This window comes from Paenibacillus sp. JT31N17 (assembly GCF_056269255.1).
Genome location: NZ_JBWDNP010000018.1, coordinates 57,672 through 115,176 on the forward strand (window position 1 = coordinate 57,672; position 57,505 = coordinate 115,176).

General features: G+C 53.1%; 55 protein-coding genes (2 of these 55 only partly in view). 28 read left to right on the forward strand and 27 right to left on the reverse strand.

Going from position 1 to position 57,505, the window contains the following annotated elements; genetic code table 11:
• The 3 genes from AC0YOB_RS33005 to AC0YOB_RS33015 form a co-directional block, all read left to right on the forward strand.
• Positions 1-4,247, forward strand: the 3' portion of a protein-coding gene (locus AC0YOB_RS33005; protein WP_475796396.1) for a DEAD/DEAH box helicase. It extends 484 nt beyond the left edge of the window; only the last 4,247 of its 4,731 coding nucleotides appear in the window; its start codon lies off the left edge, out of view; its stop codon occupies positions 4,245-4,247.
• Between the two features lie 105 nt (positions 4,248-4,352).
• Positions 4,353-4,511: a hypothetical protein gene (locus AC0YOB_RS33010; RefSeq protein ID WP_210046188.1), complete on the forward strand. Its 159-nt coding sequence runs from the start codon at positions 4,353-4,355 to the stop codon at positions 4,509-4,511.
• A 342-nt stretch (positions 4,512-4,853) separates the two neighbouring features.
• Positions 4,854-5,813: an acetylxylan esterase gene (locus AC0YOB_RS33015; protein WP_475796397.1), complete on the forward strand. Its 960-nt coding sequence runs from the start codon at positions 4,854-4,856 to the stop codon at positions 5,811-5,813.
• 97 nt (positions 5,814-5,910) lie between these two features.
• Here the strand turns inward: AC0YOB_RS33015 and AC0YOB_RS33020 are convergent, their stop codons facing one another.
• Entirely contained in the window at positions 5,911-6,213 is a 303-nt protein-coding gene (locus AC0YOB_RS33020; RefSeq protein WP_210046190.1) for a Dabb family protein, read from the reverse strand.
• A 207-nt stretch (positions 6,214-6,420) separates the two neighbouring features.
• On the opposite strand from AC0YOB_RS33020, the gene AC0YOB_RS33025 reads away from it, so the two are divergent.
• Positions 6,421-6,891: an SRPBCC family protein gene (locus AC0YOB_RS33025; protein ID WP_475796398.1), complete on the forward strand. Its 471-nt coding sequence runs from the start codon at positions 6,421-6,423 to the stop codon at positions 6,889-6,891.
• Positions 6,892-6,916: 25 nt separating this feature from the next.
• On the opposite strand, the gene AC0YOB_RS33030 is transcribed toward AC0YOB_RS33025, so the two are convergent.
• Positions 6,917-8,155 (reverse strand): multidrug effflux MFS transporter, encoded by a 1,239-nt coding sequence (locus tag AC0YOB_RS33030; RefSeq protein WP_475796399.1) that lies wholly within the window; start codon positions 8,153-8,155, stop codon positions 6,917-6,919.
• Between the two features lie 192 nt (positions 8,156-8,347).
• Here AC0YOB_RS33030 and AC0YOB_RS33035 point away from each other — a divergent pair, with 192 nt between their 5' ends.
• From AC0YOB_RS33035 to AC0YOB_RS33050, 4 genes are all read left to right on the forward strand, one after another.
• Positions 8,348-8,779, forward strand: a complete 432-nt coding sequence (locus AC0YOB_RS33035; RefSeq protein WP_475796400.1) for a VOC family protein — start codon at positions 8,348-8,350, stop codon at positions 8,777-8,779.
• Positions 8,780-9,050: 271 nt separating this feature from the next.
• Positions 9,051-10,058, forward strand: a complete 1,008-nt coding sequence (locus tag AC0YOB_RS33040) for a diaminopimelate dehydrogenase (RefSeq protein ID WP_475796401.1) — start codon at positions 9,051-9,053, stop codon at positions 10,056-10,058.
• Between the two features lie 58 nt (positions 10,059-10,116).
• Positions 10,117-11,484 (forward strand): NADP-specific glutamate dehydrogenase, encoded by a 1,368-nt coding sequence (gdhA, locus tag AC0YOB_RS33045; RefSeq protein ID WP_475796402.1) that lies wholly within the window; start codon positions 10,117-10,119, stop codon positions 11,482-11,484.
• A gap of 111 nt (positions 11,485-11,595) precedes the next feature.
• Positions 11,596-12,903 carry a winged helix DNA-binding domain-containing protein gene (locus tag AC0YOB_RS33050; RefSeq protein ID WP_475796403.1) on the forward strand — a complete coding sequence of 436 codons (1,308 nt, stop codon included), beginning with the start codon at positions 11,596-11,598 and terminating at the stop codon, positions 12,901-12,903.
• 187 nt (positions 12,904-13,090) lie between these two features.
• On the opposite strand, the gene AC0YOB_RS33055 is transcribed toward AC0YOB_RS33050, so the two are convergent.
• The 3 genes from AC0YOB_RS33055 to AC0YOB_RS33065 all read right to left on the reverse strand — a co-directional run bounded on the left by AC0YOB_RS33055 (position 13,091) and on the right by AC0YOB_RS33065 (position 15,294).
• The gene (locus AC0YOB_RS33055) at positions 13,091-13,477 is read right to left on the reverse strand and encodes a VOC family protein (protein WP_475796404.1); all 387 of its coding nucleotides are present in this window, start codon (positions 13,475-13,477) and stop codon (positions 13,091-13,093) included.
• 349 nt (positions 13,478-13,826) lie between these two features.
• Entirely contained in the window at positions 13,827-14,324 is a 498-nt protein-coding gene (locus AC0YOB_RS33060; protein WP_475796405.1) for a DinB family protein, read from the reverse strand.
• Between the two features lie 115 nt (positions 14,325-14,439).
• Positions 14,440-15,294, reverse strand: a complete 855-nt coding sequence (locus AC0YOB_RS33065) for a LysR family transcriptional regulator (RefSeq protein ID WP_475796406.1) — start codon at positions 15,292-15,294, stop codon at positions 14,440-14,442.
• 135 nt (positions 15,295-15,429) lie between these two features.
• On the opposite strand from AC0YOB_RS33065, the gene AC0YOB_RS33070 reads away from it, so the two are divergent.
• Positions 15,430-16,086, forward strand: a complete 657-nt coding sequence (locus AC0YOB_RS33070; protein ID WP_475796407.1) for a flavodoxin family protein — start codon at positions 15,430-15,432, stop codon at positions 16,084-16,086.
• Positions 16,087-16,174: 88 nt separating this feature from the next.
• On the opposite strand, the gene AC0YOB_RS33075 is transcribed toward AC0YOB_RS33070, so the two are convergent.
• Together AC0YOB_RS33075 and AC0YOB_RS33080 are read right to left on the reverse strand one after the other, a co-directional pair.
• A complete protein-coding gene (locus tag AC0YOB_RS33075; RefSeq protein ID WP_475796408.1) occupies positions 16,175-17,956 on the reverse strand; it encodes a cache domain-containing sensor histidine kinase in 1,782 nt (593 codons plus the stop codon).
• Entirely contained in the window at positions 17,953-18,723 is a 771-nt protein-coding gene (locus tag AC0YOB_RS33080; protein ID WP_475796409.1) for a response regulator transcription factor, read from the reverse strand. Before AC0YOB_RS33080 ends, AC0YOB_RS33075 begins: the two co-directional genes overlap by 4 nt.
• A gap of 307 nt (positions 18,724-19,030) precedes the next feature.
• Between AC0YOB_RS33080 and AC0YOB_RS33085 the strand changes: the two genes are divergently transcribed.
• The 6 genes from AC0YOB_RS33085 to AC0YOB_RS33110 all read left to right on the forward strand — a co-directional run bounded on the left by AC0YOB_RS33085 (position 19,031) and on the right by AC0YOB_RS33110 (position 25,113).
• The gene (locus tag AC0YOB_RS33085) at positions 19,031-20,383 is read left to right on the forward strand and encodes an ABC transporter substrate-binding protein (RefSeq protein ID WP_475796410.1); all 1,353 of its coding nucleotides are present in this window, start codon (positions 19,031-19,033) and stop codon (positions 20,381-20,383) included.
• 5 nt (positions 20,384-20,388) lie between these two features.
• Positions 20,389-21,267, forward strand: a complete 879-nt coding sequence (locus AC0YOB_RS33090) for a carbohydrate ABC transporter permease (protein ID WP_475772059.1) — start codon at positions 20,389-20,391, stop codon at positions 21,265-21,267.
• On the forward strand, positions 21,264-22,097 hold the full coding sequence (locus tag AC0YOB_RS33095; RefSeq protein ID WP_475796411.1) for a carbohydrate ABC transporter permease: 834 nt from the start codon (positions 21,264-21,266) through the stop codon (positions 22,095-22,097). Before AC0YOB_RS33090 ends, AC0YOB_RS33095 begins: the two co-directional genes overlap by 4 nt.
• Positions 22,098-22,203: 106 nt before the next feature.
• Positions 22,204-23,601: a sulfatase family protein gene (locus AC0YOB_RS33100; RefSeq protein ID WP_475796412.1), complete on the forward strand. Its 1,398-nt coding sequence runs from the start codon at positions 22,204-22,206 to the stop codon at positions 23,599-23,601.
• A 620-nt stretch (positions 23,602-24,221) separates the two neighbouring features.
• On the forward strand, positions 24,222-24,572 hold the full coding sequence (locus tag AC0YOB_RS33105; RefSeq protein ID WP_475796413.1) for a PadR family transcriptional regulator: 351 nt from the start codon (positions 24,222-24,224) through the stop codon (positions 24,570-24,572).
• Positions 24,565-25,113 (forward strand): DUF2812 domain-containing protein, encoded by a 549-nt coding sequence (locus AC0YOB_RS33110; RefSeq protein WP_475796414.1) that lies wholly within the window; start codon positions 24,565-24,567, stop codon positions 25,111-25,113. Before AC0YOB_RS33105 ends, AC0YOB_RS33110 begins: the two co-directional genes overlap by 8 nt.
• A 349-nt stretch (positions 25,114-25,462) precedes the next feature.
• Here AC0YOB_RS33110 and AC0YOB_RS33115 read toward each other — a convergent pair whose 3' ends face one another.
• Positions 25,463-26,008, reverse strand: coding sequence for a hypothetical protein (locus AC0YOB_RS33115; protein ID WP_475796415.1), 546 nt, complete (start codon positions 26,006-26,008; stop codon positions 25,463-25,465).
• Between the two features lie 113 nt (positions 26,009-26,121).
• On the opposite strand from AC0YOB_RS33115, the gene AC0YOB_RS33120 reads away from it, so the two are divergent.
• The 4 genes from AC0YOB_RS33120 (at position 26,122) to AC0YOB_RS33135 (ending at position 29,405) form a co-directional block, all read left to right on the forward strand.
• Positions 26,122-26,718 carry a TetR/AcrR family transcriptional regulator gene (locus AC0YOB_RS33120; protein WP_475796416.1) on the forward strand — a complete coding sequence of 199 codons (597 nt, stop codon included), beginning with the start codon at positions 26,122-26,124 and terminating at the stop codon, positions 26,716-26,718.
• An 82-nt stretch (positions 26,719-26,800) separates the two neighbouring features.
• A complete protein-coding gene (locus AC0YOB_RS33125; protein ID WP_475796417.1) occupies positions 26,801-27,484 on the forward strand; it encodes a Rossmann-fold NAD(P)-binding domain-containing protein in 684 nt (227 codons plus the stop codon).
• 139 nt (positions 27,485-27,623) lie between these two features.
• Entirely contained in the window at positions 27,624-28,463 is an 840-nt protein-coding gene (locus tag AC0YOB_RS33130) for a lipoate--protein ligase family protein (RefSeq protein ID WP_475796418.1), read from the forward strand.
• Between the two features lie 177 nt (positions 28,464-28,640).
• Positions 28,641-29,405, forward strand: coding sequence for an exodeoxyribonuclease III (locus AC0YOB_RS33135; RefSeq protein ID WP_475796419.1), 765 nt, complete (start codon positions 28,641-28,643; stop codon positions 29,403-29,405).
• A 108-nt stretch (positions 29,406-29,513) separates the two neighbouring features.
• On the opposite strand, the gene AC0YOB_RS33140 is transcribed toward AC0YOB_RS33135, so the two are convergent.
• The 3 genes from AC0YOB_RS33140 to AC0YOB_RS33150 all read right to left on the reverse strand — a co-directional run bounded on the left by AC0YOB_RS33140 (position 29,514) and on the right by AC0YOB_RS33150 (position 32,044).
• Positions 29,514-30,539 (reverse strand): ABC transporter substrate-binding protein, encoded by a 1,026-nt coding sequence (locus AC0YOB_RS33140; RefSeq protein ID WP_475796420.1) that lies wholly within the window; start codon positions 30,537-30,539, stop codon positions 29,514-29,516.
• Between the two features lie 378 nt (positions 30,540-30,917).
• Complete coding sequence (locus AC0YOB_RS33145; protein ID WP_475796421.1) at positions 30,918-31,346, reverse strand: DUF6157 family protein; 429 nt, start codon at positions 31,344-31,346, stop codon at positions 30,918-30,920.
• A 107-nt stretch (positions 31,347-31,453) separates the two neighbouring features.
• Positions 31,454-32,044: a TetR/AcrR family transcriptional regulator gene (locus AC0YOB_RS33150; RefSeq protein WP_475796422.1), complete on the reverse strand. Its 591-nt coding sequence runs from the start codon at positions 32,042-32,044 to the stop codon at positions 31,454-31,456.
• A gap of 454 nt (positions 32,045-32,498) precedes the next feature.
• Here AC0YOB_RS33150 and AC0YOB_RS33155 point away from each other — a divergent pair, with 454 nt between their 5' ends.
• The 5 genes from AC0YOB_RS33155 to AC0YOB_RS33175 all read left to right on the forward strand — a co-directional run bounded on the left by AC0YOB_RS33155 (position 32,499) and on the right by AC0YOB_RS33175 (position 38,895).
• Positions 32,499-36,725, forward strand: coding sequence for an S-layer homology domain-containing protein (locus tag AC0YOB_RS33155; RefSeq protein WP_475796423.1), 4,227 nt, complete (start codon positions 32,499-32,501; stop codon positions 36,723-36,725).
• A gap of 11 nt (positions 36,726-36,736) precedes the next feature.
• A complete protein-coding gene (locus AC0YOB_RS33160; protein ID WP_475796424.1) occupies positions 36,737-37,222 on the forward strand; it encodes a GNAT family N-acetyltransferase in 486 nt (161 codons plus the stop codon).
• An 87-nt stretch (positions 37,223-37,309) separates the two neighbouring features.
• Complete coding sequence (locus AC0YOB_RS33165) at positions 37,310-37,828, forward strand: phage tail protein (RefSeq protein WP_475796425.1); 519 nt, start codon at positions 37,310-37,312, stop codon at positions 37,826-37,828.
• Positions 37,829-37,843: 15 nt separating this feature from the next.
• Positions 37,844-38,347, forward strand: a complete 504-nt coding sequence (locus AC0YOB_RS33170; RefSeq protein ID WP_475796426.1) for a phage tail protein — start codon at positions 37,844-37,846, stop codon at positions 38,345-38,347.
• 23 nt (positions 38,348-38,370) lie between these two features.
• A complete protein-coding gene (locus AC0YOB_RS33175; protein ID WP_475796427.1) occupies positions 38,371-38,895 on the forward strand; it encodes a phage tail protein in 525 nt (174 codons plus the stop codon).
• A gap of 256 nt (positions 38,896-39,151) precedes the next feature.
• Here AC0YOB_RS33175 and AC0YOB_RS33180 read toward each other — a convergent pair whose 3' ends face one another.
• The 8 genes from AC0YOB_RS33180 to AC0YOB_RS33215 form a co-directional block, all read right to left on the reverse strand.
• A complete protein-coding gene (locus AC0YOB_RS33180) occupies positions 39,152-40,036 on the reverse strand; it encodes a carbohydrate ABC transporter permease (protein ID WP_475796428.1) in 885 nt (294 codons plus the stop codon).
• Between the two features lie 13 nt (positions 40,037-40,049).
• Entirely contained in the window at positions 40,050-40,931 is an 882-nt protein-coding gene (locus AC0YOB_RS33185) for a carbohydrate ABC transporter permease (protein ID WP_210046842.1), read from the reverse strand.
• Positions 40,932-41,034: 103 nt separating this feature from the next.
• The gene (locus AC0YOB_RS33190; protein WP_475796429.1) at positions 41,035-42,387 is read right to left on the reverse strand and encodes an extracellular solute-binding protein; all 1,353 of its coding nucleotides are present in this window, start codon (positions 42,385-42,387) and stop codon (positions 41,035-41,037) included.
• 110 nt (positions 42,388-42,497) lie between these two features.
• Entirely contained in the window at positions 42,498-43,289 is a 792-nt protein-coding gene (locus AC0YOB_RS33195; protein ID WP_475796430.1) for a response regulator transcription factor, read from the reverse strand.
• A complete protein-coding gene (locus tag AC0YOB_RS33200; RefSeq protein WP_475796431.1) occupies positions 43,264-45,045 on the reverse strand; it encodes a sensor histidine kinase in 1,782 nt (593 codons plus the stop codon). Before AC0YOB_RS33200 ends, AC0YOB_RS33195 begins: the two co-directional genes overlap by 26 nt.
• A 126-nt stretch (positions 45,046-45,171) precedes the next feature.
• Positions 45,172-45,558, reverse strand: a complete 387-nt coding sequence (locus tag AC0YOB_RS33205; RefSeq protein ID WP_475796432.1) for a GNAT family N-acetyltransferase — start codon at positions 45,556-45,558, stop codon at positions 45,172-45,174.
• 69 nt (positions 45,559-45,627) lie between these two features.
• A complete protein-coding gene (locus AC0YOB_RS33210; protein WP_475796433.1) occupies positions 45,628-47,274 on the reverse strand; it encodes an AraC family transcriptional regulator in 1,647 nt (548 codons plus the stop codon).
• Positions 47,267-48,280 (reverse strand): ABC transporter substrate-binding protein, encoded by a 1,014-nt coding sequence (locus tag AC0YOB_RS33215; RefSeq protein WP_475796434.1) that lies wholly within the window; start codon positions 48,278-48,280, stop codon positions 47,267-47,269. The genes AC0YOB_RS33210 and AC0YOB_RS33215 overlap by 8 nt, the downstream gene beginning before the upstream one ends.
• Positions 48,281-48,703: 423 nt before the next feature.
• Here AC0YOB_RS33215 and AC0YOB_RS33220 point away from each other — a divergent pair, with 423 nt between their 5' ends.
• Complete coding sequence (locus AC0YOB_RS33220; protein WP_475790303.1) at positions 48,704-49,090, forward strand: hypothetical protein; 387 nt, start codon at positions 48,704-48,706, stop codon at positions 49,088-49,090.
• Positions 49,091-49,159: 69 nt separating this feature from the next.
• Here the strand turns inward: AC0YOB_RS33220 and AC0YOB_RS33225 are convergent, their stop codons facing one another.
• The 8 genes from AC0YOB_RS33225 to modA all read right to left on the reverse strand — a co-directional run bounded on the left by AC0YOB_RS33225 (position 49,160) and on the right by modA (position 55,841).
• Positions 49,160-49,627: a VOC family protein gene (locus tag AC0YOB_RS33225; protein ID WP_475796435.1), complete on the reverse strand. Its 468-nt coding sequence runs from the start codon at positions 49,625-49,627 to the stop codon at positions 49,160-49,162.
• 79 nt (positions 49,628-49,706) lie between these two features.
• Positions 49,707-50,348, reverse strand: coding sequence for a DUF2306 domain-containing protein (locus AC0YOB_RS33230; RefSeq protein ID WP_475790305.1), 642 nt, complete (start codon positions 50,346-50,348; stop codon positions 49,707-49,709).
• Positions 50,349-50,504: 156 nt separating this feature from the next.
• Complete coding sequence (locus tag AC0YOB_RS33235; RefSeq protein ID WP_475790306.1) at positions 50,505-51,503, reverse strand: helix-turn-helix transcriptional regulator; 999 nt, start codon at positions 51,501-51,503, stop codon at positions 50,505-50,507.
• Positions 51,504-51,634: 131 nt separating this feature from the next.
• Complete coding sequence (locus AC0YOB_RS33240) at positions 51,635-52,561, reverse strand: MBL fold metallo-hydrolase (protein WP_475796436.1); 927 nt, start codon at positions 52,559-52,561, stop codon at positions 51,635-51,637.
• Positions 52,562-52,748: 187 nt separating this feature from the next.
• Positions 52,749-53,426, reverse strand: coding sequence for an HD domain-containing protein (locus AC0YOB_RS33245; protein WP_475796437.1), 678 nt, complete (start codon positions 53,424-53,426; stop codon positions 52,749-52,751).
• 25 nt (positions 53,427-53,451) lie between these two features.
• The gene (locus AC0YOB_RS33250) at positions 53,452-54,147 is read right to left on the reverse strand and encodes an RNA polymerase sigma factor (protein WP_475796438.1); all 696 of its coding nucleotides are present in this window, start codon (positions 54,145-54,147) and stop codon (positions 53,452-53,454) included.
• A 223-nt stretch (positions 54,148-54,370) separates the two neighbouring features.
• A complete protein-coding gene (gene modB, locus AC0YOB_RS33255; protein WP_475796439.1) occupies positions 54,371-55,036 on the reverse strand; it encodes a molybdate ABC transporter permease subunit in 666 nt (221 codons plus the stop codon).
• 1 nt (position 55,037) lies between these two features.
• Positions 55,038-55,841 carry a molybdate ABC transporter substrate-binding protein gene (gene modA / locus AC0YOB_RS33260; RefSeq protein ID WP_475796440.1) on the reverse strand — a complete coding sequence of 268 codons (804 nt, stop codon included), beginning with the start codon at positions 55,839-55,841 and terminating at the stop codon, positions 55,038-55,040.
• Between the two features lie 176 nt (positions 55,842-56,017).
• Here modA and AC0YOB_RS33265 point away from each other — a divergent pair, with 176 nt between their 5' ends.
• From AC0YOB_RS33265 to AC0YOB_RS33275, 3 genes are all read left to right on the forward strand, one after another.
• Entirely contained in the window at positions 56,018-56,962 is a 945-nt protein-coding gene (locus AC0YOB_RS33265; RefSeq protein ID WP_475796441.1) for a substrate-binding domain-containing protein, read from the forward strand.
• 167 nt (positions 56,963-57,129) lie between these two features.
• Positions 57,130-57,450, forward strand: a complete 321-nt coding sequence (locus AC0YOB_RS33270) for a hypothetical protein (RefSeq protein ID WP_475796442.1) — start codon at positions 57,130-57,132, stop codon at positions 57,448-57,450.
• Positions 57,451-57,490: 40 nt separating this feature from the next.
• A protein-coding gene (locus tag AC0YOB_RS33275; protein WP_475796443.1) for a transporter crosses the window boundary here: on the forward strand, positions 57,491-57,505 show its 5' end (the start). It continues 276 nt past the right edge of the window; only the first 15 of its 291 coding nucleotides appear in the window; it begins with the start codon at positions 57,491-57,493; the stop codon falls past the right edge of the window.

Here is a 57,505-nt window from a genome sequence, read left to right on the forward strand (position 1 = left end):
TGCTTACCTCCGAGAAAGGACGCGGCATGCTGCAGACGGTGGAAACGGTCATTGTCGATGAAATCCACGGGCTGGCTGGAGACAAGCGGGGAGCTCATTTATCCCTGTCGCTGGAGCGGCTGAGTGCGTTATGCCCGAAGCCGGTGCAGCGCATCGGAGTCTCGGCGACACAAAAGCCGCTTGAACGCGTTGCCCGCTTCCTCGGAGGCTGGGAGCAGCGGGCCGATGCGGCGGCCGGTCATCCAGCCGCGGACGCTCCCGGGGCGGCCGGCGAACGGGAGGAAGCCGTCAGCCCGCAGGAAGCGGATACAAGCTCCGGGCGCAAGGCGGGCGGGCGTTCTCTATACCCTGCAATACCGGATTCCGTGCACAATAGCGGCTCCCTGCCGCCCGCTGCCGGAGCAGGTGCAGAGACCGGGCAGTGCCCGCACCCGCTTGGCTACAGTCAGCGGCCTGTTACGATCGTCCTGAGCCGAATATCAAAGTCCATTGAGGTTCGGGTTACGATGCCCGACCTCAGCAAGCCGGCCAAGACCCGCGAAGCCGTCTGGCTGCCGATCGTTGACCGGGTGTTCCAGTTAATGAACGACGCCCGGTCTGTGCTGATCTTCGTCAACAGCCGCCGGCTGTGCGAGCGGCTTGTGCTCCGGCTCAATGAGCACGCCGGCTACGAGATGGCGCGCGCCCATCACGGCAGCCTCGCTCGCGAGCGCAGGCTAACGATCGAGGGCATGCTCAAGGCAGGCGAGCTTCGCTGCCTCGTGGCCACCTCGTCACTGGAGCTCGGCATCGATGTCGGACATGTCGAGCTGGTCATTCAGATCGATTCCCCGAAGCAGGCCGCGGCCGGCATTCAGCGGATCGGGCGCGCCGGGCATGCCGTGGGCGATGTGAGCCGCGGCTTCATCCTGGCCCGCGGCCGCAGCGAGCTGCCGGAATCCGCCGTGCTCTGCCGCGATATCACGCGCCGTGATATCGAGGAGATCGTACTGCCGCAGGAACCGCTTGATGTGCTCTCCCAGCAGATTACAGCGATGGTCGCGGCGGAGGATCTGGAGGTTGGCCGCCTCCACGCGCTTATTTCGCGGAGCGAATGCTACCGCGAGTTTCCTATGGGGCGTCTGGAGGCTTCGCTGAAGGTGCTGACCGGCTTTTATCCCTTCGCCAAGCCGCTTGTGGATTGGGACCGCAGCCGCGACCTGCTCAGCAAGCGGGCGAATACCGCCATGGCCGCAATCACCGGAGCAGGAACGATTCCGCAAAGCTCCGCTTATCCGGTTCACCACGCGGACAGCCGCGTCCATCTGGGCGAGCTGGACGAGGAATATATCCACGAGAGCCGTGTTGGAGATGTGTTTCAGCTCGGCACGTCCTCATGGATGATCAGCTCCATCCAGAACGACCGGGTTTATGTAAGGGAAGCGCCGAACCGCTTCAGTGAAATTCCCTTCTGGCGTGCGGAATCCGGGGGACGGAGCTATGAGCTCGGCGTAAAGCTGGGACAATTCATGGGCGAGCTGGAGGCCCGCATGCATTGGGGCGAAGAGGACACCGGCGTGCAGCCCGCTTCTTTGCCGGGGAATTCAGGCGGGGGCGGGACGGATCAGCCCCCGCCGGATGAATCGGAAATCGCGGCCATCCACTGGCTGGATACGGAGTACGGACTCGATGCAAATGCTGCGGCAGAGCTCATCGGATTTGCCAAATCCCAGCACCGGGCGCTGGCTCTGCCGACTGACCGCAGGATCGTCATTGAGCATTACCGCGATCTGATGAACCAGACGCGGGTTATTATCCACAATCCGTTCGGCCGCCGGATCAACCGGACCTGGCTGCTTGCCATTGAACATCAATTCAAGCGGCTGCTTCCTTACAAGATGTACGGCAATGCAAAAGACAACGGAATCGAGCTGGTGCTGCCGGAATGGGATGCCTCCTGGCTGAAGACATTGTGGCATATCACGCCGGAGAGTATCGAGCCGCTCATGACCGAAGCGATCGCCGGATCGCCGCTGCTGGCCATCGCCTTCCGGCGTATAGCCGAGACGTCCCTGCTGCTCTCGCGCAGCTTTACCCGGACGCCCATGTGGCAGAAGCGCCTTCGCAGCGAAGAGCTGCTGAAGCAATCCCTGCCGTATGCGGAGCATTTTCCTTATTTGCAGGAAGCGATGCGGGAATGCCTTCATCTGTATCTGGATATCAACGGCCTGAAGCGGCTGCTCACAGACATCTCGACGGGATACATGGATATCGTGGTGCAGGAAACGAATACCCCGTCGCCTTTTGCCGCACAGTTTCTGTGGGAATACGTGAATGCGCAAATCTATGAAGGCGACGGCTTAAGCGAAGCTACGCAGCTGCAGCTGATGAGCGTCAGCAGGACGCTTGCAGGTGAGCTGTTCGGCGAGGAGGCCGTGCGCCGGGCCATCGATCCGCTGATTGCCGGCGATGAGGCCAAGCGGCTGGAAAGCGGAGATCTCATCCCCTCTTCCTCAAGCGAGCTGTATACGCTGCTCAAATGGCGGGGGGATCTTTCTTTCGGGGAAATCGCAGCAATTGCGGGCGACGCCGGGGATTGTTCGGATTGGCTTAACGTTCTGCAGCAATCGGGCAGCGTGATGACCATGACGTTCGGCGGGGAAGTCCGTTATATCTGTACGGACGAGAATGATATGTACGAGAGCTTTCCCGGGACGGACGGCTCGATTGCCTTCGTTGCCGGGCGGTTCGCCCAGCACCGGCTCTCCTTCACCGAGGAGGAGCTCCGCGGGCGGTATCCGGCCCTCACTGCAGCGGACGCCGAGCATGTTGTTCTGGCGCTGATCCGGCTGGATCTTATCGAGCAGGCCCCCTTCGCCGCTGACAGGGACGAGCGGATCTGGACGAGCCGGAGCGTGGCTAAACGGCTGATCCGGCTGACCATGGAGCAGGCTCGCAAGCAGGCGGAGCCCGTCGATCCGATTCGCTGGTGCGCGCATATGTCGATGCTGCAGCATGCTTTGCCCGGGACGCAGCTCAGCGGCATTGACGGCCTGCGGACTATTATTGAGCGGCTGCAGGGATTTTATCTGCCGGCATCGCACTGGGAATCGATTATTTTCCCTGCCCGGATCACGGGCTACCGCAAGGAGGATCTGGATCTGCTCTGCGCATCCGGTGAAGTCCTGTGGCTGGGGCGCAAGGATGAGGGCGAGAAGGAAGGTAAAATCGCCTTTTTCCTCGCTGATGCAAAGCCGCTTTATACGCCTTATGTGAAGCAGCCGCCGGCTGAGCAGTCCGGCAACCCGAAGCTGCTCGCTCTGCTTCAAAATAGCGGGGCAAGCTTCCTCACCAAGCTGAGCCGCGACTATGGCAAGCCGCCTTCCGAGCTGCTGGCCGACCTGATCGATCTGGTGTGGGAGGGCCGCGTCTCGAACGACCAGTTCGCGCCGCTGCGCCTGCAGCTGATCGCCAAGGGCAAACAGCATGCCAAGACCGGATCAGGCCTTGGGCGCTGGTATTGGGTTGGCTCCCTGCACGATCATGACAGCGCGGAGCCCGGCCGCGGGCAGCCCGAAGCTGCCCAGAATCCGTCGGCGGTTGAAGCCGGGGCTGAGCCTGCCTTGTACTGGACACAGCATTTACTGGACAGCTACGGCATTATATCCAAGGAATTAGTCTCGCATCTCTCGCCGTTCAGCTGGGATGAGCTGCTGCCCGTGCTGCGGCAGCTGGAGCATTGGGGCGTGGTAACGCGCGGCCTTCTTGTCGAGGGCGTGCCTAATCTGCAGTTTGCCAGACGGGAGCAGATCGCTTCCGTACGTGAGCCGGTATCGGCCCGTAGTGGCGATTCCATCACGGTGCTCGCCGCCGTCGATCCCGCCAATCCTTTTGGTTTGGCCGCAGATTGGCCTGCCGTCCAGGGGGCAAGCTTTTCCCGCAAGAGGGGCAACTATATGGTGCTATACCGGGGCCAGTGGCGCTTCTGGATCGAGAACAATGGCCGCCGGATCGTGGAGCTGGAATCTCCTCCCGAATCCGAACCCGGTTCTGCCCGGCCGAAAGCCATAACCAAATCCGTGGATATGCCCGATCTGTTGAAGCATATGTTCCGGACCGTACTGCGCCAGCAGGGGCTGAGCAGGATCAAGATTGAACGCTGGAACGGAGAGGATATTGCCGAATCGGATATGGCCGCCCAGCTGCGCGCCCTTGGCGCCGAACGCGACAATCGGGCGCTCGTCCTGTGGGCAAGCGACATTAACTGAGTTCAGGACGCGCAAGGAGAAATATAATGAATGGGAAGTTTGCATAAAATCCCCAAAATACGGAAAACTAATGATTGTTGTTATACTGGAAAAGGAGGTGTCTACGTGGCAAACCCACAAGACAAGGCATCCAAAGCAGACGTACAGTCTACGGAATTGAATAAAATGCCTCTCGCAGAGGAAGAAGATACGGAGTTCTCCGCGGAGGAAGCCGCAGAGGTATTCGAAGAGAATTCCTCCGATCCCTCCAGACATCAGGATTAGGACAAAGAAGCTGCCTTGCCTTTGTTAATGGCCGGATAAGAAGAACCGGCAGCGCCGTCAGTTGTCGGCTAGCCAGGTTTCTTCCCTCCGAAATATACGCAGCGTATAATAGAAATTTATAGGTGCTTTAGCTATATAATTTCTATGCATTCGAGGAAGCCAAGCTCAGGTCCAATTGGATCTGGGCTTGGCTTCTTTTATTTTCTCGTGCAGAGCCTGCCGGAGTACCTGGTTGAAAGAGAAGTCTACTCGGCCGCCATCAATCATGTTATTGTAAATACGTGTCTGTTATGGGCCAAACACATCTCTTCTTGCATGTCCAAATGAAGGAGGAAGATCAGGATGAACGCGATAGCGCGGCGTAAAAGGGATTTGGAGCAATATGCCCCAGCCTCCACCTTGGATCCGGCACAGCTCGATCTGTACTGGGAAACGGTTCTGCGGCACGATTCAGAGAGACCGCTGGAGGTGAAACGGGAAAAACAGGACTCTCCTTTTCCCACTATTGCTGTTGATAAGCTCACCTACAAAGGCTATGATCATACGCCTCTTCATGGCTGGTTTATGGTACCGCTCCAGCAGCCCGAAGGGAGCGCCAAGCCGCCATGCATCGTCCTGTTTCAGGGGTATACGGGCGACCGCGGACTGCCTGAGCGTTATGCCGCCTGGCTGCTGCTGGGCTATGCCGTTCTGGCGCTGGATGCAAGAGGCCAGGGCGGAGAAACCGGCAACGAGATGAAGGAGCTTTATGGATCATCCAAAGGCTGGGTATCCATGGGGGTGCTGGACAAGGAGCACAGCTACTATCAAGCGTTGGCGCTGGATGCTGTCCGCGGCGTCAATGCCGCAGCGCAGCAGCCGGAGATTGATCCGGCAAGAATCGCGGTTGTCGGAGGCAGCCAGGGAGGCGGGCTCTCGCTGCTCGCAGCCGCGCTGAATCCCAAGGTGGCTGCCGTCGTTGCCGATATCCCCAATATGTGCCATATGGATTACGGCCTCATGCATTCCACCGGTTCGCTGACGGAAATTGCCCAATATTTGAAGCGGCATCCCCATCAGCTGGAGCGCGTCCTGGATACGCTGGCCCATTATGACATGCTGAATCTGGCCCCGCGCATCACCGCTCCGCTGCTAATGTCTGTTGGCTGGAAGGATACGGTGTGCATTCCCGAAACGATCTATGCGGTCTATAATAAGCTGCAATGCAGCAAGCAGATCCTCGATTATCCCTTTAACGGCCATGAGACCGGAGAAGAGCACGGCCGCAAAGTGATGGAATTTCTGCAGCGGACATTAGGCTGACAGCAGCAAAAAAGAGCAATGCACGGAAGCCCGGCTTCGCTCATTGCTCTTTTTTATATAAAATCTGCTGCTGCGCGCTGCATGTGAAGTGAAGTGCTTACAGCTGGTAGTCGATCTCCAGGAAACGCTCCACTTCTGTCACCCAACGCTCCTGCACGAATGCGGTATGGAGCGGGTGCGCGTTATAGGTTTCGTACTCCTCCTGATTCGCGAACTCCATGGAGAAGCCGTAGTCATAGTCGTTCTTGGCGCTGACCTGGCGGTATACGCGAAAATTCTTCACAACCGGTATGGAGCTGAGAATTTCCTGACCATCGGCAAGGAACTGCCTGGCCTCTTCGGAGCCCTTCTTGTGCTTCAAATTGAAAATAACGGAATGCTGGATCCATTCTTGCGTCATCTGTGTTCAGCTCCTTTGTCTGGTTATAGAAATTTGCTTGCGCGTGTACAAAAACCAACTGCTCTCATTCTAACAAAAACAGCTGCGATGCTCCAGAATTCATTTTTGGCCAAAGATGTCCGAATAGACTTCTCCCCGCTGATCAGTATTCTTGTTTCAAAGGCTGGCCTCGATCCTGATCCATAAGAGAGGAAGGCGAATACCGCTATGGTAACGGTACAAACTCAAATCGCCATTCAAGCTCCGATAACGCAATGCTTCGATTCGGCAAGAGATATCAGCCTCCATACCCGTACAGTATGGAAGCATACGAAGGAAGAAGCGGTCGGCGGCGTTACATCGGGGCCGATAGGCGCCCATCAGACGGTCACCTTCCGGGCGACCCACTTCGGCATCCGGCAGAGCCTGACCTCCAAAATAACGGAATTCAACACGCCATACCGCTTCGTCGATGAAATGCAGCGGGGTGCCTTCAAATATTTGAAGCATATCCATACTTTCGAGGAGCATGGCGGCATCACTATGATGAAGGATACGTTATATTTCGAAGCTCCGCTGGGGTGGGTCGGGCGGATAGCCGAACGCGCTGTATTAAAGCGCTATATGGAGAAATTCCTGGAGCACCGGAACAGGGAGCTCAAGAGGATACTCGAGGCAGGGGCCGGCACAATCCTTTGAGACAGGGTTTCTGTCATCTTATATCTTATCGGGGGTGCGGAGAAGCTGCAGCTTGTTTCTTCGCTCTGGCAACGAAGAAGAAGCATAACACCGCTGCACCTACCAGAGCCGACATGACAATGGCCAGCGGCCAGGCATTCTGATTATCCCCGATACCGACAAGCGGAGCCGCCGCGCCCCCGATAATGAAAGAGAGCATTCCCAGCAGAGCGGAAGCGCTGCCTGCGGATTGGCCCTGGCTTTGCAAAGCCAGGGATGTGGTCGTCGTTGCAATCAGGCCCACGCTCGAAACCACCAGGAAGAAGGCCGGAATGACGATATAAAGTCCTGCCTGCAGCGCGGCAGCGAGCAGCAGCAAAGCTCCCCCGGCCGATGACATCATCAGGCCGCTGCCGAGCAGCCTCCGCTCATGAACCCGGCCGGCCAAACGGCCGGCGATTTGGCTGGCCGCGATAATACCCGCCCCGTTAATGCCGAAGATCAGGCTGAACATCCGCGGAGAAACACCAAATAACTCCTGCAGAACAAACGGCGAGCCGGAGATATAGGCAAACATCGCCGCCATCACAAAGCCCTGCGTCAAGGCATAGCCAATGAACATCGAATCACGCGTTAAACGCCGGAAGGTCGTCAGTGTGTGGCGCATTCCGCCGCTTGATCTCCGCTCTGCGGGCAATGTTTCCTTCATACCGAACAGGACTGCCAGCAGCATGAGCACGCCGATGATGCTGAGCAGGCTGAACACGCCTCTCCATGAGGTGAATTCCAGCACTTCGGCACCGATAATTGGCGCCAGTATGGGGGCCGCCCCATTGACCAGCATTAACAGGGCAAAAAACTTCGTCAACTCCACACCCGAATAGAGGTCGCGCACACTGGCTCTGGAGATTACTATTCCCGCAGCGCCCGCCAGACCCTGGATGAACCGCAGCCCGATAAAGACCCATATATTCGGGGAGAATACACATAAAAGAGAGACAACGGCATATAAAGCAACGCCGATTATGAGAGGAATCCGGCGGCCGCGCACATCACTGAGCGGACCCGCAAGCAGCTGGCCAAGCGCCAGACCAAGCAAACAGGCGGTCAAACTCAGCTGTGTGACAGAGGTGGCGGAGCCCATTTCAGCAGCGAGAGCCGGCAGCGCAGGCAGATACATATCCATGGAAAGCGGTCCGAAAGCAGCCAGCGAGCCAAGTATTATAGCAAGCCGCAGCCGGCTGGCAGATCGGCTTGTTTTGGCTATAGAGGTTGAATTGTTCATTTCCCTGTCCACTCATCCCTATCGATTGATGTTGTATGATGAAGCCCCTGTTCCGGATTGGAAATTATCCGGAAATCATCCATGCATATGGGCCTTGTTCGTGAATGCTATCATGCCTCTCCCCTGCTGTCCAGCCCCAACCCGTTGGCATCCATACCCGGACCGTTTATACTAGGGGAGGACTAACTTTCTATGAAAGCGGGTGGCCTTATGGGCAGCAATACGAAAATAGGCGGCGGCGGTTTTCATCATGTCGCGATTCGGGTCTATGATTTTGACGCAACCGTACGATTCTACACGGAAGTTCTTGGTTTCACGGACAGAGTCCGCTGGGGCGAAGGCGACAGCCGGGCGATTATGCTCGATACCGGCGACGGCAATTATCTGGAGGTCTTCGCGGGCGGAACCAAAGGTCCGAAACCGGAAGGCGCTTTTCTCCATCTGGCCCTGCGTTCGAATGACGTGGATGCCGCGACAGAGCTCGCCAGAGCAGCGGGCATGGAAATTACGGTAGAGCCCAAGAATGCCGTGCTTGGCGGAATACCGGTGCGCCTCTCCTTCTTCAAGGGACCGGACGGCGAGATTATCGAGCTGTTCCAAAGTACGGGCGAGAATCCGCTATAAACTCACGAAAGCAATCTGCATAATGAACAAGCTGCAGGCTCTGGCCTTCCTTTCATCGGGAGGACAGAGCCTGTTTATGTATAGGATGCGGCAAATAAAATCGGCGGCGCAATTTAATGGAATGCATCTGTCAGTTGATACAAGGAATTCATTAAATAGAGCGCCCAGCCCATGGCATTTAACCGTTATTTTAGCCATTTTCACCGCTTCATAGTTTACATTTCGTGTAAGATCTTTATAATGAATAAAGATCTTTAAAAAAATCTGAAGTATGGCACAAGGAGGGCTTTTTCTGCAAAAAGTTATTAGAATCGGAATTGTAGGCTATGGAAATCTCGGTAAAGGGGTTCACAAAGCAATTGGCCAGAATCCGGATGTGGAGCTGGTTGCTGTGTTCACCCGCAGACAACCCGAACAATTAGACGCAGGCAGAGATGGCACCCGTTTTGAACATATTTCTACGATCGAAGCATTCAAGGGCCATATAGATGTCATGATTCTATGCGGCGGATCGGCAACGGATCTCCCTGAGCAAACCCCGTTCATCGCACGGATGTTCAACACCGTCGACAGCTTCGACACCCATGCTAAAATTCCCGAATTCTTCGATACCGTGCATGCTTCAGCAAAGCAAGGCGGCAACGTCAGCGTTATTTCGACAGGCTGGGATCCGGGATTGTTCTCGCTTAACCGGCTGCTGGCCGAAGCGATCCTGCCCGAAGGCAAGGATTACACCTTCTGGGGCAAAGGCGTAAGTCAGGGCCATTCCGACGCCATTCGCCGCGTTGCGGGCGTGAAGGCAGGAGTCCAGTATACCGTCCCTGTTCAGTCTGTCATTGACCGTATCCGTTCCGGGGAAACACCAGAGCTGCCTACCCGGGAGAAGCATCTGAGAGAATGCTATGTTGTGGCGGAGGAAGGCGCGGATCAGGAACAAATCCGTGCAACCATCGTTAACATGCCGAACTATTTCTCCGATTATGACACCACGGTTACCTTCATTACTGAAGAGGAGCTGGCAGCGGAGCATCAGGGCATGCCGCATGGCGGCTTCGTTATCCGCAGCGGCGTCACGGGTGAAGGAACGAAACAAATTGTGGAATTCGGCTTGAAGCTGGAGAGCAATCCGGAATTTACAGCCAGCGTCCTGGTCGCCTATGCCCGGGCAGCTTACCGTTTAAGCAGCGAAGGGGTTGCCGGAGCCAAAACCGTATTCGATATTCCTTTTGGACTTTTATCTCCCAAATCACCGGAGGAGCTTCGCCGCGGACTGCTGTAAATAACCTTGGACCTTATCGTCACCAATCTGGAGTTACCAAAAAAGGAGAGCTGTTTACTTGATAACTACTGTGAATCAAACCTCAGCCCAACAATATGTCCAGTCTGTTTATGAAACAGTCATTCACCGCAATCCTTATGAAAGCGAATTTCACCAGGCAATCAAAGAAATACTGGATTCCCTTGTCCCTGTGTTTGAGCATCATCCCAAATATATGGAGCACAGCGTTCTGGAGCGGATCGTTGAGCCGGAGCGTGTCGTTTATTTTCGGGTTCCCTGGCTTGATGACAGCGGCAAGGTCCGGGTAAACCGCGGCTACCGCGTACAGTTTAACAGCGCGCTTGGCCCTTACAAGGGAGGTCTGCGTTTTCACCCCTCCGTCAACGCAAGCATCATCAAGTTTTTGGGCTTTGAACAAATTTTCAAAAATGCCTTGACCGGTCAGCCGATCGGCGGCGGCAAGGGCGGCTCCGACTTTGATCCCAAGGGCAAATCAGACAACGAAATCATGCGCTTCACCCAAAGCTTCATGACGGAACTATATCGATATATCGGTCCGGATACCGATGTTCCGGCAGGCGATATCGGCGTGGGAGCCCGGGAAATCGGCTATATGTTCGGCCAGTACAAGCGAATCCGCGGCGGCAATGAAGCCGGCGTGCTCACAGGCAAAGGCATTCATTATGGCGGAAGCCTGGGTCGGACAGAAGCTACCGGCTATGGTTGCGTGTACTTCGTAAAAGAAATGCTGGCCTCCAAGGGTCTGAGCTTCGAAGGCAGCAGGGTAATCGTTTCGGGTTCAGGAAATGTGTCCATCTATGCCATTGAGAAAGCGCAGCAGCTGGGAGCCCATGTCGTGGCTTGCAGCGACTCAGCCGGTTATGTTTATGACCCGGACGGAATTAACCTTGAGACCGTTAAACGCCTCAAGGAAGTGGAGCGGGGCCGCATCAGCGAATACGTGAATGAACACCCCGAAGCCACTTATTCGGAAGGCTGTGAGGGTATCTGGTCCATTCCATGCGATATTGCGCTTCCCTGTGCAACTCAGAACGAAATTGATGTCAAGATGGCGGGTACCTTGGTGGCCAATGGGGTTAAAGCGGTCGGCGAAGGAGCGAACATGCCTTCTACCCTGGATGCAATCGATTTATTCCTGGGCAATGATGTGTTGTTTGGCCCTGCTAAAGCAGCAAATGCAGGCGGAGTAGCCGTTTCTTCCCTGGAAATGTCACAGAACAGCATGCGCCTGTCGTGGACCTTCGAAGAGGTTGATGCGAAGCTGCATGTCATTATGAAAAATATTTATGATATCAGCGTGGCGGCGGCAGAGAAATACGGCCGTCCCGGCAACCTGCTCGCCGGAGCCAATATCGCAGGATTCATCAGAGTAGCCGATGCGATGATCGACCAAGGCGTGGTATAGCTTCTATTTTGATTAGCCTCAATGGGAACCCTGACAATAGGTGGTCAGGGTTCTTGTTATATACTCATACTTGTAAAGGCAAGAGAGACGTGTACAAGGAGGTTATCCAAAATGGACATGCACAATGAATTACCCTCAGACAGCAGTAAAATTGCATCAGAGAACGACACATATCCGCCCGCCATCGCCGCGGTTCCATCGGGTCAATCATATCCACCCACAGGCGATATGTCCGGCTCAATTCCGGCTTCAGCCGCTTCCGCTGGATTGACGATGGGATCGCAGATTTCGGGAAGCGCATCTAATGAGCGGGGTACGGGCGGCAAGACCGCTGTGCTGGGACCGCGGGCGCTGGGACGGGCGCTGCTTGAGCGGCAGCTTCTGCTGCGGCGCTCGAAGCTGTCTGTTCCGGATGCTCTGGAGCATCTGGTCGGCATGCAGGCCCAGGCGCCGAATCCGCCTTATATCGGGCTGTGGTCTCGGCTGCACGGCTTCCATCAGGACGACCTGGCAGCGATGATCAGGGATCGGAGCGCCGTGCGCATAGCCCTGATGCGCTCCACGATCCATCTGGTCACCGCCCGTGATTGCCTGGCATTGCGCCCTCTCCTGCAGCCTGTTCTGGAACGGGGACTGAAGGGCAACCACGGCAAGCATCTGACAGGACTGGATCCGCAAGAGCTCGCCTCTGCCGCCCGGGCTTTGGCCGATGAGCATCCGCTGACCTTCAGTGAGCTCGGTACAAAGCTCAGCGAGCGGTGGCCCGGGCGCGAGCCCGGCGCCCTTGCAGCGGCCGCACGCACCTGGGTGCCGCTCGTCCAGATTCCGCCCAGAGGAATCTGGGGCGAAAGCGGGCAGGCTGCCCATACCTCCGCCGAGTCCTGGCTCGGACAGGAGCTTGACCAAAAGACCTCGGTCGCCTATGTCCTTCTACGCTATCTGGCGGCGTTCGGACCCGCGTCTGTTCAGGATATGCAGGTGTGGTCGGGCCTTACCCGGCTGCGCGGGGTCATTGAAGCTATGCGGCCCGGCTTAAGAACATTCCGCGACGAGCATGGCCGGGAGCTGTTTGACCTGCCGGACGCCCCGCTGCCGAATCCGGATACGCCCGCTCCGCCGCGGTTCCTCGGCGAGTTCGACAACATGCTGCTATCCTATGCCGACCGCAGCAGGATCATCGCCGACCGGCACCGGCCCCTGGTCTTTACCATCAACGGAATCATTCGGGCTGTGGTACTGGTCGACGGGCTGGCCCGGGGAGTATGGAGAATAGAGCGCCGCCGGAACAGCGCCACTCTGGTTATCGAGCCCTTTGAGCCGCTGTCCGGAGAGGACCTTGCCGCTCTTGCCCAGGAAGGCCAGCGGCTGCTGGGCTTCGCTGCCGCTGATGCCGCCGAACATGATATCCAATTTCATTAGTGTGAGGGGCATCCGGATAAAAGACCAGCACCGTATCCTCCCATGACCTCTTCGTAAAGAAGAAACTTCCCGACCTGGCGGCAATAGCCATAACAGCTGGCAGCCAGAACGTCAACGCGAAGGATAAATGGGACCGGACTTCCTGCACGGCTAAGCCGCATTAGCTAGAGCCCGCCTCAACCTTTCATCAGTCGGCGGCAATCTGCCAGGTAATGCCGAACCGGTCCTCCACCCGCCCAAGCAAGGCACCCCACGGCATCCTTCCAAACGGAAAAATGACCTTCCCTTCCCGGGCAAGCTTATCGAATATACCGGCGCCCTCCTCCTCCGACCCGCATTCGAGCGTGAGGTCAATCCGGTTACCCGCTCTTGCCGGAGTCGTATCCGCCATATACAGCTTCAGATCCCCGGCTCTGAGCTCCAGATGGAGCACTTTCTCCTGCATCTCCTGCGGCATATCCGGCAGATCGGAATAATGCCTCAGATTTACAATCTCTCCGCGCAGAATCTCTGCATAATAATTCCCTTGCGCATGCGCATCCTCAGTAAAAATGTAAGGCACCAGCTTAGCCATTATAAACACTCCTCTGCCTCTATTTTGCTTGCTTCTATTATAGCAGGCGGCGTCTGTCAGCGGGGCAGGCGTTTGATTCCTGTGCGGCTTATACCTCTTCTCTATCGTTAATAACGTTTCTGCCTACCTGCCAACCGCCTAGCAGGATTACGCCGTCGACGAATGGCATGGCAGGCATATTGGGGCTGCTTCATTGGACTCAGACATCGTGCTTACATGAATGCAGGCGCAAACTGAATCGGTTCATGCAAACACCGACTCCAATCATGGGGTTGTATGTTTTTTTCGGAGAGTTGCCGTACTGGTAATGAAAAGGAAAGAGCGCCTCGCGAGGGGCGCTCTTGTTCCATCAGGCGTAGGGCTCCATTCCTTTATCGATCCAGTCATCGCGAGTCGGGCCCAGCACATCGGGAACGCGCAAACCGGCTTGACGCATCAGGACCGTCATTTGGCCGCGATGGTGAATCTCATGCCGCAGCGTATACCGTAAAGAAGCGCCGTTCTGCCAATCCTCGCCTCCAATGTTAACCACCTGACCAAGGGACTCGTCGGTCCATTGGCTTCTCACCGCGCGCAGCATGGCTTGTCCGATACGGCGGTATTCACCGGCAATCTCTGCCGCTGAGGCAGGCGCGCCATTATCCTCCAAAGGCTCGTCAAAGGATAATCCAAGATAGGTCATGTAGTAAATGGAGCCTACGAGATGCCAGGCAATCTGGCCTAAAGTACGCTGATTTGCCGAAACGGCTTGTGTCAGCGATTCATCGGTAAGCGAATCCAGAACCCGCATGGTGACAGCAGACTCCATTTCGAATTCCTGCACGAAATCATCGATTTTTGTAAACATATCCGATCCCTCCGGTTCCGATTTCCTTACACCGCTAACTATACAGAGCCTTCACTGACAGCTGCAGTCAGTCAAGCAATTGGGATGCCTTCCGGCGATGGGGCGCCGGTCAGGATTACAAGCCATTTTCTTTAATGAGCTCCACGAAGGCGGCAAAGGCTTTACTGGAATACCGGTCATTGCGGCGGACCAGACTCGTTTGGATATACCGGAAATCCTCCGGAATGGGGCTGCTGCGCAGAACCGCATACTCTCCCGCCAAGACGGCTTCCGGCAGCAGTGTGGAAGCAAGTCCGGACCGTACGCAGCTCAGCAGCGTTTCCAACGAACCGATCTCGATCATATTCACAAGCGGAATCCCTTCTCTGTACAGCCACTCTTCCAAAATCGCCCGAAAGGGGCAGCCCCTTGGAGAAACCGCCCATTTCATACCCGATAAATCGGGATCACCTTCCAGCGTATGCTTGGTAAGCAGCTTGATTTCATCCTGCATGCTGTAATCGAATATCAGCCTGGATGACTTTATTTCACCGGTAATGAACGCTCCATCCAGCTGGTGGTTCACCACTTTTGCAAGCAGCTCCGAAGGGTTCCCGGTCGATAATGACAGCGAGACATCGGGATAGCTGGTTTGAAAGTCAGACAGGGCATTCATGAAGTTGCCGCAGGTTACGGTCTCCACAACTCCAATAGCCAGCGGGCCGCTTGGATAAGATGTCTCCTGAACGACATTTACCGCTTCCTGGGACAGGCTCAGAATCCTGTGGGCATACTCCCGAAACAGGACTCCTTTCTCCGTAAGAACAACGCCCTTGGAATGCCGGTGAAACAGCGCAACCCCAAGCTCAGACTCCAATTTGCGAATCCGCGCCGTGACATTGGACTGCACGTACTGCAGCCGCTCAGCCGCGCGGGATATGCTGCCCTCCTCAGCGGTTATGTTAAAAACGTTAAGGTCAGTCAATTCCATGAGCAGATCCTCCGATTTGATATCAAAAATAATGATAGGAATATGAATATCAATCATTATACGATATGCAATTCCTTGTTTACAATGAAATCAGCCATACGGATAGGCCAATCGAAGAGCAAAGGGGAAAAAGAAATGAATACATTGACTGAATCACCAAAGCTGCTTATTCTTGTCGGCAGCCCGCGGCGCGACGGGAATTCAGCGGCACTTGCCGCCGCCGTTCAACGCGGTGCGGAGGAAGCGGGTACGCAGGTTCAGCTCCGCTTCGTTGACGACTATATCTCCAGCTTTCTCCGCGACTGCCGGACCTGCCGTCTTCCAAGCGGCGAATGCTCCATTAACGACAGCTTCCGTTCTCTGTTCATCGACGAATTCCTTCCCGCGCAAGGCGTGATTTTCTGCTCGCCCATCTATTGGTACGGCTTGTCCGGCCAGATGAAATCCTTTTTCGACCGTACATTCTGCTACTATGCAGCCTCGCACCCGGAATCCGTCCAGGTCGCCGGGGGAATGACCCGCAAGCGGATCGGTCTCGTTCTTGCCTCCGAGGAAACGTATCCGGGTGCGTCGCTCGGCATCATTCATCAGCTTCAGGAGTTTTCCCGTTATACCCGCTCCGAATTTGCAGGTGTTGTCCGCGGCATTGGCAACAGCCGCGGCGAGGTAACGCGCGACCCGAGCTCCCCCATGTCTGCCGCCGAGCAGCTTGGGCGTGAGATCCTGGAGCGCAAATATTCCGATTTCCGCCATGATACCCCAAGAAGCGGAGAGGTTTGGCCATCCCGCTGACCTTCATAAAGGTTCATCGTCAGGTTATGCTCGGGCGGCGCCTCGCAAGCTCCTGCCTTCCTGAAAGCCGAAGATAACGGGGAACGCTTCATTGAGCCTCCCCGCCCCCGTCCGGCCGCTGCAGCGGAACGGCCATCGTAATGACGGTTCCCCAGCGTCGTTTGCTGCGAATCGTCAGACCCTCTGCGGATTGGTACGTCAGCTTGATCCGTTTGTCGGTGTTGACCAGTCCGATATGATGGTATACCTCTTCCTCCGATTCGAGACGGCTTCGCACCTCCTGCAAAAGCGCAGCATCCATTCCTGTCCCGTCATCGATCACGGTAATGCGGATATGGCTGGGCAGGCGCGCCAGCTTGATTTTAATCCGCAGCTTGACCTCCTGCTCCCGGAGCCCATGGCTCATGCAGTTCTCGATGAGGGGCTGCAGCAGCAGTCTGGCTATGCCGGCATCCTGGAGCTCCTCGATATCATACTGCCAGATGGCTTCAAACCGGTCCTTGTACCTGATCTGCTGGATTCGGATATAGGTTTTGGCGGACTCGATTTCCTGCGCCAGCGGCACGATCTCATTGGGCGTGTCCAGCGAATATTTGAGCAGCGACGACAGATTCTCCAGCATCCGGTTGGCCTCATTCGGCTTGCCCGTCAGGCCCAGCACCTTCCAATAGATCGTTTCCAGCGTGTTGAACAGGAAATGGGGATTGATCTGGGCCTGCAGCGCCAGCAGCTCGGCCGTCCGGAGCTTATATTTTTTTTCCGAGAGCTGCGCACTCAGGTAATGACGCTCGATAAAATTTTTGATAATCCTCTGCGCGATATAGCCGTATTCGTCCGTCTTGCGGGCGGAATCGGCTTCGGGCAGCGGCGCGCCAGCCTCCGCATGCTGGATAAGCTCGATAATGCGGCGGATATGTCTGACGCTGCGCTGCGTCAGCAGCCAGGTCAGGGCAAGTCCCAATACAAAGGACAGCAGGACGAAAAACACAGTGAGCGCGCTAAGCTGGAACGGAATCCGGTTGAGCGACGGCCTCGGCGTCACCGAGATGTAGGTCCAGCCGGACTTTGCCTTAAACTGGGAGACCAGATATGTCGTCCCTCCCGTTTTCCAATTGGCGGAGTGGTCCGAATAGGGAATCCGGCCGATATCCGGAATCGGGGAACCGGTCTGGGTATGCGTCTGAAAGACAGGGCTGCCGCTTTCGTCCATAACAAAAATTTGCTGATCAGGATAGGTCGTCATGTCGGCAAGCAGCTTTTCGATATAACCGGTATCCATGTTGAGCACGATAACGCCGCTCGGACGATCCTGCACATTCGACACCAGATTCTGATACAAGGTCGTGACGGCGACCGGCGCTTCGAACGAATAACGCCTGATCCTCCTGGATTCCGTCCATATGGCCGTCCGATCCGGATGCGCGGCAAAGCTGTCCATCCATGAGGGATCATTGAATCCCTGCAGCCGGACCAGCCCCTCGCCGCTTGCCAGGAACTGGCGATAGGGATTGTTGACATAGACATAGATCGACTCCATATACGGCTTCGCGTTGGAGGGGCCGTTGATGTAGTTGAGCATCGTCTTCATCAGCCGCAGATTTTCCAGCGTCAGGGTCTGGGTGCGCATGATCTCTCCCAGTCTGAAGACGACCTCCGAGTTGCCCAGACTGACGTTCAGCGAATTCATTTCGTCCACGATAAGCTCCATATTGCGGTCGATCTGATTGAACAAGACCAGATTGTTTTTATTGATTTCGCCCTGAATATACTGCTTGGTGACGACAATCGACAATGTGCCCAGAATGATGACCGGGATCAGGAGGGGAAACAGAAACAGCAGCAGATTTTTAATAAAAAACCGGGTCCTCATTCGGGGCTTCTTTCTTGTTCCCGGCCATTACGGTAATCCCGGGGGCTCATGCCGAAAAATTTTCTGAAGGTGCGGGTGAAATTTTTGGGATAGCTGTAGCCGACCATTTCGCTGATTTCAAACGTTTTGTAGCGGATGTCCCGCAGCAGCTCGGCCGCTTTGTTCATCCGGACTTCCACGATATAATCCGAGAAATTCCGGCCCGTCCTCGTTTTGAAAAACTTGCTGACATAGTCCGGATTCATTCTCACGAGCCGCGCCGCCTCATCCAGGGACGCTTCGGCATAATGCTGCTCCACATACCGCTTTATCGTTTCGATCACTTTCTCGTGAAAGGAAGCGCCGTTGTCTGAATCAGACAATCCGCCGTCATGCGGCTGTGCCGCCGCTGCTTCATCCAGCTCTGACCGGATTTTCGAAAACTCGCCGTACAGCTCCTCGAAGCCGGTAGGCTTGACAATATAACTCCTCACATCATAAGCCAGGGCCTTCCTGGCATATTCGAATTCCTTGTGGGCGCTGAGCAGCACGATGCGGATGCGGCGGCCGCTCTCATGAAGTGTTCTGGCAAGCTCAAGTCCGTCCATCACCGGCATGGCAATGTCGCACAGCAGAACATCCACGGGATGCCCCAAAATATAATCGAGCGCCTCGCGTCCATTCCCGAACGTCCCCGCTATCGTAAACCCGAGTTGATTCCAGTGAAAATATTGCGCCAATCCGCTGCGGATTTCGACCTCATCGTCCACCAATACAAGTTTGTACATTATCGCTCATCTCCTGCAGAATTCAAGCCTCTTTAAATAAGAGTAATCCTATCGGATATATTAAAAAGGATAGCGGACTTTTCGGATCTTGTACAGAAAAATTGCATCCGGCGGCGTTTGCCTCCGCTTATCGCCTGCGGGAACGGGAAAAACTCTCCGCAGCCGGTGCGATCCCGGTTCAGGATACCTTTCAACCGCAAATAGCCCGCGAGTGATACCAAATACCAAGAAGCACCTCTTTTTATTTCCGAGTATTCCGCTTATATTTGAATACAGGCATGAACAGACAAAGGGGAGGAAACCTGCAATGAGAAATCCGATTAAACTGATAAGTCTTATAAGCTTCATATTATTGTTGACAACCGCGCTTTCGGGCTGCGGCACGGGAGCAAACGAAAACGGGACAAGCGCTGCCGGCAATCCGGCCCAGACGGGCAATACAACACAGGCGGATGACGCGGGACAGTCTAACGAAAAGGTGACGCTGAGATTTGCCTGGTGGGGCTCGGAGGACCGGCATAAAGCGCTGCTGGCAGCCATCGACGCGTATACGAAGAAGAATCCGAACATTACGATTGAGCCGGAATACAGCGGGTTTGACGGTTATTACCAGAAGCTTGTGACTCAGCTCTCGGGCGGTACCGCGCCTGATCTGACGCCGCTGTCGGTTGACTGGATCGATGATATCGCCGTTAAGGGCAATCTGGTGCTTGATCTTTATTCGCAGAAGCAAAACATTAATCTGGATGCGTTTGATCCCGATTTTCTGAATAAGTATACGGTGTTTGATCAGAAGCTCGTAGGTCTGCCGATGGGCGTCAACGGCATGGTAATCGCCTACAACAAGGATTTCTTCAAAAAATTCGGCATCCCCGAGGACACGAACTGGGATTGGGCGAAAATTGACGAAATCGGCAGGAAGGTTCACCAGCAGGATCCGGACGCTTATCTGCTGGCGTCGTTGGATGTCCGCGGATTTCTGCAGCCTTACGTCCGGCAGCAAACAAACAAGCAGTGGATTCAGGACGACAAGACGCTCGGCTTCGATCAGGCTGTACTGACCGACGCGCTGACGTATTACAAGAAGCTGCTGGACGACGGCGTGCTTGAGCCTCTGGCAGAGAGCAGTCTGTACCCGGATATCACGCAGAATACCGCATGGCAAAAAGGTAATATTGGCCTCAGCTTCGGCCTCGCCTCCACGCTGGTCGCCTTGAAATCGGTCATTCCGGATATCGACGTCACGACATACCCGATTCCCGCGAATGCGAAGACTTCGGCTGTGCTCGTCAATCCAAGCAATCCGCTGGCCATCAATAAGGCCTCCAAGCATCCGGAGGAAGCCGCCAAATTCGCGAGCTGGCTGCTGACCGATCCCGAAGCCGCGCTTATTCTGGGCGATGTCTACAGCGTACCGCCGGTGGAGAGAAATTCGGAGCTGCTGGTCCAGAACAATAAAATTGACCCGACGGTCGCCAAAGCAGTCAAGCTGGCGCTGGCCAAGCCAGGCGATCCCGTGAACGGCATCAGCGGCAATCAGGAGCTGTCGGATCTGGCGACGGACTATCTGCAGCAGGTCGGGTTCGGCGGGATAACGCCGGAGCAGGCGGCCCGGGAGCTGATGGACAGAATGACGGAAAAACTGAAGGATATTAAATAGAGACGATGAAGAAATATATCGGACTGGTCTATATAAGTCCCTGGCTGATCGGCTTCCTCGTATTGACGCTTTATCCGTTTGGCGCGTCGCTGTTTTATTCATTCACAGATTACAGCATGATCCGTCCCCCTGAGTGGGTGGGCTTGCAAAACTACATCGGGATCTTCACCAAAGATCCCGATTTCTTCAAATCATTGAAGGCCACGGCCATATATGTGGCGATGGCCGTTCCGGCGAAGCTGATATTCGCCCTGCTGGTGGCGCTTGTGCTGAATTTGCCGGTACGGGGAATCGCCTGGTTCCGGACAATCTATTATCTGCCATCCATTCTGGGCGGCAGCATCGCCGTGTCCGTATTATGGAAGTTTCTGTTCATGCGCGACGGACTGGTCAATCATGCGCTTGCGGCAGCTTCCATTCCCCCTGTCAATTGGCTTGGCGATCCGAAGCTTGCCTTATTTACGATCGCGCTGCTGCCGGTCTGGGAATTCGGCTCGTCCATGATTATTTTTCTGGCCGGCCTGAAGCAGGTTCCGAAGGAGCTATACGAGGCAGCAAGAGTAGACGGCTCATCGAGGGTTGGCATGTTTTTTCATATCACGCTGCCTTTGCTTACGCCCGTTATTTTGTTCAACCTCGTGATGCAGACGATCGGCGCCTTTCAGCAGTTTACCGCCGCATTCGTCATAACGGGCGGGGGACCCGTGAAATCGACATACCTGTACGGACTGATGCTGTATGATAACGCCTTTCACTATTTCAAAATGGGGTACGCTTCCGCTTTGTCGTGGATTTTGTTCCTTATTATTCTGACAGTTACCTACGTCCTGATGAAGCTTTCGGGCCGCTGGACGTATTATGAGGACGGGGGTGGGCGGTTGTGACGCTGCGGCGAAATACGACAGTCGTTCTGCTGCTGTCAGTGTTTGGCATTTTGTTTGTCTATCCCTTAATCTGGCTTGTTTCGGCATCGTTCAAGCCGAACGCCGAAGTATTTTCATCGATCGGCCTTGTGCCGTCATCTTTTGTATGGGATTCTTACAGCAAGGGCTGGATGGGCATCGGCGCGAATAATTTTGGCGTTTTTTTTCGCAATACGCTGATGCTGGTCGTTCCGGTAGTGGTGCTGACCGTGCTGTCCAGCATACTTGTGGCGTACGGATTTGCCCGTTTCCGCTTTCCGCTGAAGCGGCTCCTGTTCGCCCTGATGATCTCGACGCTGATGCTGCCTGATGCGGTCGTCCTCGTCCCGCGGTATATTTTGTTCCGCCGCTTCGGCTGGCTCAACACGTATCTGCCGTTCTACGTTCCCGCTCTCTTGGCCGTACATGCCTTTTTTATCTTTCTGCTGATCCAGTTCCTGCGCGGCATTCCCCGGGATCTGGACGAGGCCGCGGTAATGGACGGGTGCGGCTCGCTGGGCATTCTGACCAAGGTGCTGGTGCCCCTGACCGTGCCGGCTCTGATTACCGCTGCGCTCTTCCAGTTTATATGGACATGGAACGAGTTTTTCAACGCCCTGATCTATATCAACAGCGTGTCGAAGTTCCCCGTTTCCCTCGGGCTGCGCATGACGCTTGACAATGAAGGGGCGGTTCATTGGAACCAGGTGATGGCTATGTCCGTCGTGGCCATTCTGCCCTGCGTGCTCGTTTTTTTTCTGGCGCAAAAGTATTTTATCGAAGGAATTTCCACAACGGGATTGAAGGGTTGAACATGACGATCTTAAGTATCGCTTTCGAAGTGAGTGGTCGCTTGGGCATCCAGCAGGGCAGGAATGCTTAAGGTTAATCATGCAATAACTTTTAGGAGGAATCGTAGTGGCGGAAATTAAAAAGGACGCTGCTGCCCGCAGATCCGGAAAAGAAGCGGCAGAGCAGCCGAATGTGATTGTGTTTTTTACCGACCAGCAGCGCTGGGACACGACAGGCGTGCACGGCAATCCGCTGGGGCTGACGCCGAATTTCGACCAGATGGCCCGTTCCGGAACACATCTGGAGCATGCTTTCACATGCCAGCCGGTATGCGCGCCGGCCCGTTCCAGCCTGCAGACCGGGCTGTACGCCACCGAGACCGGCTGCTACCGCAATGGGATACCGCTGCGTCAGGACCTGCCGACGCTCGCCCATTATTTCAACGAAGCCGGGTACGACACCGGCTATATCGGCAAGTGGCATCTAGCCGTCACCCGCGACAAGCCGGTGCCGGAGCATCTGCGCGGCGGCTACAACTACTGGCTGGCCGCGGACGCGCTGGAGCATACGTCGGACGCGTACGAGACCCTGCTTTATGACAACGACGGGCAGCCAGTTAGCCTGCCGGGATACCGCGTCGACGCGTTAACGGATGCGGCGGTGCGCTTTATCGACAAGCGCAAGGATAAACCGTTTTTTCTGTTCCTCTCCTATCTGGAGCCCCACCATCAGAACCGCCGGGACGATTATCCCGCTCCGGATGTGTACCGCGATGCCTATACCGGCAGATGGATTCCGCCTGACCTGGCCGCGCTCGGAGGAACGGCGCATCAGCAGCTTGGCGGCTATTACGGCATGGTGAAGCGCCTGGATGAGGCCTTGGGCCGGATCCGGGACGCGCTTCGAAGCCTGCATTTGACGGAGAACACCATCATTCTGTTTACTTCCGACCACGGCTCGCATTTCAAAACGCGCAACTCCGAATATAAGCGCTCCTGCCACGAAAGCTCTATCCGCGTTCCCGCCGCGCTCTACGGCGACCGGTTTACCGGAGGCGGCCAGATCAGGGAGTTGGTCAGTCTGGTCGATTTTACCCCGACGCTGCTTGCGGCTGCCGGTATTCCGGTTCCCGGGCATATGCAGGGCGGATCGATCATGCCGCTGCTGAATGGCGGGCGCAGCGATTGGCCCGGCGAAGTATTCGTGCAGATCAGCGAATCCCAGACGGGCCGGGCAGTTCGGACGCAGCGCTGGAAGTACGGCGTAACAGCCTCGGATACCGCCGCGCCACCTGCGGCATCCGCCGACCGGTATATCGAGCAATTTCTATATGATCTATATGCCGATCCCTATGAGCTTACGAATCTGGCCGGCTTCGATTCGCACCGCGCGGTGTCGGACCATCTCCGTGAAACACTGATCAGACGGATGCTGCAAGCAGGAGAAGCGGCGCCGGTCATTGAAGACGCTCCCGCCATAACCTCCGGCCAGCGGAAATTGGATGAGGCGGAGATTTATTTATGATGGCCAGCTAGTCGTTGACTAGCTGTAATTACAGCCCAGTCCATGACGCAGAGTGGTTAAGCCACTCTGGTCTCGCTATTCTATTGGCCCAACAATTTGGAGGCCAGAGAATTTAGGATCACGGCCCGTGTATGTAGCGGAAGCCAGCACTGTTCTCCCCTCCTATACATTTCCCCGGCGTGAAAAAAAAACATTGATTACCAGGCTTCCTGTGCATGTTGACAGGAGGCCCTTTTCTTCTGGCCGCCAGAACTACCCGGTCCAGATCCTCGACAATTTCTTTGGTAAAGGTCCCTTTGTCCTGATTAAGGGACAGGCGCCGCAAAGCCTCTGGTAACGCTAGTTACAAAATAAGGGCCGGGTTCCCCCTCCAGCGTGAGCGGTGGCCGGCTTTTGTTTTTTTATCCTAAGAAGAAACGGCCGTGCCTTCCTTTGGCGGCGCAGTTAGTTTCTTCCCTCAGAAATATAAGAAGAAACGGCTTCGCCGTCCTCTGCATCGCTGTTTTCGCCTTTTGCTGCCCATTTTTCACAAGGGAGCTTGACAGCCGCAAAACGGCTTGTTATTATGTCCGTAATAGATATATCCATTATGGATATAAAAGTGGAAGGGTGGTATTTACTTGTCCCGAAGCAACTCTCTGGATAATGAGCAATTAACGGATGCCGCCTATTATATTCTGCTGTCCGTGCTCGCTCCCAGACATGGATATGGCATTATGAGCTACATCGAGCAATTGACGGATAAAGAAGTCATTATCGGGCCTGCTACGGCCTATACCTTGATCAAGAAGCTGCTGGGAAGCCAATATATCGTGCTGTCAGAGGAAGAGGATAACGATAGGCGCAAAACTTACATGATTACAGAGAAGGGCAGACGAATTGTCGCAGAGGAGATTGAGCGCCGCTCCCGCATGGCGCAGCATGGATTGGAAGCTTTACATTCTTCGAAGGAGGAATCAGGTTATGAGTAAACGATACAAATACATGGCTTCCGGGGGACTTGCCTTTACCGAGGAACGAGACATGGATAAACTGAGCCGCATGGCGGCCAAGGGATGGATTCTCGAATCTTTTGCTTTCCTTGGATACCGCCTGCGGCGAACCGAGCCGCAGCAGTTAACCTACTGCGTGGATTACAACCAGGTGAATGAACGCGATATGACTGATTACGTGGAACTATTCGAAGCTGGTGGCTGGCACAAGGTCTGCTCAAGCGAGCGAATCCACATCTTTTCCGCCAGGAAGGGAACGGCGCCGATTTACACGGATAACGACACCCATTACGAGAAGTACAACAGCTCTGTCAAGATGATGAGGCCCTTGCTGCTGGCGCCTGTCCTGACGCTCGTCCTGCTGGCGCTGCTTCTGTTTGTTCCATCCATTGACGAGGCTGCGCTGGCTCTGGCAAACACGCTGAGAGTCCTGATTGCACTCGGAGCTGTCATCAGCATCCCGGTGCTGATGACATATACATCCCTTATGATCCGATTAAGAAGTGTCAACCGAACCTAATTGAGCCACAATCAGCCAGTTGACAGACATCCCTCCGCTTGGCGTTGATGCTCCCGTCCTCATCGCGGTGGGCAGAGAAAATGATCCCGGGTGACGAATGTCTGCGATCGATATACAAGATTTTTCCATTCCTATTGGTTGAAAAAATCATCTTCATCAAACAGTAATACTTGATAACATTTAGTATTACTCAGGATTACAAAAAAGCAGTATCTTCTTACAAGCCCAGTAAAACCGCGGCTTTCAGGCTGCTTCCACATCAGCTGCCCGCTAATTAAAGGTATCTTTCGCCTAATAATTGAACCAGGCTCATAAGCTGCACTGCCCGCCAAACAATCCGATCGGTGAATTAAGAGGCAGTATCCTTCCTGGCCTTTGGCCACAACGTGTAGCTGAAGCTGATCACAAAATCTACAGCGAGCACGAGCGACCATATCCGAATTATCTGCATAAGTCCCGCTGTCCGGTCTCCTGCGTTGACCATCACAATCATTCCATATAGGATCGCGCAGCCGATTCCCCAGGCAAGCGCATGCTGAAACCAGCCTTTCCGCTCATTCCTGGCATGCTCCTTTCCATGCTTGACTCTCTTGACTGGAGCTGGCCCATTGGCAAAACGATGGGCAAAGCGGATATCCGCCCACTTGATCATCCCGTGGCCATAGATCAGGGAGACACCGATGTAGATGGCAGCCAGACCGTGAGCAGTGCTGGCTTCTGCTCCTCCCTGCAAATCGGCGACGGCAGCAATAAGAAGTATGAGATCAATGACAGGGGTACAATACAGCAGTATGGCGCCTGTTCTCTTCGCTTTCAGGATGTATCGGCATACCAGTCCCGCCAGCACAAATATCCAGAATGCAATTTCGCAGCCAATGATAACGACAGTAATCATCTTGATTCTCCTTTTTTATACATATATAGACTTCGCCTGTTTCTTCTTAATACAACTGTATGATATAAATTATAGCGCGTTTGTTTTATAATACAACCGTGTTATAATAAATTATGCCTAAAATTGTGAATCACCAGCAGCGAAAAGAACAAATTGCCGAAGCCGCTTGGCGGGTCATACGCCGGGATGGCCTGGATGGTGCAACCGTCCGCCGGATTGCGGAGGAAACGGGTATTTCCTTTGGATCCCTGCGGCATTATTTTGTTACCCAGGATGAGCTTCTGGCTTTTGCCATGAGGCTTGTTTCACAGCGTGCAAACCATCGTATTCAAAATCTGCCGTTCAGCGGGAATCCGCGGCTTGATATGGAAATGATTATTGCCGAGCTGGTTCCTCTTGATGAAGAACGGCGCTGTGAATCCGAGGTTTGGCTGGTTTTTGCGGGGAAAGCGATCTCTGATCCTGCAATCCGGGCATTGAGTCATGAGGTTCATGACGAGCTTCGTGCCGCTTTTCGCCAAATGATCGATTCTCTGATTGCCGGCAAGCTGGTCAGGGAAAGCATCGATGCTGAGTACGAGGCGGGCAGGCTCCATGCGCTTGTGGACGGTTTGGTCCTGCATCATACCGTCTACCCGGAGCAGCTCAGCCAAGTACAGATGATGTCTATTATCTCCGGCCATCTGGACCGCCTCTTCCAGCCGGTTTAAAAACTACAATTTGACTTTAATTGAATGATCATTTAACATGCGAGTTATAAGATGAATCCTATAAAGAAAGCAGGAGAACATGATGCCTCTGCGTTCTGATACCTCCAACATTCGAGTCATTATTACAGGCGCCACCGGAATGGTTGGAGAAGGTGTACTGCATGTGAGTCTAGCGCATCCGGATGTGGAACGCGTTCTGGTCATCAACCGCAAGCCCTGCGGCGTGTCCCATCCCAAGCTTGTTGAAATTCTGCATCAGGATTTCTTTGACTTGTCCCCTATAGAGCCGCAATTAACCGGGTACAATGCCTGTTTCTTCTGCCTGGGCGTATCCTCGGCGGGTATGAAGGAGGCTAAATACAGCCGCTTGACCTATGATCTTACTCTTCATGCGGCCAGTGTGCTTGCCCGCCTAAATCCGGATATGGTGTTCAGCTACGTCTCGGGAAGCGGCACAGACAGCAGCGAAAGAGGCAGAAGCATGTGGGCCAGGGTAAAGGGAAAAACGGAGAACCGTCTGCTGCAGCTCCCTTTCAAAAAAGCGTATATGTTCCGCCCCGGTTATATCCATCCCATCAAGGGAATGAAAAACACGCATGGCTATTACTCCGTCCTGTCCTTGTTTTATCCCTTCCTGAAGCGGTTTTTGCCCAAATACGCGGTTTCCTTGAATGAACTGGGAATGGCCATGATCCATACCGTAAATAAGGGCTATGATGCGTCCATTCTGGAATGTGAGGATATTCATCGTCTGGCGAAACCATGAGTGCCGGCAAGTTCCTTGCATAGCGGCAAAAAGAGACTCTTCCATCCGGTTGAAGAGTCTCTTTTTGTTGTTTATACTGAAACCTGTTAGCTTGCATTCCTCTTCATGGGGAAAATAGGACCGGACAGGGGAGCTTGCAGTGACCGAGGATGAATGGGATTGGACCCGCGGCATGGTGCTGCTCGACCGCACGAATGAAAAGAATGACCAGGATATAAGCTATCCCTTCGCTCTGGACGAGCTGATCGGGAGGCAGACCGGAGATGGCGGCCCGCCGGTATGCCATCTCTGGCGGCATCCCCGGGCCTTCGTGATCGGCTCCCGGGACAGCCGTTTGCCTGGCGCTGCCGACGCTGTGCGCTGGCTTGCGGGCGAGGGCTATTCGACGCTTGTCCGCCATTCAGGCGGAGCCGCCGTTCCGCTGGACATGGGCGTCGTGAATCTGTCGTTGATCCTGCCTGGCGAGGGCATTAAAGGACAGGGGATTTACCGCGATTTTGACCGGATGTACGCCTTGATCCGGAGGGCCGTGGCTTCTCTGGGCGCTGAAGCGAATAAAGGCGAGGTAGCAGGCGCCTATTGCCCGGGCGATTATGACATGCATATCGAGGGATTAAAATTCTGCGGAATTGCCCAGCGCAGGCAGCTTCGCGCCACCATCATTCAGGCCTTCATTATAGTGGAAGGCTCGGGACGAACACGCGCAGAGCTGGTTCAGGCCTTCTATGCGGGGGCAGCCGCAGGGGCGGCCCCCTCTGCCTATCCGCACGTCGAGGATGACCGGATGACCAGCCTGGAGGAAAGATCCGTCGTCGGAGCCGGCGGATCAGCCGAATTCGCGCATGCCATTCAGGCAGCGGTTCATGCGAACCGGAACCCGCAGGAGACAGCCGCTTCAGCGGGACTCTTCCGCATGCCGGAGGCAGACGCGTTGGAGGCGATGTGCGCGCAGCTTAAGAAGCGTTATGTGCTGCCTTGAAGCAGAGCATGGAACAAGGCCGGGAATCTCTCACTGGATGAGTGATCCCGGCCTTTGTTTAACTTGCGACGAAGGGGAAGAATGCCGAGATCTACTAAATCGAAGCAATAAGAACGGCTTTCTATGATAAACTGGTAGAAGCAATCATCTAACGATCAGCAAGGAGACCTGGGAATTATGAAGCTGGTGTCATGGAATGTGAATGGCCTGAGAGCGTGCGTGAACAAAGGATTCAATGAGTATTTCAAGGAAACGGCAGCCGATATATTTTGCATTCAGGAAACGAAGCTCCAGGAAGGGCAAATCAGCCTGGATCATGGGGAAGATTATACACAGTATTGGAACTATGCCGTCAAGAAAGGATATTCCGGAACAGCCGTATTCACGCGGATCAAGCCGCTGTCGGTCCGTTACGGCATGGAGGAGGATGAAGAGCCCGAAGGACGCATCATTACCCTGGAATTCGATGACTTCTACCTCGTGAATGTCTATACCCCCAATGCCAAGCGCGATCTGACCCGGCTGCCGTACAGGCTGGAATGGGAAGACCGCTTCCGGACCTATCTTCTGGAGCTGGATGCCAAGAAGCCCGTTATTGTCTGCGGCGATCTGAATGTGGCCCATCAGGAGATCGATCTGAAGAATGCCAAAGCCAATCACGGCAATTCGGGCTTTACCGCGGAAGAGCGAGACAAGATGACCCGGCTGCTGGAAGCCGGATTTATCGATACCTTCCGGCATCTCTACCCGGAGCGGACAGATGTTTACAGCTGGTGGTCCTATATGCCGAAGGTGAGAGAGCGCAATGTCGGATGGCGGATCGATTATTTCCTGATATCCGCCAGACTGGGCAGCCAGCTGCTTGATGCGCAGATCGACTGTGATATTACAGGAAGCGACCATTGCCCGGTTGTTCTGAATCTGGCGGACCCGCAAGCCTGAAGCTTTCAAAGAGCCCTATCCGAGGCAGGCTGCCTTGGTATGGGGCTCTTTGAGCTTAGCGGGGAGTCGCCTTCTCATTTTGATCGGGGACGGGGACGAGGGCGAGTCTTACTTTTGACTCTCCTTGGCTTGTTCAATAAGCATATCGGCAATCAGATCAATTTGTCCGACAATGGCGATCGGGTCATAACGGTAGAAGGTATCATAATCATTATAAAAAATCCGGTTGTTCTTCGCGGCATCCAGCCCCGACCAGACGCCAGAGGCCTTCAGCTTCTTGAGCTGATCCCCTTTCTTCTCGGGATCGTAGGTCGTCAGGAACATATAGTCGGCCGCATATTCCGGCAGCACCTCCATGGACAGCTGCAGCGTTTGCTCGCCTGAGCTTTCCTGGTGCGGCATTTTGAATTTCAGCGCATCGTATACCGCTTGTCCGCCCCGGCCGGCATTGTCGCCGAATATCCATAATTCCCCTTTGTCGGTCAGCTCGTACAAGCCCACGGTTGCATTCTCATCCACAACCCCCTTCAGCTTCGCACGGCCTTCCTCGGCCTTCTTCTCGTAATTTGCAAGGAATTGCTCCGCTTTCTCCGGTTCGCCTACGATGTCTCCGAACAGTCTCACCGTCTCCCGAATGTTGGTTGCGGTGCCAAAGGGGATATGCAGCGTCGGCGCGATTTTGGATAACGCTTCGTAGCTGTCGTCGTACATGACGACAATGAGATCGGGCGCCAGCTCCAATGCCTTCTCCGAGTTGATAGGCGCGCCTACATCCTTGGCATCCTTCAGCAGATCCTTCAGGAATGGATTGTCGAAGGTCGTCGGCTCAATGCCGATCACATTTGCCCCTACAGAGAGCAGTTCCCCGCCATAATAATCCGTTACGATGCGGAGCGGCTTCACCGGTATCTCCACTGGCCCTTTATCAGTCTCGAAGGTACGGAATTCAGCAACCGCAGGCTCCTCTTCCTTATCGGTTTCCGCTGCTTCCTCTTCGGTCTTGTTTGCTTCTGTCTGTGTGTTCGGCTCAGCGCCGCCGTTTGTCTCGCTGTTCGTTGATCCGCAAGCAGTAATGAGCACGGACAGCATCATAATGATTGCCGAAGTAATAAAAAACGACTTTCTCTTTAACATGGTAAACCTCCCGGAGTAAGCATCAGTTAATCATTCACCACTAAATGATAATGGGAATCATTATCATTTAGCATAATATCAGACCCTATTTCTCCTGTCAATACAAACCTTTCCTTATGAGAGCATGATTAACTGTCGCAGCGGACGCAGAACATTTCTTCGCATGAGCAGCCAGATTTTTTCGCGTAAGAAGAAACGGCTTTACGTCCTATGGGCGGCAAAGTTAGTTTCTTCCCTCAAACCTTATAGACATTTACAGGCGTGAAACTTATAAATGCTTTAAGACGGCTGTCGCCGTCCCTATGGCGGCAAAGGTCAACACAAACAGGCCGGGAACCCGTGACGGCGTTTCCCGGCCTGTTTGATGCGTACGCGGTGTTATTTTGCCTTGCTGTTGCTCATCGCCGGCACGATCCTTACATCCTCGTATTCCCCGTTCACAAAACGGTGATATTCCGGGGAGTCCACCGGGATGAGCGCCATTTTCCCCTCGGCGTTGAAATGGATGCCCCACCCGTATTTCTTCGGCAGCATGGATGCCCGCAGGCAGGGCATCGGCTTCTGATAAAATTCATCTTTCATCTGCGTTCCCCGCGCCTCCAGCTCCTCAACCGGAATTTCCTTGTGCCTGATGTGCACTTCAAATAATAGTTCCTCTTGCGTGTATCCATAGGGATGATCCGCAACCAGCTCGAACTCAATGCCGGGCTTTGTTTTTCCGCTCTTCTTGTCAGGCGGTGTCATGCCCTTCTCCGCAGGACAATCACGGGCTACCGTGATGAACGTATTATAGTAATTCCATTCCATCTTGGTCCCTCCATTCGTTACGCTTGTATCAACATTATACCCCGGCTATGCTGACAATAACGGCCAGTGAAGTCATTGAATTTATCCCTTGCTGCTCTCGACTTCATTTACGTTAATATCCGCAGCAATCTGTCTACCTCCGGCATCCGGTAATCCTCTGTCTGCTTCGCATCCAGCACCATAAGACCGGAAAGCACAGACAAATAATCTGCAATCAGATCCTCCGGCCGGCCAGGCGCGATCTCTCCGGCTTCCTGGCCTTCCTTCAATAGGGGAAGCAGGATTTCCACATAGGCATTCATCGGATATTCTTTAAGCAGCTGCCGGGATTCCTCCGGAACGCCATCCGACGTGCGCGCCTGATGAACCAGCATAAAAAAAGGGGCGCCTTCCGCCTCTATCATGGATTCGGTCAAGCTTCTCAGCTTGTCGAGCGGGGACCCCGGCAGCTGGTAAACACTCTTCAAGGCGGATATCGACTCCGTCACCGCACGTTGAACCAGCGTCGTAAAGAGCTCGTCCTTTGACTTGAAGTAATGGTAGAGAAGGCCGTGGCTAATGCCCGCTTCCGCAGCGATCATGCTCATTTTGGTGCCGATGATCCCCCTGCGGGCGAATACTTTCAGTGCTGCGGCCATAATTTGTTCTGTGCGTTCATCGCGGATGTGTATCAATTGTTCTTCGTTTAACGGTGCCATTGTTCTCATTCCCTCTTGTACATATTCTAATTTCATCATAGCAGTTCCGAGTCTCAAGTTACACAGTGGAAAAAAAGCAAAAGAAAATAGATTGATTTGGTCAGTCAATGCTAATTTAAGCTGTTTCTGATGGGCTGTCAATGATTCGTTCCACCGTCAGACGTTTTTGAACCGAAGCTCCCGGAAGAACACTAGGAAGTAGTCCAAACCAGTATTTCCCCTAAATTTTTAGTAAATATGACAGCGGAAAAACCCATAAAATCCTTAGTGTAAATTTATCCAATTCATGTTAATGTAATCTAAGAAATCCATTTTCATACTCAGTGGGCATTGTATACACCACCATGAGGAAATAATCATCATCGATACAGCGGCTCTCCGTTTTTCTGGAGAACCGCTTATTTTTTTGGTGAAATGAAATCCCGGCATTTTCAAGCAAACAAGGAGGGAAATGATGAAGAAGCAGTTAGCCATCTTATTAATCGCTACTCTCGTTGTTATGCTGTTCCAGCAGGCCATTCCCCCGGCTGCGGTACATGCGGCGGGTGCGGAAGCCCCCATTTATCCTGCGAAGGATAAATTCGACGACACGAGCCTCGTTCTCGATGGAGAAGCGAACAAAAATTACATCGGCTACGATGCCGCTTACGGCACTCATTCCACATATCTGCAATTCCCGCTAGCGGCTATACAAGCTGGCAGAGCTCTGGAATCAGTCAAGCTGATCATCCCTATCCTTCCTGGCTATGTTTCACGCGCGCAATCCACAATAGAACCTTACGTGAAGCTTTATGGCACCTCATTGGATAATTGGACGGAGGAGGGAACGACTTTTAACGATATACCCGCCTATAATCCGGCCACTGATTTTCTGGGAACAAAATCATTTGTTTTTGCGACTTATGCTTCCGATAACATCAAGCTGGCGTTTGATGTAACAGATTTTATCGAAGCTCAGCTTGGAGTCCCGGATAATATAGCGTCCTTTGCTCTAACCGGAGCGACGGAAGCTGATATCAACAATGTTACTGATCCCGGCGGGGTTAAACAAAACATCATTATGCTGGATGATCAGGAAAGCGGGAGTATCGGCCGTCCTTATCTCGAATATGTGTATATGCCGAATGAACCGCCGACTGGCACTATCGCCATCAATAACGGAGCTACATTCACCAACAGCACCGCTGTGGCATTAAACTTAACGGCGTCGGACCCCAACAATGACAGTATCGAGATGCAATTCTCGAATGATAATTTGAGCTGGAGCACCAAAGAAGCCTTCAGCACAACGAAGGCCTGGGCGCTGTCTGCAGGCGACGGTTCCAAAACAGTCTACATGCGATTAACCGACGCGGCAGGCAATGTCACGAACAAAAGCAGCACGATTACGTTGGACGCGGCAGCTCCAATTGTAAGCGGTGTCACTAATCTGTTGAAAACGAATCAGACCGTGACAATCTCCATCACTGAGTCCAATCTGCAATCCGCCGCCTTGAATGGCTCTGCCTTCACCAGCGGAAATCAGGTCAGCGCAGAGGGCAACTACACACTTGTTGCAACAGATCTGGCAGCTAACACAACAACCGTGAGCTTCAGCATCGATAAAACAGCCCCAACAATAGCAGGGGTTTTATCCGGTTCAATTTATAATACGGATCAATCCCCCACCTTCAGTGACTCCAATCCGGATGCCATTCCAACCGCCACTCTGGATGGTAATCCGCATACAAGCGGAAGCAGCATTTCAGCAGAAGGACCCCATGCTTTAATTGTTAGCGACGGTTACGGCAATTCGCAGACGGCGGTGTTCACGATAGACAAGACCGGCCCGGCGGGATCTGTTTCCATCGAAGCGGGCAGGAATTCGACGAATAAGACGAATGTCGCTTTGACAGTCGATTACTCTGATACCTCCGCCGTTCAAATGCGGTTCGCCAATGTTGAGAGTGACTTGAGCTCGGCCAGCTGGGTCAGTGCGGCGGCAAGCTACAGCTGGACATTAACAGCCGGAGACGGAGAGAAATCCGTGTATATGCAGCTGCAGGACGCAGCCGGGAATACGGTTCAGTACAGTGACGGGATTACGGTGGATACGGTCCTTCCGGTTGTCACTGGCGTAAGTGAAGGCGACAAATTGAAAGACAATGTGACGGTGACTTTTAATGAAGGAAATGGAGAATTGGACGGTGTTGCATTTGAGAGCGGCTCCGCAGTCACCAACGTGGGCGATCATACGCTCATTGTGACAGATGAAGCCGGCAATGAGGCTACCGTGCATTTTAGTCTGGATAAGACGAAGCCCACAGTAAGTGGAATAACGAATGGGGGATTTTACAAAACCGCTGTCGCTCCGGCTTTCGAGGATAATCATACAGGAGTGTCGGCGAAATTGAATGGGTCAGCCTTCACAAGCGGAACGGGCGTTACTGCGGAAGGAACCTATACACTCGTCGTTACCGACGCTTATGGCAACAGTATTTCGGTGTCGTTCACGATCGACAAAACGGCGCCGGCAGGCAGCCTTGTGATAAACAACGATGATGCAAGGACTACTGATGCCCAGGTGCAGCTTGCTGTAGCAAGCACAGATGCCAGTCCGCTCGAGATGCGCTTGTCGAACGATGGCACAACATGGGACGATGACGATTGGATCGAAGCGGCTGGAACGGCTGATTGGACGCTTGCGGGCGGCTTCGGCGACAAAAGCGTATACGTGCAGCTGCGGGACAAAGCCGGAAATGCGGCTGCCTTCTCGGACAATATCACCTATCGCTCCATCCCTGTCGTAAATGAAAGCAGTGTTGACGGGGCGGAAGATGTTTCATATATCTTCAGCGCTGCCGACCTCTCCATCACCAATGCAGACGGTCAAGCGCTGGACGAAATCACTGTCGTTTCGGTTCCCGCAAACGGCAAGCTGCAGGTTAAAGGGACCGATGTCCTGGCGAGCGACAGAATCGCCATAACGGACATTTCTGACCTGCAGTTTGTACCTGCGGCAAACTGGTTTGGAGAGACCTCTTTTGAATGGACGGCAGCCGCAGCATCGGTCATGTCTTCAACTCCAGGCACTGCCAGGATAACGATAGCTTCCGTGAATGATGCGCCGGCTGCAGACAGCCTGCAATTCAAGACGTCCTCGAGCCAGAGGATTGAAGACCGGCTTACTGCCGGGGATGTTGAACAAGATGCATTAACTTATCAGGTCGTCGACAAGCCTGCCAAAGGTGTGCTGACCTTGGATTCCACTGCCGGCTCGTTCAGCTACGTACCGGAGTACGGATACTACGGAAACGTGACTTTCACTTACAGAGCCAGTGACGGGCAAGCGGATTCGAACCTGGCAACGGTCACGATTGTGAATGATCCGCCGCCTGTCAGCGGAGGTGGAGACGACGACGATCAAGATAACGATGATCAAGGAAGCGGCGGTCAAGATGAAAGCCCGCCGCCGGCGAAGCCTCCTGTCAAGATCGAAGGACTTGATGATACCGATGCGAAGACAGAAGTGATCACGAAGGATGACCACGAAATCCTCACCATTTCCCTCATGGGCAGTCAAGTAAAGGAGCTCATTGATCAAGTTAAAGATGGAGAGCTTACGATCGATGCTGGCGCTTATGGTGGCCATGTTGAGCTGGGACTGGATAAGGACCTGCTGAACCAACTGGATCATGGGACCAAATCGCTCAATCTCATCGTGAATGGAACGGGCTACGGACTTTCCTCCTCCGCTATCCGTGACATTCTGGGCGGCTGGGGGGATGCTGACACGCAGCTGAAAATTGAAATTAAACCGGCTGATCAAACCACCACCGGCCATTTGGCGGACCTGGCCAAGGTAAAGGGCTATGAATTATTAGTTACTCCAATGAGCTATCAGCTGTACTACCAGACTGGCGATTCAAGGGTTAATCTATCTTCGGTCAAAGGGTACATTACCATTACTTATGGCGAGGAAGAGCTCAAGGGTAAAACACCCAAGACCGCCGTGCTTTTGCTGCCCGACGGGAAGCTCGCTCATGTCCCAACCAAAATCAGCAGCAAGAACGGCCAGTTTGCCATCAAGGTCCACAGCTTTGCGAACGGGGTATTCGCGCTCATCGATTTCGAGAAAACATTCAGCGATGTGGGCGGCTGGGCAAAACCGTATATCGACGACCTGGCATCGCGCTTGATCGTCCAGGGCACGGGTGAGGATGCTTTTGAGCCCAACCGCGGCGTAACCCGCGCAGAGTTCGCCGCCATCATTACCGGAGCGCTCGGCTTGTACAATGAAACGGAAACGGGAGACAATACCTTCTCGGACGTGAGCAAGGATGATTGGTTCGCATCTTCATTGAAACTGGCTTCCGAATATGATCTTATAAGCGGCTATGCCGACGGTTCCTTCCGACCTGGAGGAAATATTTCGCGGGAGGAAGCCATGGTCATTCTGGCCCGCGCGCTCCATGTGATGGACTTGAATCCCGACTTTTCCGAGGCAGACCAGAATGCGGCGCTGTCGTCATTCAAGGATAGCTACAAGCTGAAGAACTGGTCCAGGTCCGCAGCGGGACTTACAATCAAGCTGGGTATCGTGAACGGCAGCGATAACCGGCTCAATCCCGCTGAGCCAATGACCCGGGCACAGCTTGCTGCTGTGATCGTCAAGTTGCTTCAAACAGGCCAATTCATCTAGAGGGGGAAGCTATGCGAATTGAGTTGAAGGATACTCAGGATGACGAACCGTTATTCTATGAGCTGTATGCTTCCACCCGTGCAGCGGAAGTCGCTGCTTGGGACTGGAATGCGGAGCAGCAGCAGGCCTTTCTTGCTATGCAGTATCAGTTCCAGCAGCAATCCTACCGCATGCAGTATCCTGATAATCGGATCCGCCTCATCCAGTCTCATGGACGGTGTGCAGGAAAGCTACAGACGGCAGCAGATGGGCATGAGCTTGTTTTGGTGGATATCATTATTGCTCCGTCATTCCGGAATGCCGGACTCGGCACCAAAATCATAAAACAGCTTCAGCAAGAAGCCCATGCAGCGGGCTTGTCCTTGCGCTTAACGGTCAAGCACGATAATCCGGCCAAACGCTTATATACCCGACTGGGTTTCACTGTCGTGATGGAAGAACAGCTTCACTGCCGGATGGTATGGACGAACAATACGAAGCAGCCAGCATTTCCATAAACGTTGTTCTGATTACGAAGTTCTCGGTATGGGCATATTGCCTGCCGATTTCTTAATAGATGCAGAATTTGAGAAGGAGAAGATGACATGAATCCATATGTTGGAGAGATACGAATGTTCGCCGGCACTTTTGCTCCGCAGGATTGGGTGCTATGTGATGGCCGTTTGCTGCCCATTTCAGAGTATGAAGCATTATTCAACCTGCTCGGAACGACTTATGGCGGTGACGGGGTAACCAATTTCGCAGTGCCGAGTCTAACGGGTCGTATTCCGGTTGGCCAAGGGACAAATCCTCAAACGGGAACGACTTTTATCGTAGGTGAGCAAGCAGGAACGGAGACGGTTACGCTCACGCAAAATGAGCTTCCCGTTCATACCCATGTTCCTAGTGCCTCATCCCGGCCAGGTACCCAGCTATCGCCATCAGGAGCCGTTTGGGCCGCCCAGACCAATCAAAACATTTATTCGTCCGAACCTCCGACCAAGCTGATGAATGCGCAATCCGTACTGGCTGCGGGCGGAAGTCAGCCTCATGATAATGTCATGCCGTTTCTGGCGATCAATTTTATTATGTCGACAGCCGGTATTTATCCGCAGCAAGCATAAAAGGAGGAAAATCAAATGTCAGAATCATTTATCGGCGATATCAGGTTGTTCGGGTTCGGCTTTACTCCCCGCTACTGGCAGCCATGCATGGGCCAGACGCTGGCCATCAATCAGAACCAGGCCTTGTTCTCAATTCTGGGCACCACCTATGGCGGCGACGGTATGACCAACTTTAAGCTGCCCGATCTGAGAGGGAGAGCTCCTGTACATACCAGTAATGGGATTAGCCTGGGGCAAATGGGCGGGGAAGAAAACCATACGTTGACCATTAATGAAATGCCGGCTCATCTTCATACAGCCATGGCTAGTGAGCAGAGCTCTTCCTCCTACTCGCCAACTGGAGATACATGGGCCCCAGCCGGAAATGGCACCAACTCTTTTGCGACATCAGCCGATTCCCAAATGAGTGTGAGCGCGCTCACCACAGCCGGAAACAATCAGGCTCACACGAATATGCAGCCCTACTTAACCATGAATTATTGTATTTGCACCCAAGGCATATTCCCGTCACGCAATTAAAAAATCGTAAGGAGGCTAAACAGATGTCTGATCCGTATTTTGGTGAAATTCGTATCTTCGCAGGCAGCTTTGCGCCAAGGGGCTGGGCGCTTTGCAATGGGCAATTAATGCCGATCGCTTCAAACACGGCTTTATTCTCTATATTAGGTACGACTTATGGCGGCGACGGCAAATCGAACTTCGCTCTTCCCAATTTGTCGGGTATGGCGCCTATGCAGCAGGGTACCGGTCCTGGACTTACAGAACGCTATCTGGGAGAAACAGGCGGAAGCCAAACCGCAGCGTTATTAGCTGCCCAGATCCCCTCACACTCTCATACCCCTGCCGCGGTTGCTGCTGGCGTTGCGACTTCTCCTGCAAATGCAGTATGGGCAGGAATTGTACAGGGACGCGGGGTCTCCGCCGTCTACGGGACGACCCCCAATACGCAGATGAACCAGACTGCCCTCGGGATAAGCGGAGGCAGCCAGCCTCATAACAATATGCAGCCATATTTGGGCTTAAGCTTCATTATTTCGCTTGAAGGCGTCTTTCCTCCCAGACCCTAAACGTTAAAAGACCGGATTCCTCCAGTTAGGAGGGACCCGGCCTTTATTTTTCAGATCCGTTTACTTTCCATTATTCGATGACATGCCATCGTCCTTTGCCATGTTCCCGCTGGACATATTGTCCTTCTGGTCGGTCATAGCTCCGGCGTCCTTCTCCTTCATCATGCTGCCATCATTGTTCTGGCAGGCAGCCCGCATGAGCTTCGAGTCGGCTATGAACGCTTAGCAAGTGTACTGTGCATTGCTGTGCTGCGCCTCAGCCTTTGACCGAGCCTGCGGCGATGCCCTCCACAATCCGGTCGCTGAGGAACAGAAAGGTGACCAGAATCGGCAGAATGCTGATCATGAGCGTCGCCCCGATGGCCCCCCAATCGGTGGAATATTGCCCGATGAAGTTCTGAACGCCGACGGTCAGCGTCTTGTAGGCATCCGAGCTGATGAACGTATTGACGAAAATAAATTCGTTCCAGTTGTAGATCATATTGATGATCGCGGTCGTTGCGAGAACAGAGCTCGTCATCGGGAATACGATCTGGATGAACATCCGGTTTACCGAGCAGCCGTCAATGACCGCCGCTTCCTCCACTTCACGCGGCAATGCGTAATAGAAGCCTAACAAGATCATTATGGTGATCGGCATGTTGAATGCGACATAAGTCAAAATGAGCGATAACGGTTGATCCGTCAAGCCGATGTTGTTGAAAAGACTGAACAGCGGAATAAGCGTAGAGTGGACGGGAATCATCATGGCCACCATGAACAGGCCGAGCACGAGGGAGCTTCCTTTCCACTTCATCCTCGTAATGGCGAAGGTGACCAGACTGCCCAGGACAACGGTAAGCAGCGTAGCTGCAATCGTTATCCATACGCTGTTGAAGAAATAAACATCGATATTTCCGGCGCTCCATACCTTCTCATAATTTTCCCAGCGAAGATGCACGGGCAATGACAATGGCGGAAGGTTGAAGACTTCCTGATTATTTTTGAGCGAGAAGAAGAGCAGCCACACAAGCGGGAACAACTGCAGCACGGCCACGACGGCTAACACCGCATACAGCAAGGCGTAGCCAAGCTTGCCAACTATTCCTGCTCCAGGGCTCTTCGTTAATCCCTGCAGCTTCCCTGCGGTTCCGGAAATCATGAATGTTCCCTCCTTATGAGTATTGGATCGTATCTTTCGTAACCGTTAGCTTACGAATGACCCAAGTGACGACGAGGCAGATAACAAGCAGGAAGAAGCCAATCGCGCTGCCATAGCCAAAATCATAAGCCCGGAAAGCCTCATGATACATATAAGATGCCATGACCTCGCTCGCGCCATTGGGACCCCCATCCGTCATAACGAAAATCAGGTCAAAATATTTTAATGAACCGACAACCGCCAGCACGATAGTCACTTTGAACACTTCCATAATTAGCGGCAGCTTGATTTTCCATGCGATTTGCAGCGCGTTGGCTCCGTCGATCTTCGCCGCTTCCTCCAGAGAAGCCGGGGTATTCTTGAGCGCAGCGTAATAAATCAGAATATAGAAACCCGCATATTGCCATAAAATCGGAATAAACAAGGCAAACAAAACAAGTGAAGGTTCTGCAAGCCAGGCGGGAGGGTTCGCAATGCCGATGGATTCCAGTAAGCTGTTCACAATCCCGTTCGTCGGGTGGAAAATTCGAAGCCACAGCTGCGCAATCGCAACGGACGACAGCAGCATAGGAATCAGGTAGATTTTGCGGAACAGATTCGCACCCCTGATGCGGGCGGCCAGCACCATAGCAACAATCAGATAGAAAATAAGGCTGATGCCGGAAAATAAGGCTAGCAGAAACGAGTGCCAGGCACTGTTCCAGAACGTTTGGTCCTTGATCAAGGCTGCGTAATTGTCCAGCCCGATGAATTTCATGGCGCCTATTCCATTCCATTCGTTTAACCCGTAATAGCCCGTCAGAACAATCGGAATGTAGATAATAGCCAGAATCAGAAGCAGGGAAGGCAGCACATACAATGCGATTATTTTTTTGTTGGAAAGCACTTTATCCAAGTTGGCCAGGCTCCTTTCTTTAACAGTCATTTGGAGCCGGGCTTGAGACCGCGGTTCTGACGGGTTTCAAGTCCGGCTCCATTTGCACAATTGTCAAAAACCATTATTTGCCTTGGGAGACGGCCGTGTCATGCTCCTCCGAGAATTTCTCCGGCGTTGTCTCCTTGCCGAAGAGCGCCTGGATCATATTAAGATGCGTCTCCGCAGCGTTCGCCTGCAGTTGAACGTCTGCGAACAACGTGATGCTGCTTGCCTGATTCATTTCATTGAACAAATCGATGTACAGCTGCGGCAGCTGCAGCGAGGCCGTATCAACCTTCGTTGCCGGAATAACACCCGCTCCGGTTACGGATTGATCGCCCCATTTGGTAACGAAGTATTCCACGAATGCCTTCGCTTCTTCTTTGACCTTGGAGTTCTCGGCGACGAATAATCCTACGCCCGGACCGCCTACCCAGCTGTCGATGTTCCCTTTTCCGCCATCGACTGTCGGGAATTTGAAGAAGCCTACGCTGTCGCGGAACTCCTGCGGAATATCTTCGTTTGTCGTGAAGTTTGGAAGCTCCCATGTCCCCATCATGTACATGGCGGCTTTTTCGTTGAGGAACTCAGACTTGGCCTCCTCGTTCGACAAGCCGTTAAAGCCCTTGATGAAGGCGTTGCTGTCAACAAGCGACTGAACCTCGGCAGCGGCCTTCACGAGCCCTTCGTCTTTGAATGATCCGGCGCCGCTGAACGCTTGGGTCAAGGCCTCTTGGCCTGCGATGCGGTCAGCCAGATACATATACCAGAGCGATCCGGTCCAGCGGTCCTTGTTGCCGAGCGCAATCGGAGCGACGCCGTTGTCGGACAACGTTTTCACAACAGCCTTGAATTGATCATAGGTTTGCGGAATCTCAAGCTTATATTTTTCGAAGATAGCTTTGTTATAATAGATCGGCGCGATGTTGAACTCCAGTGGAAGCGCATACGTTTTACCGCCAATCGCATAGGCTTCTGTTGTGCCCGCTACGAATTTCCCGTTCAGCTCGCCGCTCAGCAGATCGTCTACCGGTGCGAACAGCTGTCCATCCACGTAAGGCTGCAGGAATCCCGCTGCCCAGGTTACGCCTACATCCGGCAGTTCATTGGATGCGGACAGCACCTTCAGCTTGTTCTTGTACTGCTCGTTCTCCAGCACTTCCTGCTTGATCGTTACATTCGGATGCTCGGTCTGATATTCCGTAATGATCTGATTGACGATTTTATTCTGTCCGGCGGATACGCCTTCCGGCCACAGATGCATGAAGTTGATTGTAATCTTCTCGGCGCCTTCGTTTGCGCCGCCTTGGGATTCACCGGCGCTTTCATTTCCGCCATTTCCGCCATTCCCGCCGTTCCCGCTTTGGCCGCAGCCCGCGGCAAACAGAGCAAGACTTAATGTCAGCAGCAGTACCGTCCATTTTTTGTTGAACACGTTTACAACCCCATTTCTATTGATGTCAGGCGGCTTGAAACCGCTTAATAAAAGTATAGCAAGGTCGCGGCAGCGCCATAAGGTCACAGGGATTGGGACTAATACCACTATTATTGGATTCGATCCTCCTTGGAATCCATGATGCCCTGGCGGAATTGACCGGGGCTCACTGCTTCGAGGGCACGGAAGACCTTCACGAAATATTTGGCCGTCTGGTAGCCGACCCGTTCGGCGATCTCGGCAATGGAGAGCCGCGTGTTCGCGAGCAGCTCTTTGGCCAGCTGCACCCTGCGTCTGGTCAAATATTCGCTGTACGTCAGCCCCGTCTGTTCCTTGAACAGGACGCTGAAGTAGCTGGCGTTCATATGTAGATGATCCGCCATTTCGCTCATCGATACCGACTCCGGGAGATGCTCATCCAGGTAACGGATTGCCTCGCGCACCTGTACGCTGTAGACCTTGTCCTGCTGCGCCGTTCCCATCAGCTTCGAATCGACCAGCTTCTCCATCCGCTGGATCCGATTCATATTTTCCTCGCGCGCAAGGGCCAGCTCCACCGCCTGAACCAGCTTTATTTTATCCAGCGGTTTCAGCAAATACTCCACGACGCCAAACTGCAGCGCCTTATGCGCATAATCGAATTCCGGATGGCCGGAGATTAAGATGACGACCGGCGGATGAGCCATGCCGCTGATCCTCTCTACCAGATCAAGTCCCCCGAGCTCCGGCATCCGTATATCCGTTACGAGAAGGTTCGCATCGTTCTCCTGCAGCCATGCCAGCGCTTCAACACCGCTTGATGCGGTCTCGATATGATGTCGGCCCAATGACCACGCTTTCAATGTTTTACAAACGCCTTCTCTCGTTCTTGGCTCATCATCCACGATCAATATCGTCTTCACGTCTAATATCCTCCCTGTATTCATTCGGTATTTCGAAGGAGACGGCAGTGCCTTGACCTTCCCCGCTCCGGATATCCAGTCCGCCTGACTCCGATTCATAAATGAGCTTGAGTCTCCGCTCTACGTTGGCAATGCCTATTCCTTTGCCCTTGGAGGAGCTGCTGCGGCCAGCCTGCATGGAAGCATACAAGGAACGGAGTTTATCGGCATCCATGCCCGGGCCATCGTCGGTTACCGTTACGAGCGTATATCCAGGACGAGTGGAGGGCTCGACGCGCAGGATTACGCTGCCCGGACCTACCCGCTGCTCCACTCCGTGTAAAATTGCATTCTCGACGAGCGGCTGAATCAGCAGCTTCGGCAGCGGCACGCTTCGGCTGGCGGCATCCGAATCAATCCGCCACGACAGCCTGTCGAGCATGCGCATTTTCATGATTTTCAAATACCGCTCGGCATGATCCAGCTCATCCCCGATCGTCACCCATTCGTCATCGTCCGTCCGGTTGATCACATACCGGAATAACCCCGACATGTCGACGACAATTTGCGCGAGCTCCTCTTCTCCTTTTTCATCGAGGGCCCAATAGAAGGCTTCCAGGGTGTTGAACAGAAAATGCGGATTAATCTGCGCCTGCAGCGCCTTGAGCTCGGTACGGCTCTGGATGATTTCCTTCTGATATACGACTTCAATCAATTCGTTGAGAAAAACGACCATCTGGTTATACGTATTGTTAAGCTCGTTGATTTCCATCGTCGTGGACGTTATCGTACTTGGCCTGAGCGTCCCGAACCGGGCGCCGCGCATCACCTTGATCAGATTCAGGATCGGGCGCGTAATCATGGTCGATAGAATAAAGGTAAAAACAAGAAACAGCAAGCCGCCGACAGCGCCGGATACGATAACAGCCGTGCGGAGTACGGAGATGCCTTCTGTCGCATAATCGACCGGAGTCAGGATGACCAGCTTCCACCCTGTTGCCTCCGACAGCTTCTGAACGGCAATATAATCCTCGCCGCCCACTGTAATCGTCTCTCCCCCATGATTCAGCATCACAGCCGCATCCGCCTCTGTGGTGAAATCGGAAAAGATTTGCTGCCCCGCCTCATCGAACAGCCCCATCGATTCGCGCGTCCCGCTCCCGGCAGCCGAGGCACGATCCGTAAGCTGAAAATTGCTTTTCTCAATATAAACCATGATATATCCGGCATGCGAGAACGAGCGGTCGATCAGCCGGATGCTGCGGATCGCGATAACAACATCCGGATCCCGCGGATCAAGTCCGAACCAGATAAGGCGGCCTCTTCCATCGTCCACACGGCGGATCCATTCATCCGGCACACGGCTGTTCAAACTGACGTCATCGAGCGGCAGCAGCCGCTGGTAATTGGTCGTATACAGCTCAAGCGAACGTATGCCGGTGGCATACGCCTCATACTTGCGCACTTCCTGCTGGAGCGATTGCCGCTCTTCGAAGCTGATCGGGTTCCCTTCGGTCTCCTGCGTCAGCAGCCGCTGGACCGATGCATTCGTCGCCACCTGCCCTGTGAGCGTGTCAATCTGCTGCAGCAGCACATCCAGCTTGCCCGTCGCCTGAACGGCGGTCTGTTGAATATGCTTTTCCGCACTGTTGCGCAGCAGGACAGAGACCTGATCATACATAAAAACCCCCACTGATGTCAGCACGATCACCATAACGAGCATGAAACCGAGGAAGATTTGATTGCGCAGCGTGTTTAAGCGTCCGAGGTTGATCAAATCCTGTACTCCCTTCCGTCATGTCGTTGTAGACACTACTATACATAATTACATGAGAAAAAAGAAAGCCCCGTCTGTCTAACCGTCAGGTTAGATAAGCGGGACCGCATGCAAACAAGTATAAAATTATTTTCTCCAAATTCCGCCAGGGCAGGGGATAAACCCGCCTTGCTTATAAAACTCGGCATGCTCGGGAGCATAGGTCACTGTTACAATCTCCAGCCCTCTTCGCTCCGCTTCCCTCAATAAGCCGTTTACCAGGGCCACGCCAACCCCCTGCTTCCTGTGACCCGGGTGCACCATGATGTCCTCCATATAGCCATGCTGTAATCCCGTTCCACAAATATATCCAAAAGCAATAAGGGTATCGTCTGCATCCCTCAATCCAGCCCAGAAATAACATTTTTCCAATAAAGCCGGGAAGTCTTGATCCCGTCTCTCCCAGCCGACCAGCTCTCTCAGGTCGGGCACCTCGTGGTTTTTAATGGGAGGGTTGATTAGTATCGCGTGCAATGGGTTCGCCTCTTTCCGCATTAGGTATGAAAATGTCTTTTAAAAACGATCAGAAAGGATTCCTGCCTGTTAGTTTAGAAAGGCGCCGCTGTCAAACAACCCCGGCACCTCTCCAATAAAACGGTCATAATTATCCGCCGTATACTCGCTCCAAGGGACCTCGAACCACGGATAGCCGGAAATCAGGTGAACCCGGTTCTCCCGAACGGCTTTTAGATTTCTCCAGCCATCCCTCTGGGACAGCATGCTCCATGCGGCTTGCGAGACATCGTCCCCCTCAACATGAAGCAGAATCCGGTCCGCATGGAAAGCCTCCAGCTCATGCAGTCGAATTAGCTTCTTCCAATCAAAATCAGCCACAGCTTGCGGCATGGCAAGCTGCAGATCATCATACAACACCGTTCCCGCCCTGCTTCCCCAAACATGCAGCTGGTCGCGGCTGATCAGGAGAACCAGCACGGTATCTCCGCCTACAACGGGCTTAAGCTGTTCCCGTACCGCGGCCGCTTTGCGGTTATATCGGTTCAGCCATTGGAGCGCCTCTTCCGCTCTTCCCAGAAATTCCGCTATGCGCAGCAGATGCTGGCGCCAATCCTCCTCCGAGGAAAGGAACAGGGCCGGCGCAATATGCCGAAGCTTCTCCTGCTCCTCCGGCGGAATCAGACTGTCCATAGCGATAATATAGTCCGGCTCCGCCTTGCGCAATGCCTCGCGGTTGAATTCATACTGATGGCTTAAGGGCACCTTTACTTCATATTTGTACCTGTTTCTGTAGTAATCCGTCCAGTATTGATCGAACGGCGCGGCGAAGGGAATGATCTGCAGCGCAAGCAGCTGTCCGAAATTGATCCAGCTGTAGGCGGCAATCCTGCATTTCTGGTTGCGCTGGTAGACAGCTGGGGCAATGCCGGTCTGCTTTTTGAACAGGCTGCTGAAATAGTTCTCATTCTTATAGCCGATCTGATAGGCAATGCTGCTTAACGGGAGGGCAGCCGGTCCTTCCATAAGCTGTTTGGCTTCCATGAGCCGGAGATCCGTCCGGTATTCCATAACGCCTCTGCCATAGCGTTCCTTGAATAACCGCATAAAATGATACCGGCTCAGACCGGCGATACCCGCCAACCTGTCTATGGTGATTTCGCTCCGGTAATGCCGCTCCAGTTCCAGGCGGGCGCTCTCAAGCGCAAGGGCCACCTGCTGCTCCTGATAACCCAATACAAGGCTGAGAAGCTCGAGGAGTCCCGCTTCACAGCGAAGCCTTGCCGAGGAAACCCCTTCGTTCCAATTGGAGCTTATCATGTCGAACAGCTGGATGACCAGTGAAGTCGGGCTTACCAGGGCTTCACCCAAAAAAGGGAAAGCAGCTTCCGGCGGCGGCGAGGAGATAACGGCCCCTTCTTCCGGCGGCAGGATATGTATCTGAAAATAGAGCAGCAGCAGCCCCGATTCGCCGCCTGAAAAGTTGGTCACTTCAACTAATTGGCCGGGCGAACAGACGAATACCGCTCCGGGGCGAAGGGGGCAGGGGCGTCCATCGATGACCAATTGCCCGCTGCGGGCAGTAGTGAGAATGAGCAGATGGGACTTCGTCTCTACGAAATGACGCTCCTGCAGGGGAGAACGCAAGGTGCTCCTGACGATTCCGACATTCAGCAGCTTATAGCAAATGAGACCCGCAGCAGAATGCTGCAGGTCGATTTCGCGCCTGTTATTCATGAATATCCCGTAATACATCGTCAATCATCAAGCCGTTCGCAATCGGATTGGCATTGAACCAATGCCCGGAATCCGCCTCGAAGACGCGGCCTGCTTTGACCGCAGGCAATCCCTGCCACAAGGGGTTGTCAACCGGCGGCTTGGCGCGTCCCTCGCCCGAAATCACGAAGATATAGTCGACCTCGTTTAACTGTGCAAGTGTCTCAAGAGAGTAGGTCTCGTAGTCGCCCTTAAGTACCTGAGGCTGCTTGAAGCCTAGCGCCTCATAGAGTATCGAGCCTCCATAAAATTTGGGGCCGAACAGCTTGAAGCCTTTCTCGTCGCCCGCCTGCATGAGAATGGCCGTCTTGCTGCCGGGTATGCTTCCCAGCTGCTCCTTGGCTTCTTTTAGCTTCTGATCGTAGTCGGCAATCGCCTTCTCCGCCGCTTCGTCCTGATTAAGCAAAGCGCCGAGCTTCTGAAGATTTCCTCTCCAATCAGCCTCATTGTCGGACAGCACGAAGGTTGGTGCTATTTTGGCATACTGCTCGTAGGTGCCGTTGGCCAGATAGGTTGGAGCCAGAAAAATAATGAGATCCGGATTGTAAGAAAGCGTTTCTTCCGGCTTCAAGCCTCCCGCCATGTCCAGTACCGGCACATCCGCCAGCCTGTCCTGCAAATAATGCTGCGGAACGCCCGCTGCGCCCCATTGGGCAACGGGCTTTATGCCGAGGGCTGTTAGCGGATCTTCTATGAATGGAGCAATAACGCGCTGCGGATGGGTCGGCACCTTCACTTCATGGCCCATGACATCCGTCAGCAGACGGAATGAGTCGGCATCGGCCGGAGCGCTTCCTTCCGTGTCCGCAGTATTTGCGGAGTTTGCAGTGTCTGCGGCGTTGGCAGGCTGCTCCGTATTTGCAGAGGCGGATGTCTCCGGATCGTTGACAGAGCTGCCGCATGCAGCCAGCATGCTGATGATTACAATCGTGATAGCAGTGTACATGAAACGGTTTATGACCTTCATTTTTTTCTAACTCCCTACTCGTTTTAATTGATATTGATTATCATTCTCTCTATAAACAGTATAGTAGGATACGTCCCATTTGTGAATAACCGATAATGCTCTCTTTTTCAAAATGACCGCATAGTTGCGAAGCGTCCTGCACGGGCAAACGGACAAGAGTTGAGCAATGGCCCCGCATGGGCGGCTCGGCAGCGGAGAACTCCTGATTGGAGATGGCAGTATTTAAGTACGAGAGAATAAACAAAGGCCTGGATCACCTTGCTGCAGGAGAAGCAAAACACATAACCTGATTTGATGTGGTATCAGCTGCAAAATCCAACGCTTTATTTTCTGGTTTGCCGCATGTTGCATACTTTAGAATCATATACATAAAATGTAATTATTCTAAAATATAGAAAGATTTATATTTGATGGGAGGCATAATTGATGAGTGAAGATCTAATTGCAAGAGCCGAGAATCCGGCAGAACAAGCCAAACTACTGCAGGATCAAGCAGCACCGTTGCAGGCATCCGAAAGTAACGTTTCCTATTCTGTTAATTTGGGGGTACATGAAGGAGATTTTATACTTAATTGGAGCGTAACGCCTCAAGTTTATGGAAGGTGGGACTGGGTTGGCGTTTTTGAGAATGCGGAGAATGCTCAAAACGATCCTTCCGGCACCTATAAATACGGCGGATGGCAGTGGGCGGATGCAGGCAGCCCCTATTCAACGAGCATCACCGCAAACGATGGCTGTGTAATTGCTTATATTGTATGGAACTATGGAACGAAATCCTACCAAGCGGTTGCCATATCCGCACCTTATTAATAATCGATTACAAACAAAAAAAGGAAGATGCGTCCTTTGGGATCGCATTTTCCTTTTTTTTTGCCCTTCCTATCTCGCATGCGAGAATAAATGCTGCTTCACTTTGTCAATTTCTTCGGGTCCCCGCTGCACGCTCACATTTTCATTGATATCAAATTTATTCCCATCCAGGTCGAAAAATACAAAGTTAATGCCGCAGCTGCCCCGGTCTTTGAGCTCGTCAACCTTCACGCCATTCGCCAGCAAATGATCATGCAGCACCTCGATCTGCCTGACTTCAAAGGTTAAGCGGAACATTTCGTAGCCTGCTTTGTTGACAAATCGATTATCAATATTGCCTTTCGTTTCAACCAGATGCAGCCATTGTCCGTCAGAAAGCTTCATGATCGCTTGCGCTTCCTCAGGGTTGAAAGGAACGGCAAAATCCAACCCGAAATGCTGCTGCCACCAATGGGCAGATTTGATCGGGTCTTTAACAGGCACATACACCGAGCAGATGCACTTCAAGCCATTGCCTTGCAGCTTATTACTTGACATACCTAACACCCTTTCCCTAATAGACTCACCTCTAATAAACGAGAATGCGAATGAAAACCAAACAGGGACGAAAATTATTTTATATTCCTGCTCTCTTGATTTTTCGCAGCACAACCCACTCTGTAATGACGACATTCAAGGCGATACCGGCCCAGATGTTCACGTTCAATACTTCCCCGACCATCCTTTCCCGGCCTCCCGGCAGGGAGAAATTATTCAACATATAGTAGGTCAGAAGAAGAAGGGGCACCAGGAGCCTGGCGCTCACGGCCACTAACGTGAACCCGAAGCTGCGTATCATCCATATGCGATGCTCGTCGAATTTGTGTTGAACAGCGGTCCGGTAACCTCTCCAGCATGTGAGCATCCACAGAATCGATAACACCAGGAAAGACACAGCTTTGGTGAAATCCCCGACATAGAAGACCAATACCAGGGCAAGAAGCCCGCTTGTCAAAACACTTCCTACGTAAACCCGGCCCGCATAGCGGTGCAGCTTGGGGCGGTGAAGCCGTATACGGTCCGCAAATTGAAGGAACCCTGCGATTAACGCTATACACGCAAAAGCAATATGAGCAACCAGCACCGGATACTGCACCGTCCCCGATGTAATGCTAATACGGCTGTTCGCAGGGTTCAGGGTCAAATAGGGAACCATGAACGGGATCATAATTCCAAAAGAGACCAAAATCAAAATCCACCAGCTTTTCTTCTGTTTCACGAATTCCACTCCAGGCTTCATTCTGCTGACGTTCTTATTCTTATCTTAATCCCCCGCTCTCTGCAATCTGTAAACAAACTATAAATAAAGTATAAAATCCATAAAAAGAACCGGCTGAACCCGGCCTCCCTCAGCTCTCAAGTGAAAAACCCCACGTTACCGGCCTCTAACCTCTGACGGTTCTTCCGGGCTGCCCATCACACTTCTCTGTCCGGAATCGCGATACAAAGCGGATATCTCCAGCGCTACCCTCCTGACCTCTGCCGCAATGTAAGCGGGTTCAAGAACGAGCACATCGGACTTGAAATGCAGCAAAAAACCGATCACCCACTTCTCATTCGGGAGTGTAGTCCGCACCATAATGGAATCATCAGGCAGCCTTTCCAGCTCACTCTCGTCAAAATGGTCCGCAGCCGAAGCTATAGACTCGCCTGAGCATCTGAGTACAAGGTCGATTGTCTCCGTATACCCGGGCGCTTTCCATCGTTCATTCAGATTGGAAAGCGGCACATTCCTGCGTTGGAAGGAATCTTCCAACACGCTCAGGCCCCGGATACGGGAAAGCTTGAATGTCCGATAATCCTCACGGTCCAGACAATAGCCTTGCAGGTACCAATCGTACCGCCGGAGCACCAGCCCTATCGGCTCAATGCACCGCTTCGTATTCCCCCCTTGGCTGTCGGTATACGCACAGCTGATCAACTTATAGTCCTGTACAGCCTTGAGCAGAGCGTCATATTTGTTTCGTTCGGACTCACTGTTCTTCCAGGGAGTAAAGTCAATGTGTATGTGATCGCGATCAGCCAGACGCCCTTGTTCCGCCTGTGAGACCAATGCGCCGACTTTCTGAAGCAGACGATCCATATTCAGGCGATCCATCGCTTGCGTCGACTGAAGACCCCGCAGAGCGGTGATCAAGGCAGTCAGTTCATCGTAAGTAAGCATTTGGCGGTCCAGCCGATAGCCTTCCATGATTTCAAAGCCGCCGTCCGTCCCCGTGTGCGATACAATCGGAATTCCGGAGAGACTCAATGACTCCATATCACGATAAATCGTACGCAAGGATACCTCCAGCCGATCAGCCAGCTCCTGCGCCTGCACACGTTTGCGGTTTAAAAGAAGCATCGTGATCGCCATAAGCCGTTCCAGCTTCATTGCAGCCCCTCCCACTCCGAATATTCACCCTAAGCGGCGATTCGCCCATACTCCGGCACGGTGCCGGACGCTCTCAGCACGAGGCAGCAGCAATTCGTGCAAGACACCGCCCCACGCCAAGCCGCGGCGGTTCAGTCGATCTCATTCATATGCTGGAGCAACCGTTCCATTGCTGGCTTCATCTGACTTTCTTCGAGTTGAATCTGGTCCCCGTGACGCGGCAAAACCCACTCGAACTCTTCTTTAGCCAGGCGCTCCATGGACTTCACCTGCTCAGGCCAGGAATACCAGCAGTATTCGCGGATGGCTCCAAGGGATTGGGTCCTTTTATGCCAGAAGAGATGATCTCCCGTAAACAGGAATTTTCCTTTATATAACAGTACCATATGACCTTTGGTATGTCCCGGGACGATTAGAAACCGGAAATCCGGATGCCAGTTTACCGGGGCGTTCCCTTCGATTAAATGCTCGGCTGCCTCCGGCTGTGAAGTCTTTGACTGTTCCCCGATCCTTGACTGTTCCTCGATATGAACAATACGCTCTGCTCCGAACTTTTTGGCATAAATAACGGCATCGGCATGCTCGGCGTCATCATAATGTGTGAGAAAGATCGTTCGCACCCCTCCCAGCTCTGAGAGCTTTTTGGCCAAGGCCGGAACAAAGCGGGGGGAATCAATCAGCCAGTTGCCATCCGGATGCACAATGAAGTAGCTGTGGCCCCCATAGGATTTGGCCGATGTAAAGCCGCAATCGTATACATTCTCCGCTAGCCATAGCGGAAAGTCCGTTAACGCTGTGGAGAGTCCTTCTTTCTCCCAGCTGCCTATGGCTGCTGTCGGGCAGGCCAACAATGCATGGAAAGCGCGGCGCTTATCCTCCTGCTGCTCAGGCTGCTGTGTGACGACCGCATGACTGTCTGTTACAGAAAATATATCCGGCGCTAACTGACCGCAGACTTCGCAGCCAATGCAAGCTGAATTCACAAAGAAATTTTCTGCGGAGTTTGTTATTGCCCGCTGATTTCCACCCGTATCTTGCATCTCCAACTTCCGATTCATTTCCATATCCCCTTTCATTACCAAATTTATACTTATCTTAGACCATCCTTGTTGACAACAGAGTGTCAACAAGAAGGGTTTTATTTTCAACACCATTTATGAAAAAAAGAGCTGCAGCAAGCTGCCTTGCGGCAGCCTGTCACAGCCCCTGAATAACTATTATTACTTGCAGCGCCTGCATTCCCGCTTACACTTGCCCTTCCCACTCCTGATAAAACCGCTCTACATACTGCTCCATATAGCGGTGCCGCTCCTCCGCGATCACTCTGGCCGAAGAGGTATTGATTCGGTCCTTGAGCTTAAGGAGCTTTTCATGAAAATGATTGATGGCCGAGCTTTTATCCTGGCGGTACTCCCCGGTTGTCATTGCATCGCGCGGCGGCAGGTGCGGGTCATGAATCGGATGGCCCTTCCATCCCGCGTAGAGGAACGTTCTTCCGATTGCTATGGCCCCGATCGCGTCAAGACGATCCGCATCCTGCACCACTTTTCCTTCCAACGTACGCATGGGCGGGTTTGTCCCGGCATTGTAAGACATCGTGGAGATGATCTCCATCACATGCTCTTGATCCACGGTTGATAGTGGTTGGGATTCCAGCCAATCGCTGACCTTCCGGAGTCCCGCTTCCTTGGACTCGTTGAGCTTCTCATCCGCAACATCATGCAGCAGCGCGGTCAACACACAGATAAAGCGGTCGGCTCCTTCCTCCCGCGCCAATCTTCCTGCCATATTGACGACCCGGTAGATATGCCACCAATCATGCCCCGTTGGATCGTTCTCCAGGGCCATTTTGGCAAATCGTTCCGCGGCCTCAATGACCTGCACCTGTTCTTGTTGATCGAAATTATAATCCGGACCTTTCATAATCAGCCTCCCCTTAATTATCTTATTATTCCGCCACCAAGAACCGGTTTCCATCAGGATCCTCAATATAGAAAGCAAGCTTGCCCTCTACCCAGCTTAATTTGCTGATTCTCACCCGCTGCCTGACAAGTCCCAGATACGATTTGCATATCGCTTCAGGATCTCTCCGTTTAAAGGCTTCCACAAGCGAGTCCAGATCCAGTAACCCTGAATGCGAATTCCGATCATGCGCTCCCGGCTTCATATCCATTTCCGCAAGCAGCGCCAGCTTCTTCAGCTTTGTCCGTACACGTCCCAATGTCACTTGTATGGTTCCTTCTGTGGATGAAAGGAATTCTGCCGTTTCTTTGGCTGTAAAATCAAACACATCCATCAGCAAAAGAATGACCATAGCCCGTGGCGATATCCGGTCAGCAAGAGCCTCCAGCAGCTCCCGTGTGGATAGTTCTCCATCATGGACGGCTGTATCGATCAAAGCCGCGTCGGTTATCTGCACACGATGACTATCCATCTTTATTTTATCTTTCCAGGCATTGCTGGCGATGCGATACAGATAAGCATTCGTTACCGTTCTGGAGGGGGCCGCTTCCACCGCACGAAATATCTTAATGAGAACCTCTTGCGATAAGTCCTCAGCCTCCCACTGATTTTGCGTAATCCGCAAACAATACCGGTATATTTTCTGCTTGATTTGAGGCAGATCAAGGTCGGATATCGCCATATTTATCCTTTCACACGCAAAGTGGGAATCGTTTGCTTCCATTGTCTTCTGATTCACTATATCCCTCAATAAATTCTACAAATAACTGGTATTTTCCTTGTCCGCGTTCCGTATTGCAAGGATGCGGCTGAATTGGTTCGAAATGCAAAAAAGAGCGGCTCATCCATCAGGACTGCAGCCGCTCCTCTATTACGCCATAATAGCGCAATATGGCAACTATCATTTAATTCTTCTTCAAATTCGCGATCAACAACATGAAAAATGAAGTAATTACAATCGAGATGACCCAATACCAGGCCAACATCGTTTTGCCATTATCGACAGCCACATAGATGGCGGTGGGTACCGTTTGGGTTTTGCCCGGAATGTTTCCGGCAACCATGATCGTCGCTCCGAACTCCCCCAGCCCTCTCGCAAAACCCAGGATATAGCCTGACACCAGCGCTCTGGCCGATAAAGGCAGGGTTACCCACAGGAGCACCTGCCACTCTCCCGCGCCGATGGATCGCGAGGCATCCTGCAGGTCTTTATCGATGGAGAGAAAGCCTGTCTTGATGGTCATATACACCAATGGGAAGGAAATGACAATGGAAGCCAGAACGCCAGCCCACCAGGTAAATACCAGGGTATTGTCGAAAAGCCGCTCGAATAGTTCGCCAACCCAGCCTCTTCGGCCGATCACAATGAGCAGCACGAATCCGACAACCGTCGGGGGCAGCACCAGCGGCAGCAAAAACGCGGTTTCCACCAGCGTTTTGCCATAGAACCGCTTTATCGTCATCAGCCATGCGGCGGCAGTCCCTAACAGAAACACCGCAATGCTGGAGACGAATCCGATCTTCAATGACAATAGGACAGGCGATATAAAATCATGCCAGTTGATCGTCATATCAAGATGCTGCAGGGAGTTTAAATCCGTATTTCAGGAATACCGCTGTTGCGGCCTTCCCTTGAATATAACTGTAGAAATCCGCTGCTTCTTCGAGATGCTTGGTATCTTGAATGATGCCGGCAGGGTAAACAATCGGCTGATAGGCCTTCTGGGCGATCGTAAGCACGATCTTTACTTTTTTGGAGGTCAAAGCATCGGTCCGGTATACGAATCCCGCGTCCGCGTTGCCCGTTTCAACATAAGTGAGCACCTGGCGGACATCCTTGGCCTGCACCAGCTTGGGTCCCAATTTATCGTAAATCTTCAAATATTGCAGCGTTTCCTGCGCGTATTGTCCAGCCGGAACCGTCTCGGGAATCCCGATGGCAACATGCTTGAATTCGCTTTTTGTCAATTCTGCGGAGGTTTGCTTCGCAAGCTTGATTTTGGTATTAACGGGCATGATCAGCACCAGATCATTGGAAAGAATAGTGGTCTGATCGCCCGAATCGATGAGTCCTTTATCCACCAGCGACTTCATCTGCTTGGCGCCGGCAGAGATGAAAACATCGGCAGGCGCGCCCTGCTCGATTTGTTTCTGGAGCGTTCCGGATGCGCCAAAATTAAAGGACAGCTTGACCCCCGGATGCTCCTTCTCATATTGAGGCTGGATTGCAAGCAGACTATCCTGAAGGCTGGCCGCTGCAGAGATCACCAGTTCAGTCCGGGCTTCTTTAGCGAATGCACCCGCCGGAACCAGACTCGTCACCATCATCAATACCAAACTAAAAACAATGAAATATTTCTTTTTCATCCGCTTCATCCCGCCTTATACAACTTGATAGGTATAGGAAGAATATTAGCACAGATCCTTTGCATTTTAAATATATCTAATAAGGTTTGCATATAAATAGACATAAACAGACATAAATATTCACGGAAAAATGAAAACCTGCTATCATAGAATACATCAAGCTATACATTGAGGTGGACAGCCGAATGAACAATGATTCCTATACGACCGAGGAAATCGCCGCGCTTTTGAAAATTTCCAAGCTGACGGTCTACGATCTGATTAAAAAAGGAAAGCTCCCTTCCTATCGGGTCGGCCGGCAGATGCGGGTGGATGCGGTGGATCTGGAGGCGTATAAAAAGCGGGAAAAAGGGGATTCATTCGCGCCATCAGCGGTGTCGGCCGATCATGGCTCCAGGAGTGGGGACATCCAGCATGGAGGGGTAAAATCCATGATCATCACCGGCCAGGATGCAAGTCTGGATATTCTGGCCAAGCATTTTGAAAAAACGACCAAAGCCATTCGCCCCCTACGCTCCTATGTAGGCAGCCTGGACAGCTTGATCGCCCTCTACCGGGGCGAGGTTGATCTGGTCAGCACCCACCTGCTTGACGGAGACACCGGGGAGTACAACATATCCTATATTCGCAAAATCCTTACAGGCCGCCCGCTGCTGGTCATCAACCTCGTCATGCGGTCCGCAGGCATTTATGTGCAAAAGGGAAATCCGAAAAACATAACGGCATGGGCGGATTTGAGCAGACGGGGTCTCTCCCTGGTTAATCGCGAGCCGGGATCCGGGGCGCGCATCCTGTTGGACGAGCAGCTCCGGCTTCATCATATCCTGCCTGGAGACCTGCAGGGCTATGAGACAGAGGAATCCAATCACATGGGCGTTGCCGGAAAAGTCGCTTTGGGCGAGGCCGATGTTGGCGTTGGAATCGAGAAAGCAGCCTATATGGTGGCAGGGGTTGACTTTATCCCGCTGATTACGGAAAGATATGATCTTGTAATGCTAAAACTGCCGCAAAACCTCGAATGGATCGAATATTTAAAACAAATCCTGCGGTCCGATTCCTTCAAGCATGAGCTCAAATCCATCCAGGGCTACGACTTGTCCCGCACGGGTGAAGTGATTTTTGAAACCTGAACGGGCGCAAGCGCCCTGCTGGAATTGTAAATGGGAAGCTCCACGTATTGACCTCTGCAATCTGCCCGATCATCCCCGCGCGATAACCCTGTTCGGGTCATCTGTAACGCCCGACTGGGCTCCTGCATAGAATACTCCATGTTCGAATGAATACGGAGGTCTTTGCCATGAGCTCGAAAACTACGGTTCAGCCCGAGCTGAGCCCGATCTATCAGTGTGATTCCAACCATCATGAGACGCTGCGGTCCATTAGAGACCATCTTCATCAGCTGTGCGGCCGCCACGCCAACCGGCTGGTCAGGATCGAGACCATGGACGGCGATGTCTTCGAGGGACACATCGTTCATTGCGACAGGGGAATTGTCTACATCTGCCTGTTGAACGAGGTCCACAGCCGAGGTTTCTTTCCCGTTCCCCCTAATCCTTATTACAACAGATTTGTGCTCCCTCTGGTTCTGTTTAACCTTCTCACCATCTCCCTGCTCTAAGGGTGCAGGGCAACTGACCAACCACTAAGGAGTGATTATCTTGGCCTTTACGCCT

Excerpts from the sequence above, each read along its gene's own strand:
- AC0YOB_RS33015 (WP_475796397.1), top strand. The coding sequence starts at position 4,854 with ATGAACGCGATAGCGCGGCGTAAAAGGGATTTGGAGCAATATGCCCCA.
- AC0YOB_RS33020 (WP_210046190.1), bottom strand. The coding sequence starts at position 6,213 with ATGACGCAAGAATGGATCCAGCATTCCGTTATTTTCAATTTGAAGCAC.
- AC0YOB_RS33025 (WP_475796398.1), top strand. The coding sequence starts at position 6,421 with ATGGTAACGGTACAAACTCAAATCGCCATTCAAGCTCCGATAACGCAA.
- AC0YOB_RS33030 (WP_475796399.1), bottom strand. The coding sequence starts at position 8,155 with ATGAACAATTCAACCTCTATAGCCAAAACAAGCCGATCTGCCAGCCGG.
- AC0YOB_RS33035 (WP_475796400.1), top strand. The coding sequence starts at position 8,348 with ATGAAAGCGGGTGGCCTTATGGGCAGCAATACGAAAATAGGCGGCGGC.
- AC0YOB_RS33040 (WP_475796401.1), top strand. The coding sequence starts at position 9,051 with ATGGCACAAGGAGGGCTTTTTCTGCAAAAAGTTATTAGAATCGGAATT.
- AC0YOB_RS33050 (WP_475796403.1), top strand. The coding sequence starts at position 11,596 with ATGGACATGCACAATGAATTACCCTCAGACAGCAGTAAAATTGCATCA.
- AC0YOB_RS33055 (WP_475796404.1), bottom strand. The coding sequence starts at position 13,477 with ATGGCTAAGCTGGTGCCTTACATTTTTACTGAGGATGCGCATGCGCAA.
- AC0YOB_RS33060 (WP_475796405.1), bottom strand. The coding sequence starts at position 14,324 with ATGTTTACAAAAATCGATGATTTCGTGCAGGAATTCGAAATGGAGTCT.
- AC0YOB_RS33065 (WP_475796406.1), bottom strand. The coding sequence starts at position 15,294 with ATGGAATTGACTGACCTTAACGTTTTTAACATAACCGCTGAGGAGGGC.
- AC0YOB_RS33070 (WP_475796407.1), top strand. The coding sequence starts at position 15,430 with ATGAATACATTGACTGAATCACCAAAGCTGCTTATTCTTGTCGGCAGC.
- AC0YOB_RS33075 (WP_475796408.1), bottom strand. The coding sequence starts at position 17,956 with ATGAGGACCCGGTTTTTTATTAAAAATCTGCTGCTGTTTCTGTTTCCC.
- AC0YOB_RS33080 (WP_475796409.1), bottom strand. The coding sequence starts at position 18,723 with ATGTACAAACTTGTATTGGTGGACGATGAGGTCGAAATCCGCAGCGGA.
- AC0YOB_RS33085 (WP_475796410.1), top strand. The coding sequence starts at position 19,031 with ATGAGAAATCCGATTAAACTGATAAGTCTTATAAGCTTCATATTATTG.
- AC0YOB_RS33090 (WP_475772059.1), top strand. The coding sequence starts at position 20,389 with ATGAAGAAATATATCGGACTGGTCTATATAAGTCCCTGGCTGATCGGC.
- AC0YOB_RS33110 (WP_475796414.1), top strand. The coding sequence starts at position 24,565 with ATGAGTAAACGATACAAATACATGGCTTCCGGGGGACTTGCCTTTACC.
- AC0YOB_RS33115 (WP_475796415.1), bottom strand. The coding sequence starts at position 26,008 with ATGATTACTGTCGTTATCATTGGCTGCGAAATTGCATTCTGGATATTT.
- AC0YOB_RS33120 (WP_475796416.1), top strand. The coding sequence starts at position 26,122 with ATGCCTAAAATTGTGAATCACCAGCAGCGAAAAGAACAAATTGCCGAA.
- AC0YOB_RS33125 (WP_475796417.1), top strand. The coding sequence starts at position 26,801 with ATGCCTCTGCGTTCTGATACCTCCAACATTCGAGTCATTATTACAGGC.
- AC0YOB_RS33135 (WP_475796419.1), top strand. The coding sequence starts at position 28,641 with ATGAAGCTGGTGTCATGGAATGTGAATGGCCTGAGAGCGTGCGTGAAC.
- AC0YOB_RS33140 (WP_475796420.1), bottom strand. The coding sequence starts at position 30,539 with ATGTTAAAGAGAAAGTCGTTTTTTATTACTTCGGCAATCATTATGATG.
- AC0YOB_RS33145 (WP_475796421.1), bottom strand. The coding sequence starts at position 31,346 with ATGGAATGGAATTACTATAATACGTTCATCACGGTAGCCCGTGATTGT.
- AC0YOB_RS33150 (WP_475796422.1), bottom strand. The coding sequence starts at position 32,044 with ATGGCACCGTTAAACGAAGAACAATTGATACACATCCGCGATGAACGC.
- AC0YOB_RS33155 (WP_475796423.1), top strand. The coding sequence starts at position 32,499 with ATGAAGAAGCAGTTAGCCATCTTATTAATCGCTACTCTCGTTGTTATG.
- AC0YOB_RS33160 (WP_475796424.1), top strand. The coding sequence starts at position 36,737 with ATGCGAATTGAGTTGAAGGATACTCAGGATGACGAACCGTTATTCTAT.
- AC0YOB_RS33165 (WP_475796425.1), top strand. The coding sequence starts at position 37,310 with ATGAATCCATATGTTGGAGAGATACGAATGTTCGCCGGCACTTTTGCT.
- AC0YOB_RS33170 (WP_475796426.1), top strand. The coding sequence starts at position 37,844 with ATGTCAGAATCATTTATCGGCGATATCAGGTTGTTCGGGTTCGGCTTT.
- AC0YOB_RS33175 (WP_475796427.1), top strand. The coding sequence starts at position 38,371 with ATGTCTGATCCGTATTTTGGTGAAATTCGTATCTTCGCAGGCAGCTTT.
- AC0YOB_RS33180 (WP_475796428.1), bottom strand. The coding sequence starts at position 40,036 with ATGATTTCCGGAACCGCAGGGAAGCTGCAGGGATTAACGAAGAGCCCT.
- AC0YOB_RS33210 (WP_475796433.1), bottom strand. The coding sequence starts at position 47,274 with ATGAATAACAGGCGCGAAATCGACCTGCAGCATTCTGCTGCGGGTCTC.
- AC0YOB_RS33215 (WP_475796434.1), bottom strand. The coding sequence starts at position 48,280 with ATGAAGGTCATAAACCGTTTCATGTACACTGCTATCACGATTGTAATC.
- AC0YOB_RS33225 (WP_475796435.1), bottom strand. The coding sequence starts at position 49,627 with ATGTCAAGTAATAAGCTGCAAGGCAATGGCTTGAAGTGCATCTGCTCG.
- AC0YOB_RS33235 (WP_475790306.1), bottom strand. The coding sequence starts at position 51,503 with ATGAAGCTGGAACGGCTTATGGCGATCACGATGCTTCTTTTAAACCGC.
- AC0YOB_RS33240 (WP_475796436.1), bottom strand. The coding sequence starts at position 52,561 with ATGAATCGGAAGTTGGAGATGCAAGATACGGGTGGAAATCAGCGGGCA.
- AC0YOB_RS33245 (WP_475796437.1), bottom strand. The coding sequence starts at position 53,426 with ATGAAAGGTCCGGATTATAATTTCGATCAACAAGAACAGGTGCAGGTC.
- AC0YOB_RS33250 (WP_475796438.1), bottom strand. The coding sequence starts at position 54,147 with ATGGCGATATCCGACCTTGATCTGCCTCAAATCAAGCAGAAAATATAC.
- modB (WP_475796439.1), bottom strand. The coding sequence starts at position 55,036 with ATGACGATCAACTGGCATGATTTTATATCGCCTGTCCTATTGTCATTG.
- modA (WP_475796440.1), bottom strand. The coding sequence starts at position 55,841 with ATGAAGCGGATGAAAAAGAAATATTTCATTGTTTTTAGTTTGGTATTG.
- AC0YOB_RS33265 (WP_475796441.1), top strand. The coding sequence starts at position 56,018 with ATGAACAATGATTCCTATACGACCGAGGAAATCGCCGCGCTTTTGAAA.
- AC0YOB_RS33270 (WP_475796442.1), top strand. The coding sequence starts at position 57,130 with ATGAGCTCGAAAACTACGGTTCAGCCCGAGCTGAGCCCGATCTATCAG.